We start from the raw sequence: 57,045 nt of genomic DNA, 5'->3' as shown, positions 1-57,045 counted from the left end.
GCCAGTCCTACGGCGGCATCAAGGAGAGCGGCATCGGCCGCGAGATGTCGCTCGAAGGCATGCTCGACAGCTTCACCGAGACGAAGAGCGTGAACGTCAACCTCGTACTGCCGCCGCCGGCCGGCCGTTGACCGCCGCGTTCATCCCCGGCGAGCCGGGCACCGCGAAGGGGAGCCCCCGGCGATCGGCGTCCATCCGATGCGCGGGGGCCGGGAGGCGGCTGGCCGGCCAGTGAGCGTCGGGCCGGTCGAATCGGCAGGGGACCGCACGATGATCCCGGCACTGGCCCGCCCGGCGCCGGGAATACGGATCGTCGTTGTGGCCGGCATTGACGCGGGCCACGGCGCCCGACGCCGCGCAGCGGCGGTTCAGACCGGCAGGGGGCTGTCGATCTTGACCTCCTCCATCACCGCGTAGGTCCGGGTCTCCTTCACCCCCGGCAGGTCGACCATGACCTCGCCGAGGAAGCGCCGGTAGGCGGTCATGTCCCGCACCCGCACCTTGAGGAGGTAGTCGAAGCCCCCGGCCACCATGTGGCATTCGAGGATCTCCGGCACGCGCCGCACCTCCTCGGAGAACCGGTCGAACACCGCGCCGGTGGTCTTGTCGAGCATCACCTCGATGAACACGAGCAGGCCGAGATCGAGCTTCTCCGGATCGAGGCGCGCGCCGTAGCCGGTGATGTAGCCCGCCCGCGTCAGGCGCTTCAGCCGCTCGCCGGTCGCGGTCGGCGAGAGCCGCAGCCGCTCGGCGAGGTCGACCGTCGAGATCCGCCCTTCGAGTTGCAGGATCCGCAGGATCGCGGCGTCCAGGGAATCCGTGCTCATCTCTGCCGATCGGTCTCCGGGCTGCGAAATGCGCGGCGAGAGCGGGCGAAGGCCGGGTTTTAGCGCGGTGAGGACAGGCGTACAAAGGTGTTTGCACGGGGCGCGCCGCGTTTTTGCGGCGGCGCGTTCCGGGAGGACAGTCCGATGCAGACAGCCACCTTGCTCGCGCGGCCCGACGCCGCGCCCCCGACCGCCCTCTCGGACGATCCCCCCGTCCTGTCCCCCCTGCGCGCGGCGATCGTCGCAGCCTGCCGCCGCCCCGAGGCCGAATGCCTCGCGCCGCTCCTGGATCTGGCGGAACTGCCCTCCGCGGCGGCCGCCCGGGCCGAAGCCACGGCGCGCCGCCTCGTCGAGCGCCTGCGTTCGGTCGCGCCCCGGGGCGGCGTCGAGGGCCTGATCCACGAGTACGACCTGTCGAGCGCGGAGGGCGTGGCGCTGATGTGCCTCGCCGAGGCCCTGCTGCGAATCCCCGACGCCGCCACCCGCGACGCGCTGATCCGCGACAAGATCGCCCCCGGCGACTGGGCCGCCCATCTCGGGCGGAGCCCGTCGACCTTCGTCAACGCCGCCACCTGGGGACTGCTGGTCACCGGCCGGCTCACCGCCACGGCGAGCGAGGCCGGGCTGTCGGCGGCGCTGACCCGGCTGATCGGCCGCGGCGGCGAGCCGCTGATCCGCCGGGGCGTCGACCTCGCCATGCGGCTGATGGGCGAGCAGTTCGTCCTCGGCCAGACCATCGCCGACGCCGTGCGCCGTGCCCGCCTTATGGAGGCCAAGGGCTTCACCCACTCCTACGACATGCTCGGCGAGGCCGCGACGACCGCCGAGGATGCGGCGCGCTATCGCGACGCCTACGAGGCGGCGATCCACGCGATCGGCCAGGCATCGGCGGGCCGCGGGATCCACGCGGGACCGGGCATCTCGATCAAGCTCTCGGCGCTCCATCCGCGCTACGTCCGGGCCAAGCGCGGGCGGGTGATGGCCGAGCTGCTCCCGCGCGTGCAGGCGCTGGCGCGCCTCGCCAAGGGCTACGGGATCGGCCTCAACATCGACGCCGAGGAGGCCGACCGCCTCGACCTGTCGCTCGACATCCTGGAGGCGCTGGCCGCCGACCCCGCCCTCGCGGGCTGGAACGGCCTCGGCTTCGTGGTGCAGGCTTACGGCAGGCGCTGCCCGTTCGTGATCGACTGGCTGGTCGATCTCGGCCGCCGCACCCGCCGCCGGCTGATGGTGCGCCTCGTCAAGGGTGCCTACTGGGACAGCGAGATCAAGCGCGCCCAGGTCGACGGACTGGCCGACTTCCCGGTCTTCACCCGCAAGGCGCACACCGACGTGTCGTACCTCGCCTGCGCGCGCAAGCTCCTCGATGCGCCGGACGCGGTGTTCCCGCAATTCGCCACCCACAACGCCGCGACGCTGGCGGCGATCGTGGAGATGGGCGGCCCGGACTTCCACCCCGGCGACTACGAGTTCCAGTGCCTGCACGGCATGGGCGAGCCCCTGTACGAGGCGGTGGTCGGCGCCGGGACGCTCGACCGCCCGTGCCGGATCTACGCGCCGGTCGGCACGCACGAGACGCTGCTCGCCTACCTCGTGCGGCGGCTCCTGGAGAACGGGGCGAACTCCTCCTTCGTCAACCGCATCGCCGACGCGGATGTGCCGGTCGAGGAGCTGATCGCCGATCCCGTCGCCGCCGTGCGGGCGATGCCGGCGCCGGGCGCGCCGCACCCGCGGATCGCGCCGCCCCGCGACCTGTTCGGCCCGGCCCGGCCCAACGCGGCCGGCCTCGACCTCGCCGACGAGGCGGTGCTCGCCGGTCTGGCCCAAGACCTGCGCGCCAGCGCCGCGCAGACCTGGACGGCCGTCCCGTCCGGTCGCCCCGCCGGGGACGCGGACACGGTGGTGCGCAACCCCGCCGACCACGACGACGTGGTGGGTCACGTCCGCGACGCCGGGCCCGCCGACGTGGCGCGGGCACTCGCCGCGGCGGAAGCGGCCGCGCCGGGCTGGGCCGCGACGCCGGCCGCGGACCGGGCCGACGCCCTGCGCCGGGCCGCCGACGCCTTCGAGGCGCGGATGCCGATCCTGCTCGGGCTGATCGTGCGCGAGGCCGGCAAGACGCTCGCCAACGCGGTGGCCGAGGTGCGGGAGGCGGTGGATTTCCTGCGCTACTACGCGGGCGAGGCCGAGCGCGTCTGCGGGGCCGGAACGCGTCCCCTCGGGCCCGTCGTCTGCATCGCGCCGTGGAACTTCCCCCTGGCGATCTTCACCGGACAGGTGGCCGCCGCGCTCGCCGCCGGGAACACGGTGCTGGCCAAGCCCGCCGAGGAGACGCCGCTGGTCGCGGCCGAAGCGGTGCGCCTGCTGCACGCGGCGGGGGTGCCGACGGGCGCCCTCCACCTCGTCCCCGGCGCGGGCGAGGTCGGCGCCGCCCTGGTCGGCGATCCGCGCGTGCAGGGGGTGATGTTCACCGGCTCGACCGCCGTCGCCCGCCTGATCCACCGAGAACTCGCCGGCCGACTGACGCCGGACGGGCGGCCGGTGCCGCTCGTCGCCGAGACCGGCGGCCAGAACGCCATGGTGGTCGATTCCTCGGCCTTGCCCGAGCAGGTGGTGGCCGATGTCGTCATCTCCGCCTTCGACTCGGCCGGGCAGCGCTGCTCGGCCCTGCGGATCCTCTGCCTTCAGGAGGACATCGCCGAGCGGGTTCTCGTCATGCTGCGCGGCGCGATGCGCGAGTTGGAGACCGGTGACCCGCGGCGGCTCGCGGTCGATCTCGGCCCGGTGATCACCGCCGAGGCGGCGGAGGGGATCGCGCGGCACGTCGCGGCGATGCGCGGCCGCGGCCACGCCGTGATCCAGGCGGACCTGCCGCCGGAGGCCGGGCGCGGCACCTTCGTGCCGCCGACGCTGATCGAGATCGAGCGGATCGCGGATGTCGAGGCCGAGGTGTTCGGGCCGGTGCTGCACGTGCTGCGCTACCCCCGCGACGGCCTCGACGCGCTGGTCGACGCGATCAACGCCACCGGCTACGGGCTGACCTTCGGCCTGCACACCCGGATCGAGGAGACGGTCGCGCGGGTGCTCGACCGGGTCGAGGCCGGCAACCTCTACGTCAACCGCAACATGGTCGGCGCGGTGGTGGGCGTGCAGCCGTTCGGCGGTTCGGGGCTGTCGGGCACCGGCCCGAAGGCGGGCGGCCCGCTCTACCTGCGGCGTCTGCTCGCCGAGCCGCCGGAGGCTGCTTCCGAATCCGGCGTGGCACCGGCCGATCCGGCGGCCGCGGCTTACGCGGCGTGGCTCGGGCGACGCGGGCACGCGGCCCTCGCGGAGCGGGTCGCCGCCGACGCGAGGCGCGCGCCGCTCGGGACGGAGACGGCGTGGCCGGGCCCGGTCGGCGAGCGCAACAGCTACGCGCTGCGGCCCCGCGGGCGGATCGCGGCCGTGGCGGCGGGCGAGGCGGGCGCCCTCCTCCAGGTCGGCGCGATCCTCGCGACCGGCAACGACGCGGTGCTCGTCGCTCCGGCCGGCGCGCGGAACCTGTTCGGCGACCTCCCGGGCGCGGTCGCGGCGCGGGTCGGCTTCGCGGACGACCTCTACGGCGTCCAGGATCTGCGCGGCGTGCTTTACGAGGGTGACGCCGACGCCCTGATGGCGCTCAACCGCCGTCTCGCCGACCGGGCCGGCCCGATCCTTCCGGTGCGCATACCCGCGGCGGCGTCTCCGTCGGGGTCCGGCTACGATCTCCTCGGCCTGGTCGAGGAGCGGTCGGTCTCGGTCAACACCGCCGCGGCGGGGGGCAATGCCAGCCTGATGTCGCTCGACGGGTGAGCGCCCGTCGGCGCGGCGTCCGAGCGCTTCGGAGCTGAAGTCGGAGCCGTGGCCGATTGCAACGCGGCCGGGCCCCGCTCTAAGGATCGCCGCGCGCCCCCCGCAGGGCGCGCCGCCGACCCCGTGAGACCCCAACCCCCGATGATCGCGCCGGACACCGTGCGTGCGCCCATGCGGCGATCGTGATCTCGCCCGTCCTCGTCGCGGCCCTGGTGCGCGCGCTCACGACGGGCTGCGTCGTCGTGCTCGCCTCCACCCTGGCGGAGGCCGCCGGGCCGTTCTGGGGCGCCCTGATCCTCAGCCTGCCCGTGTCGGCCGGACCGGCCTACGTCTTCATGGCGCTGGAGCACGACGGCGCCTTCATCGCCGGGGCCGCGCTCAACGGCTTCGCGGCCAACGCGGCGACAGGGCTGTTCCTGATCGTCTACGCGTGGCGCGCGCCGGCCACCGGGTCGCTGCGCGCCCTCGGCACGGCGGCGGCGGCGTGGCTCGCCGCCGCCGTGCCGATCGCCGCCTGGGCCTGGACGCCGCCGACGGCCTTCCTCCTCAACGCCGCCGTCTTCGGCGCCGGCCTCGTCCTGGTCCGCCCCAAGGGACGGACCGTGTTCGCGCGCAACACCGTGGCGACGCGCCGCTGGCTCGACCTGTCCGCCCGGGCCGCCGCCGTGGCCCTGTTCGTCACCGCCCTCGTCGCCCTTAGCACCGCCCTCGGGCCGGAGCGGACCGGCGTCGTCGCGGCCTATCCGGTCTCCCTCACCTGCGCCTTCGTGATCCTGCACGCCCGCGTCGGCGGGGCCGCGATGGCGCAGCTCGCCGCGACCGCGATCCGCGGCATCTTCGGGTTCGGCCTGACCCTGCTGACGCTGCACCTGCTGGTCGAGGCGTGGGGCGCCGCGCTCGCCCTGTCGGGGGCCCTGCTCGTCTCGCTGCTGTGGTCGGGCGGGCTGCTCGCGCTCCAGCGGCGGGCCGCGCGGCCCGGGCCGCGACCGCCCGGCTGAGCGGTGCCGTCAGCCGGACTGCCGATCGAGGACGGCCTGCGTGAAGACCGGCTCCCAGGCCATGATGTGGCTCGTCATCAGCGCGGCGGCGTCGGCCTCGACGCGCCCGCACACGAGATCGACGATGCGGTAGTGCTCGGCCACCGAGGCGTCCTGCCGGGCGCGGCCCGCCTCCGACCGGATGCCGTAGAGCCGCATCCGATCGCGCAGCTTCATTACGATCCCGGTCAGGATCGGGTTGCCGGCCCGCGCCAGCAATTCCTCGTGGAAGGCGCGGTCGGCTGCGAGGTAGGCCGGCACGTCGTCCGCCCGCACCGCCCGGGCGATCTCGTCCGCGTGCGCCGCCAGATCGCCGGCCGCGCCCGGCCCCGCGCGCACGAGCTTGGCGAAGGCCGACGCTTCGAGCTGGACGCGCACCTCGAACAGGTTGCGCAACTCGTCCAGCGTCGGGTCGAGGACGCGGAAGCCGCGGTTGCGGATCGGCTGCAGCAGCCCGTCGGCGGTGAGCTGCAGCAGCGCCTCGCGCACCGGCGTGGTCGAGATCCCGAGCGTGCGGGCGAGCGCCGGCACCGAGAACACCGTCCCGGGGCCGATCGTGCCGGCGAGGATGTCGAGCCTGAGCTGGCGCTCGACGCGCTCGCGCAGATTCGCCTCCGCCTGCGGCGGAGCGGTCCGGTCCCTGTGATCCAGCACGGCGCGCATACTCCCGAACCGCTTCTAGAGCGGTGCCCGACCGCGTTGCAATCGAGCGCGGCACCGGGAGCCCGGTCCCGCGCCTAACCCCCATTGAAACGGCGCTTCGCATCGAGCGACGTGGCAATAACGCTTCCCCGCTGCCGCTTGAAGACGGTGGCGGCCCATGGTAGTGCGTGACGCGCTACTAGAGGTGAGACGGTGGTCGCCGAGGTCAAGCAAGGCTACTGCACGCTGTGCCGGTCCCGCTGCGGCTCGCTCAACCGAATCGAGGACGGCCGCCTCGTCGCCGTGGCGCCCGATCCCGACCACCCGACCGGCGCCGCCCTGTGCGCCAAGGGCCGCGCGGCCCCCGAACTCCTCGGCAGTCCCCGACGCCTGACGACGCCGCTCCGCCGCACCCGGCCGCGGGGCGCGCCCGATCCCGGTTGGGTCGAGATCGGCTGGGACGAGGCGATGGCCGAGATCGCCGGGGGCCTCGGCACCCTGCGCGCCCGCCACGGGGCCGAGACGGTGGCCTTCGCGGTGACGACGCCGAGCGGCACCCCGATGGTCGACAGCTTCGAGTGGGTCGAACGGTTCGTGCGCGTCTTCGGCAGCCCGAACCTGATCTACGCCGTCGAGATCTGCGGCTGGCACAAGGATTACGCCCACGCCCTGACCTTCGGCCGCGGGATCGGCGCGCCGGACTACGACCGCGCCGACACGATCGTGCTGTGGGGGCACAACCCGACGCGGACGTGGCTCGCCCAGGCCACCCGCGTAGCCGAGGCGCGGCGGCGCGGCGCCACCGTCGTGGTGGTCGATCCGAAGCGCGGCGGCTCCGGCGAGACGGCCGACCTGTGGCTGCCGATCCGCCCCGGCGCGGACGGGGCGCTCGCCATGGGGGCGATCCGCCACCTGCTGATCGAGGGCGGCTACGACGCGGCCTTCGTGCGCGACTGGACCGACGCGCCGTTCCTCGTCGACACCGGGACGGGGCGCCTGCTGCGCGCCGCCGAGCTGTGGCCGGGCGCGGAGGGCTTCGTCGTCCTCGACGCGGCCGGCGTCCCCCGCGCCCGCGACACCCGCCGCGCGCCCTCGGGCGAGGCGTGCCGGCTCGACGCGCGGCTCGACCTTGTCGACGCGGCCGGGCGCGCTCGAGCGTGCGCGAGCGTGCTGCACCTGCTGGCCCGGGAAGCCGCCCCCTACGACCGCGACCGGGTCGCGGCGCTCACGCGGCTCGCCCCCGCGGCGATCGACCGATTCCACGCCCTGTTCGCGGGCGCGCCGCGGCTCGCCTACCACGCCTGGACCGGGGTGGGGCAGCACACCAACGCCACCCTGACGGAGCGGGCGATCGCCACGCTCTACGCGCTCACCGGCGCGGTCGACCGGGCCGGCGGCAACCTCTGGACCACCGCCCCGCCGACCCGGACCGTCAACGGCTACGACCTGCTGTCGCCGGCCCAGCAGCGCAAGGCGCTCGGCCTCGACGCGCTGCCGCTGGGGCCGCCGAGCCGCGGCTGGATCACGGCGCGCGACTTCGCCCGCGCGGCCCTCGACGGCGCGCCCTACCGCGTGCGCGGCCTGATGAGCTTCGGCACCAACTTCGTGGTCTCCCAGGGCGGTTCTGCGCGAAACCGCGCAGCGCTCGCGGCGCTGGAGTTCCACGCCCACGTCGACGTGTTCCTGAACCCCACCGCCGACAATGCGGACATCGTCCTGCCCGCGAGCCTGCCCTGGGAGCGGGAGGCGCTGAAGGCCGGCTTCGAGATCACACAGGAGGCGGTCGAGCTGATCCAGCTCCGCCAGCGGATGGTTCCGCCGCTCGCCGGGACCCGGGCCGACTACGCGATCGCCCTCGATCTCGCCTGCCGCCTCGGCCATGCCGAGGCGTTCTTCGGCGGCTCGATCGAGGCGGGCTGGGACCACCAGCTCGCGCCGGTCGGCCTGACGGTGGCCGACCTGCGCGCCGCCCCCGGCGGCATCCGCGTGCCGCAGTCCACCGGCGAGCGGAAGTACGGGGCGGTAGCTACCGACGGGACGGTCGCGGGCTTCCAGACGGCGACGCGGCGGGTCGCGCTCTACTCCGAGGATCTGCTCGCGCACGGCCATCCGCCGCTCGCGGGCTACGTCGCGCCGGCGGGCCTGTCGGAGGCGGAGGCGATGGGCCTGCCGCTGGTGATGTCGACGGCCAAGACCGGCTGGTACGTGCACAGCGCCTACCGCCACGTCGCCTCCCTGCGGAAGCGGGCGAGCGCACCGACGGTCGAGATCGCAGCCGCCGACGCGGCGGCCCGCGGGATCGTCGACGGGGACGCGGTGGTGGTGCGCACCGCCCACGGGCAGGCGCACCTGCGGGCGCGGATCGACCCCGCGCTGCCGGAGGGCACGGTCATCGCCGAGTTCGGCTGGTGGGAGGATTGCCCGCCGCTCGGCCGCGAGGGGAGCCCCGCCACCGGCGCGGCCACCGCCAACATCAACGCCGCCCTGTCGGACCAGGACCGCGATCCCGTGAGCGGGTCGGTGCCGCTCCGGGCGGTCGCCTGCGAGGTCGTCCGCGACGCGGCGGCGAACCGGGGCCGCTGGGAGGGCCGGCGTCTGTTCCGGGTCGCCTCCGTCCGGCGCGAGGGAACCGACATCGCGGCGCTCACGCTCGCCCCCGCGGATGACGGCCCGCTGCCGGGCTTCCGGGCGGGCCAGCACGCCGTCGTGCACGCGCCGGCCATCGGCCTCGGCCGCGCCTATTCCCTGACCGGCGATCCGGTCGATCCGGTCAGCTACGAGATCGGGGTCAAGCACCTCGCCGCCGGCCCGGACGGGCGGGCCGCCGGGCGGATGTCGAGCCACGTCCACGGGCTCGGGCCGGGGGATCCCGTCTGGCTGGAGCCGCCGTCGGGCACCTTCACGCCGCCGCTCTCGGGCGCTCGTCCGGTGGTGCTGATCGCCGCCGGGGTCGGGCTCACGCCGTTCGTCGGATACCTCGCGGCCCTCGCGCGGTGCCCCGAAACGGCGCCGGAGGTCCACCTCGTCGCGATCAGCCGGAACGGTGTCGAGCAGGCCTACGGTGACCGCCTGCGCGCGGCCGCGGCGGCGCTGCCGGGCCTGCGCATCACCCGCGTCTTCACGCAGCCCCGGCCCGAGGACCGGCTCGGGCGGGACTTCGAGACGGCCGGCCGCCCGGCGGTCTCCGACCTCGACCTGCCGCCGGCCCGAAGCCGTCCGCTGGCCTATCTCTGCGGGCCGGACGCCTTCCTGAGCGCCATGACCGAAGGGCTCGCGGCGCACGGGATTCCGCGCTTCGACATCTTCAGCGAGAGCTTCGCCACCGCGGTGGCGGTGCCGCCTGACCTCGCGCCGCGCACGGTCCGCCTCGCGCGCAGCGGCGCGTCCTTCACCTGGACGCCGGCCGCGGGCAGCCTGCTCGATGCCGCGGACGCGGCGGGCCTTCGGCTCCCGGCCGGCTGCCGGGCGGGCCAGTGCGAGAGCTGCTGCCTGCCCGTCGCCTCGGGCACGGTCGCCCATCTCGGTCCCTACGACGGGGGGCCCGAACATTGCCTGACCTGCCGCGCGGTCCCGGTCAGCGACCTCGTTCTCGACGCGTGACAGGAGGTGAATGAGATGAGCGACACGGCAGCGCTGAACCCGATAGCGCGTGACGCGGCACCGACCCGCGAGGGGCGCCTCGTGCGCGTCTCGCAGGCGATGGTCGCCTTCGCCGAGCGCTGGTTCCCCGACAGCTACGTCTTCGTGCTGATCGCCGCCTGCCTCGTTGGCCTCGGCGTGCTCGCGCACGGGGGCGAACCGCTGGCGGTCAGCAAGGCGTTCGGAGACGGGTTCTGGAGCCTGATCCCGTTCACCATGCAGATGGCCCTGGTGGCGATCGGCGGCTACGTCGTGGCGGTCTCGCCGCCCGTCGCCGCGCTCATGCGCCGGGCCGCCGCCCTGCCGCGCACCGGACGCGGGGCGGTGGTGTTCGTCGGCGTCACGAGCATCCTGCTGTCGCTGGCCAACTGGGGCGTCAGCCTGATCTTCTCCGGCCTGCTCGTGCGCGAGATCGCCCGGCGCTCCGACCTGCGCCTCGACTACCGGGCGGCCGGCGCGGCGGGCTATCTCGGCCTCGGCTTCGGCTTCACGCTCGGCATCAGCTCCGGACCGGCGCAGCTCCAGGCGAACGCAGCCAGCATCCCGGCCTCGCTCCTGCCGATCACCGGGGTGATCGGCTTCGAGCAGACGATCCTGACGTGGCAGAACCTCGTGGTCGTGACCGTCGGCACGCTCCTCTCGGCCGCGATCTGCTACTTCACCACGCCCTCGGACCCGAACGCGCGGACCGCGCAGGATCTCGGCGTCGACCTCGTCGAGGCCCGGCCCGAGGCCACCCGCGCGACGCGCCCCGGGGAGTGGCTGGAGCACAGCCCTCTCCTGACGATCCTCACGCTCGTGCTGGCGGCCGGCTGGCTCTACGAGACGTTCAAGGCCGGCAACCCGCTGATCACGATGTCCGGGCTCAACACCTACAACTTCGTGTTCCTGCTGCTCGGCGCCCTGCTGCACTGGCGCCCGCGCAGCTTCATCGCGAGCTTCGCCAAGGCCATGCCGAGCGTCTCGGGCGTGCTGCTGCAATTCCCGTTCTACGGCGGCATCGCCTACATGCTCACCCGCGTGAAGGCCGCCGACGGCTCAACCCTGTCCGACGCCATCGCCCACGGCTTCGTCAGCCTCGCGCACGGGTCCGGCGCGTTCTCGATCCTCGTCGGGATCTACTCGGCGGTGCTCGGCTTCTTCATCCCGTCCGCCGGCGGCAAGTGGGTGATCGAGGCGCCCTACGTCATGAAGGCGGCCAACGAGGTCGGTGCCCATCTCGGCTGGACCGTGATGGTCTACAACGTCTCCGAGACGCTGCCGAACTTCATCAACCCGTTCTGGATGCTGCCGCTGCTCGGCGTGCTCGGGCTGAAGTCGCGGGACCTGATCGGCTACACCGCGGTGCAGTTCTTCATCCACCTGCCGATCATGCTGATCCTCGCGGCCGTCCTGATGACCACCTTCACCTACCACCCTCCGATCCTGCCCTGACCCGCGGCCCGCATCCCGACCCATGATCCCCTTCTTCGACGCGGATGCGGTCCACGCCGCCCTCGGTTATCCTGAGTTGATCGCGGCCCTGCGGGACGCCTTCGCCGCCGCCGACATCGAGGCGCCGGTGCGCACGGCCCACGAGGTCGGCACGCCGGAGGCGCCGGGGCGGCTGCTGGCGATGCCGGCGTGGCGCCGGGGCGACGTGCTCGGCGTCAAATTGGTCAACGTCTTCCCGCGCAACGCCGCGCGGGGGCTCGGCGCGGTCCACGCCACCTACGTCCTGTTCGACGGGACGACCGGCGCGCCCCGCGCGCTGATCGACGGCGAGGCGCTGACCAACCGGCGGACGGCGGCGAGTTCGGCGCTCGCGTCGCACTACCTGTCGCGGCCCGACAGCCGGGTGCTCACCGTCGTCGGGACCGGCCATCTCGCGCCGGCGCTGGCGCGGGCGCACGCCGTGGTCCGGCCGATCCGGCAGGTGCTGGTCTGGGGGCGCTCGGCGGCCAAGGCCGAAGCGGTGGCGGCGCGGCTGCGCGAGGCGGGTCTCCCGGCCGAGCCGGCCCCGGACCTCGCGCATGCCGTGGCGGCGGCCGACATCGTGAGCTGCGCCACGGTCTCGACCGAGCCCCTGGTGCTGGGGCGCGACGTCCGGCCCGGGACGCATGTCGACCTTGTCGGCGCCTTCACGCCGCTGATGCGGGAGAGCGACGACGCCCTGGTCCGCGCGAGCCGGGTGTTCGTCGACACCCGAGCCGGCGCCCTCGCGGAGGCTGGCGACCTCACGCAGCCGATCGCGGCGGGGACGTGGTCGGCGGAATGCCTGTGCGGCGATCTGCACGACCTCTGCCGCGGCGCGCAGTTCGGCCGGACCGGGGCCGACGAGATCACCCTGTTCAAGTCGGTGGGCGCCGCCCTGGAGGATCTGACGGCCGCGGCAATGGTCGTCGGCTGAGCCTGCGAGCCCGGCGGCGGAACGGTGGTCGCGGCCTGCGAGGGATGCAGGCCGGCCCAGCGGGCCCCCGCCCCTGCCCGCCAGGGGCGGATTCCTTCAGCGTGCCGGGCCCTCCGCTTCGAGGAGGCCGTGCAGGGCGGTCCCCATGACGATCATCCGTCCGATCATCAGGCGGGTGAACCCGTCGAGGGCTTCGACGACGCGGTCCGCGGAGGATGCGTCGAGGGGTGGCCGGGCCGCGGCGCGGGGGGCGAGCGCCGCCGCGTGCCGGCGCCCGGCGGCGATCACCCGCTCCTGTTCCGCGGCGAGCGCGCCGGACCGGTGCAGGGGCGAAAGAGCGGTCCGGGCCAGCGCGAGGTAGGGCGGCCAGTGCGCGAGGTGGCGGTAGAGGCTCGCGATCGCCGCGCTCTCCCCCAGCCGGCCGAACCCGTCGAGATCCCGCACCAGGGCCAGTACCGGCGGCGACAGGTCCGCGAGCGCGGGCAGCGGGATCGCCGGGACGGACCCCACCGCCCCGTCGGCCGTCCGGCCCACCGTCTCGCCCCGTGTCTCTCCCGCGGCCCGAGCCTCGTCCCGCAGGACCGCGAGCGCCACCAGCATCGCGAGGAAATTCGCGGCGTTGGCGGTGTTGTAGTCTGCGATCAGGTTGCGGATCGCCGCGCGCGCCTCGGCATCGACGCCCGCCGCGTCGAAGGCGTGGTCCGGGATCGTCGCGAGATCGGGCAGCGCGACGAGGCCGCGCAGCTCCGCCGCGGCCGCGGAGAGGGCCGCCGTGCCGTACAACGGCCCGACCACACCCCAGGTCCAGGCGAGCCCGCCCGGAATGGTGGCGAGGTGGCGCCAGATCAGATTCACGAACGGCACACCGAGGGCGGTCCGGAGATCCGCGAACAGGGCGGCGATCTCGCCCGTCGCGTCCTCTTCTCGGATCGCGGGGATCGGGTCGGCGCCGCTCACGAGACGGCCCCGTCGCGGGCCCGGATCGCCCGGTGGCGGCCGAGCAGCGCCGCCGCGAGCTTGGCGTGCGCCATGTCGACGAGCAGCCCCCCGTGCCCGACGGCGCCGGCGCCCTCGGCGACGGAGCGTTCGAGCGCCGCCTCGATCGCCTCGGCCGCGGCGACGAGGGCCGGCGCGGGGGAGAACGCGGCGTTGGCGAGCGCGACTTGGGACGGGTGGATCGCCCACTTGCCCTCGTAGCCCAGGGCCGCGGCGCGCTCGCAGGCGTTGCGGTAGCCCTCCGCGTCCGCGAAGTTCGCGTAAGGCCCGTCGATCGGGCGCAGGCCGTTGGCCCGGGCGGCGTTGGCGATGCGCGCCAGCGCGAAGTGCCACTGGTCGTTCCAGTGCCGCTGGCCCGCCCCCTCCCCGTGTGTGCGCACGGCGTAGGCGGGGTTCGGCTGCCCGAAGGCGGTGTCGAAGGTGCGCATCTCGATCGAGTAGTCGCCGACCCCGAAGATCAGCGCCTCCAGCCGATCGGAGGCGGCGGCGATCTCCTCGACCTGGGCGACGCCGCGGGCGGTCTCGATCAGCACCTCGATGCCGAGGCGCTTGTCCCGCCCGTGCTCCCGCTCCAGGCCGGTGAGCAACTGGTCGACGAAGCGCACGTCGAACCCCGATTCCGCCTTCGGCAGCAGGATCAGGTCGAGCCGGGGGGCGGCCGAGACCACGTCGATGATGTCCCGGTGCGCCCAGGGCGTGTCGAGGCCGTTGACGCGCAGCGCCAGGGTCTTGTCGCCCCAGTCGTGGCCGTTCAGCGCCGCGATCGCCCCGGCCCGGGCCTGCGCCTTGCGGGCGGGGGCGACGGCGTCCTCCAGGTCGAGGAACACCACGTCGGCCGCGCCCGCCGCCGCCTTGGCGAAGAAGCGCTCGGAGGTGGCCGGCACCGCGAGTTCGGAGCGCTGGAGGCGGAAGGGACGTGTCGGCTGGGGCATTTCTCTCGATCGGCGTTCGGGGATGGCGGCTCGGCGTTCAGGCGGCGGTCTCGGCGGCGCGCTCCAGCTCCTCGGGCACCTCGCCGAGGAACAGGCGCTTCACGTTCTCGTTCGCGAGCAGCGCGGCGGCCTCGCCCGCGTAGGCGACCCGGCCCCCGTGCATCACGTAGCCCCGGTGAGCGACGGCGAGCGCGCGGGACGCCTTCTGCTCGACCATCACCACGGTGAGCCCGGCCGCGCTGATCTCGGTGAGCTTCTCGAACACCACGTCCACGAGCTTCGGGGACAGGCCGAGCGATGGCTCGTCGAGGATGATCGTCGTCGGGTCGGTGATCAGCGCGCGGGCGATGGCGAGCATCTGCTGCTCGCCCCCCGACATCGTCCCCGCTTGCTGGCGCAACCGCTGTCCGAGGATCGGGAACAGGGCGACGAGGCGCTCGATCGCCCGGTCGATCCGCGCCCGGTCGCCCCCCAGGATGTGCGCGCCGAGTTCGAGGTTGTCGCGCACGCTCATCTCGGGGATGACGATGCGCCCCTGGGGCACGTAGGCCATGCCGCGCCCGAGCCGCAGGTGGGCCGCCTCGCGGGTCACGTCGGCGCCGCCGACGCGCACCCGGCCGGACCAGACCGGCAGCAGTCCCGCCGCCGCCTTGATCACCGTGGACTTGCCGGCCCCGTTGGAGCCGATGATCGCGCTCATCCGCCCGGTGGGAAAGGCCATCGTGACCTCGCGCACCACCGCCACGTCGCCGTAGCCCGTCGTGAGGCCCTCGATCTCGAGGGGGGCGCCGGTGCCGGCGGGCCCCGCGCTCATCTCTTGTCCCAGGCGGGCATCGGCAGCACGGCGTCGGCGGTCTTCAGGTCGTCCGGCCAGATGATCTCGCGCTTGCCGCCGCGGATCTGGTCGAGGAGACCCTTCAGGCCGATCTGGACGTAGGTCTTGGGATCGACCTTGTGGTGGCCCATCACGCTGTCGGTCTCGAAGGTGGTCAGCGTCTCGCGGATCTTGTCCTGGTCGAGGCTGCCGGTCTTGGCCACCGCCCGCTCCAGCACCGTCGCACCTTGGTAGGCGAAGGCGGCGTAGTAGCCGGGCTCGGACTTGTAGCGGGCCTTGTGGGCGGCCACGAACCCGGCATTGCCCTCGGTCTTCAGCACGGGCTCGTAGAGGGAGATGGCGATCACGTACTCGCCGTCCTTGCCGGTGGCGGCCACGAAGTCGTCCTGGGCCGGCCCGTTGTGGATGAATGCCTTGGGCAGGTAGTTCACCGCCCGGAACTGCCGGACCATCTCGATCGCCTCGTTCGGATAGCCGACCCCGATCCAGATGTCGGGGTTGAGCTGCCGGGCCCGGGCGATGCTCGACGAGTAGTCGGTCGTCCCGGCCGGGAAATACTCGGTCATCTCGATCTTGAGGCCGTGCTCGGCGGCGATCTTGTCGAGCGCCTTGGTCATGTCGCGGGCGGCGGGGTAGTCGCGCGAGACGATGGCCAGCGTCTTGAAGCCGTGGGCCTTCGACACCGGCGCGACGCCCGCGACGTAGGCCGAGATCGCGGGCGCCGACTGGAACACGTACTTGAAGCCGCGCAGGTGGATCGCCTCGGAGGCGCCGCCCGCGTTGACGAACACCCGCTTGTGCTTCTCGGCGACCGCGCTCGCGGTGGCGCAGGAGGCCGAGCCCCAGGGTGAGAGCAGCAGCTCGACCTTGTCGTTGGTGATCAGCCGCTCGTAGAGCCGGGCGGCGGTCGCCGGATCGCTGCGGTCGTCGTAGACGACGATGTCGACGGGGCGCCCGAGCAGACCGCCGCGCCCGTTGACGTCCTCCCGCCACAGGTCGATCCCGCGCTTGAACAGCTCGCCCGAGTCGGCGAGGTTGCCGCTCTGGGAGAGCGCCACCCCCATGCGCAGGGGCTCGGCTGCCGCGGTCCGGCCGGCCCAGCCCGCCGCCGCGAGGCCGATCAGACCCGCCGTCGCGCCGCGGCGCGTCGGCCCCACCCGTACCGGTCCCGTCATCCTCGATCCTCCCTTCGATCCCGCGTCGCGGCGGGCTTCGTCGCTCAAGCGGCCGTCGGGGCGGCGCCCATGTGGTCCAGGGTGTCCCAGCGGGTGAGACCCGCGGCGGCGCGGCTGCGCGGTTCGATTCCCAGGATCCCCGCGACGTCGCGGGCCGCGGCCTGGACCGCGCGGGGGTCGAGGCCGGTGGAGACGCCGCACGCGTCGAGCCACGCCACGAGATCCTCGGTCGGCGCGTTGCCGATCGCCGCCCGCGTCCCCATCGCCACCCCGCCGCCGATGCCGCAGACCGCGCCCTCGACGAACGCGGCGCCGGCATCGAGGGCGGCGAGCACGTTGGCCGACGCCATCCCGGCCATGTCGTGGACGTGATAGCCGAACGTGCAGTCCGGATGGGCGTCGCCGAGCCGCGCGAACAACTGCCCGACCTGGCGCGGATCCTCCAGCCCGGCCGAGCCCGCGACGTAGAAGCGCCGGATGCCGGCATCGCGCAGGCGCGCGATCAGCGCGAGCACCCGCGCCTCGGGGATCGCCCCCTCGTAGGTGCACCACAGGGCGACGCCCACCGCCATGACGAAGCCGACACCCGCCGCGTCGGCGAGGCGGAAGCAGGCGGCGGCCTGCGCCACCGCCTCGTCCGGCGTCATGTTCTGGTTCTTGCGCAGGTAGGTCTCGCCGACGGTGATCAGGCCCAGCAACTCGTCGAGACCCGAGCCCAGGGCCCGCTCGGCGCCGCGGACGTTCGGCACGAGCGCCCGGTAGACCGTGCCCGGCCGCCGGGCGATGCGGGCGCAGACCGCCTCGGCGTCGCTGAGCGCCGGGATGAAGCGGGGATGGACGAAGCCGGTGACCTCGATCACGGGAAAACCCGCCGCGCTCAGGCGGTCGATCATCGCCACCTTCGCGTCCGTCTCGACCCACGCGCCGAGACTCTGGAGGCCGTCGCGGGGGGCGACCTCGACGACCTGGACGCGTTCGGGAAGCCGCAGCACGGGGGCGCCTCAGAAGTAGGCTTCGGCGACGGCGGGGTCGGCCCGCACGGCCTCGGGGTCGCCGCGGGCGATCACCCGGCCCTCGGCCAGCACGTACAGCTCGTCGCAGACCTCCAGCACGATGCGCATCTCGTGATCGATGAAGAACAGGGTCAGGCCGTCCCGGCGCAGGGTGTCGAGATGCTCGACGATCCGGTTCTGGAGGCGCGGGTTGATCCCCGCGAACGGCTCGTCGAGCAGCATCAGGGTCGGCTCCAGCATCAGTGCGCGGGCGATCTCCACGAGCTTGCGCTGGCCGTAGGACAGTTCCGAGCCCCACCGGTCGCGCAGGGCGGTGATCTCGAGGAAGTCGAGCAGTTCGCGGGCGCGCTCCACGGCCTGAACGTCGGACTTGCCGTGGGCGATGGCGACGAGGTTCTCCAGCACCGTCATCTCGGCAAACAGCCGGCTGATCTGGAAGGTGCGGCCCACCCCCTCCCGGCAGATCTGCGCGGGGCTGTGGCGGGTGGTGTCGCGCCCGTTGATGCGCACGGCGCCGCCGTCGGGCTTCAGCGCGCCGGCCACGATGTTGAACAGGGTCGACTTGCCCGACCCGTTCGGTCCGATCACGCCGGTGATCGAGCCGCGGGCGACAGTGAGGCTCGCCGCGTCGAGGGCGACGCGGCCGCCGAAGCGCTTGGAGACGCCGTCGACGACGAGGATGTCGTCGCGGCCGGGCGCGACGCCGGCGGGGCGTTGGTCCGCGTGCGGATCAAGAATGGCCGGGGCGCTCATGTCGATCGCACGCTCACGTCCGGCGCGCGCGGGGCGGGCGCGGTCTCCGGTAGGGCGCGCCGGCCGGTGTCGGCGGCCGGCACGGCGTCGGCGAGCCGGCGCAGGCCGGCCCGGGGAGCCGCAGACCAGCGCCAGCGGCGCCGGGCGACGGCGTTGACGATGCCGCGGGGCATGAACAGCACCGCGCCCAGGATGATCACCCCGACGAGCCCGAGGTAGAGTTCGGGGAAGCGCGACCACAGCAGCTCGTTGACCACCGAGAGCAGCACCGCGCCGACCAGCGGGCCGAGCACCGTGCCGAGCCCGCCGAGCAGCACCATCGCGATGGTGGTCAACTCCGTCATCGGCGCGAAGGCGGTGGCCGGGTCGATGAAGGCGAGGTAGGTCGCGTACAGGGCGCCGACCGCGCCGGGCGCGGCCGCCGAGATCATGAACGCGGCGATCTTCAGCCGGGTGGTGCGCACCCCGAGCGCCTCGGCGGCCGTCTCGTCCTCGCGGATGGTGAGGAGTTGCAGGCCGAAACGGGCATTGTCGAGCCGGTGCGTGCCGTAGATCAGCGCCAGGGCGATGACGGCGAGCGCGGCGTAGATCGGCTTCAGGTCGGCCGGGGTCAGGTAGAGGCCGGTGCCACCCTGGGTGATCCCGTCGAAGCCGAGCGCGAAGTTCTCGCCGACGCGGGCGAGCCCGTACATGCCGATGGCGAAGAACGAGCCCTTGAGCCGCAGCATCGCGCCGCCGAGGACGAGGGCCAACACGACCGCCGCGAGCGAAGCCGCCCCCGCGGCCGGCAGCCAGTGCCAGCCGGCGCCGATCAGCAGCGCCCCGACATAGGCGCCGAGCCCGAAGAACGCGACCTGCCCGAAATGGGTGTAGCCCGCGTAGCCGCCGATGATGTTCCACGAATAGGCCAGCGCCGTGAACATCAGGAGCTGGACGGTGAAAGACAGGGCGTACTCGCTGCCGACGAACGGCAGGATTGCGAGCGCCGCACCGAGCGCCAGGATGAGCAGCGGGATCCTCATATCCGCGCCCCCACGCCGAGCAGGCCCCGGGGCCGCACTAGGAGCACCGCCAGCATCACGAGGTAGAGCAGCGCCGAGCCGATCACCTGCCCGAAGGCGTAGCCGCCGAACACTTCGAGGATCCCGAGCAGCATCGCGGCGGCGATCGCCCCGGGGTAGCTGCCCATGCCGCCCACGATGATCACCGCGAACGCCTTGATCAGGAAGCGCGAGCCGAGCTGCGCGTCGGAGGCGAAGGTCGGCGCCATCAGCACCCCGGCGAGCCCGGCCATCGCCGAGCCCAGGGCGAAGGTGATGTTGCGGACCCGCTCGACCGAGATGCCGGAGATGATCGCCAGCTCCGGCGCCTGGGCGACGGAGCGGATGGCGCGGCCGGTGCGGGTGCTGCGCAGGAAGATCCAGACGGCGAGGCTCGTGCCGATCGCCACGAGGAAGGCGGTGAACCGGGCGACGGAGACGTCGACGCCCGCCACCCGCACGGAGCCGGACAGCACGCCCGGCAGCCCACGGTAGCCGCCGCCCCAGATCAGGATCGCGGCGTTCACCAGCACCGTCGAGACGGCGTAGGTGGCGAGCAGGGACATGATCAGCGGCGCGTCGGCGAGGCGGCGGATCACGAAGGTCTGGAGGACGAGGCCGGCGAGCGCAGCGCCGGCCGGCACCACGATCAGGGCGACCCAGTAGGGCGCCTGGGCGCCGGCCACCAGCGAGACGGTCACCAGCGCGCCGATCGCCAGGAACTCGCCGTGGGCGAAGTTGACGACGCGCATCACCCCGAAGATCAGGTTCAGGCCGCCGGCCATCAGCGCGTAGAGCCCGCCGAGCAGCACGCCGCCGACGAGGAGTTCGAGCACCGGGGCGTTCATGCCGCCGCTCCCGCGCGGGCCGGGCCCTGTGTGAGGTCTCGCGGCACGGCGCCTACTCCGCCGCCGCCCGGCCGGGCTCGGGGAGGTCGATCCCCGCGGCGGCGAGCTCGTCCTCCGTGTAGCCGAGCTGGTCGATCAGCACCGCGCGGTTGTGCTCGCCGAGCCGCGGTCCCGGCGCAGCGATCGCCCCGGGCGTGCGCGACAGCTTGCCGACGACGTTCTGCATCCGCAGCGGCCCGCCGAGTTCGGGATCGTCCAGGGTCACGATGTTCTCGCGCGCGCCGATATGCGCGTCGGCCACGATGTCGGCCACCGTGTTGACCGGCGCTGCGGTGGCGCCGATCTCCACGAAGCGGGCGAGCAGGTCGTCCCGGTCGAACCGCTCGATCGCGGCCTGGAGATGCTCGTCGAGCACCGCCGCGTTGACGAGGCGGGCGCGGTTGGTCGCGAAGCGCGGGTCGGCCACGAGATCCGGCACCCCGAGCGCGTCGCAGATCCGCACGAAGGTCGATTGCGCGCTGCCGGCGATCGACACGTACTGCCCGTCGCGCGTCCGGTAGGTGTTGCGCGGCGCGGTGAACGGCAGCCGGGAGCCCGAGCGCTGCTGGACGAGGCCGAGCTGGTCGTAGTTGACGACCTGCGGCCCGAGCAGGGTCAGCAGGGTCTCGTAGATGGCGAGGTCAATCACCTGGCCCCGCCCGCTGCGCCGGGCCTCGTGCAGCGCCGTCACGGTGAGGAACGCGGCCATGAGGCCGGTGGTGGAATCGGCGAGCCCGAAGCCCGGCAGGAGCGGCGGCCGGTCCGGCTCGCCGTTGATCGCCACGAAGCCGGCATAGGCCTCCGCCAGCGTGCCGAAGCCCGGCCGCATGCGGTGCGGGCCGGTCTGCCCCCAGCCGGTGACCCGGGTCATGATCAGCCGCGGGTTGATCGCGGCGAGCACGTCGTAGCCGAGCCCCCACTTCTCCAGGGTGCCGGTGCGGTAGTTCTCGACGATCACGTCGACGTCCTGGACGAGGCGCTTGACCGTCTCCGCGCCGAACGGCGTCCGCAGGTCCAGGGTGATCGACCGCTTACCCCGGTTCAGGACCTTGTAGTACAGCCCGACCCCGTCGCGGTTCTCGCCCCAGTGCCGGACCTCGTCGCCGTGCTGCGGGCGCTCGACCTTCAGCACGTCCGCGCCGAAATCGGCGAGGAACATCGAGCACATCGGTGCGGCCAGGAAATTCGAGACGTCCAGGACCTTGAACCCGGCGAGAGGCTTCCCGCCGTCCTGGACGCCGTCGACGTCAGGGATATTACTCATGCGTTTCCTCGCTGCGCATCCGATCTAGCGCCGGAATACGCAATTCATGCCTGCAAAACTTCCGTAACGACGGTATGTCCTTTTACGAGATCCGACAAGCGCCTCCCGATCGGCGGCGCGCGGAACGGAGGCGCGGATGGCCCGGGATGCGGCGGTGGGTTTCGAGGCGGTGGCGGGGGCGATCGAGGGCCGGCGCAGCGTGCGCGGCTTCCTCGACCGGCCGGTCGAGCCGGCGCTGGTCGAGCGGCTGCTGGCGCTCGCGAGCCGGGCGCCGAGCGGCAGCAACATCCAGCCGTGGAAGCTGCACGTGCTGACCGGGCCAGCGCTGGCGCGCCTGACCGCCGCCCTGTCGGCGGCCCATTTCGCGGGCGAGCCGGAAGCGCGGGAGTACGAATACTATCCGCGGACGTGGCGCGCGCCCTATCTCGACCGCCGCCGCCGGGTCGGCTGGCAGCTCTATGAACTGACCGGCGTCGCGCGCGGCGACCGGGAGGCTTCGCTGCGGCAGCGGGGGCGCAATTACGCCTTCTTCGGCGCGCCGGTCGGCCTCGTGTTCACGATCGATCGCGACCTCGAACAGGGGAGCTGGCTCGACTACGGGATGTTCCTCCAGACCCTGATGATCGCGGCCCGGGCTGCCGGCCTCGACACCTGCCCGCAGGCGGCCATCGCGAGCTATCCAGGGATCGTGCGCCGCGAGGTCGGCGTGCCGGAGGACGAGACGGTCGTGTGCGGGATGGCGCTGGGCTACCGCGACCCGGACGAGCCGGCCAACGCCCTGCACTCCGAGCGCGAGCCGGTCGCGGGCTTCGCGACCTTCCACGCGGCCTGAGCCGGAGCCGGTCATTCGGCGGCTCCGGCGAGCTCGGGGGCGGGGTGGAGGGAGGCGCGGATGTCCTCCCCCGCCACGGTGACGTGCTCGCGCATCAGGAACTCGGCCCGCACGCCCTGGCGGGCGACGATGCAGTCGCGGATGCCCCGGTGGTGGTCGTTGTACTTGCGCAGCAGCGCTGGGTCGTAGGAGGCGAGCACCGGCGGGTAGACCGACGGGATGCGCTGCACGGTCTGCAGGGTCGGGGCGATGAACCGGTTGTCGGCGCTCTCGATGATCGTGCGGTGGAAAACCGCGTTGTGGGTGCGCCACGCCTCTCGGGCGCCGTCGTCGAGCGCCTCGTCGGTGGCGAGCACCCGTGCCACCGTGTCGATGGCCTCGGCGATCCGGCGCAACGCCTCGTCGGACAGCCCCCGCTCGGCGGCCTTGCGGGCGGCGAGTCCCTCGATCAGCGCCCGCATCTCGAAGGCGCCCGCGATGTCGCCGGGGTCGAACGGGCGCACCACGTAGCCGCGGTTCGGGCTGTAGGCGAGCAGCCCGTCCTTCTCGTTGGCGGCGAGCGCCAGCCGCACGGGGGTGCGCGAGGCGCCGAACATCTGCGCGAGCTGGACCTCGCGCAGGTGCTGCCCCCCGCGGAACTCCCCCGCGAGGATCATGTCGCGCAGCCGTGCGCTGAGCGCCTGGGCGATCGGCTGGGTCATCGGGAACCTAGACGATCCCCCGCGCGCGCAGGTCCGCAATCCGCTCCGGGCTGAGGCCGAGCCACGCGCCGTAGACCGCCTCGGTGTGCTCGCCGAGGCGCGGGCCCAGCCAGCGCACCGCGCCGGGGGTGCCGGTCAGCGTGGGCACGACGTTGGGGATGGCGATCTCGCCGACCCGCGGATCCTCGACTCGTAGGATGTTGCCGCGGGCGGCGTAGTGCGGGTCCTCGAAGATCTCGTCGATCCCGTAGACCGGACCGCAGGGCACCTCGGCGTCCGAGCAGCGCTTGAGCGCCTCGTCGCGGGTCATCGTCGCGGTCCAGTCGGCGATCATGCCGTTCACCGCCCCCCGGTTCTTCAGGCGGGCGCCGTTGGTGGCGTAGCGCGGGTCGTCGATCAGGTCCGGCCGGTCCATCAGGCGGGCGAGACGCCCGAAGATGCGGTCGTTGGTGCAGGCGATGGCGATCCAGCGCTCGTCCCCGGTCGGGTAGTGGCTGTGCGGCACGACGATCGGCGTCTCGGCCCCGTCCCGGCGGCGCACGTAGCCGCCCTTCTGGAACGCCGGGGCGACCTCGTCGAGGATGCGGAAGATGCCGTCGTAGAGCGCGACGTCGATGACCTGGCCCTGTCCGTCCCGGTCGCGGGCGCGCAGGGCGAGCTGCGCCGCGTAGGCGCCGAACAGGCCGGCCATGTAGTCCGACAGCGTCGCCGAGCCGGGCTGGGCCGGCGGCCGGTCGGCCTCCCCCGACAGGAAGGAGATGCCGCCGAAGGCGTTGGCGATGCGGCCGAAGCAGGGCCGGTTGGCGTAGGGGCCGGTCTGCCCGTAGCCGGAGATGCGCAGCAGGATCAGGCGCGGGTTGACCCCCGACAGCACGTCCCAGCCGAGCCCCCACTTCTCCAGGGTGCCGGCCTGGAAGTTCTCGCAGACGATGTCGGCCTTGGCGACGAGGTCCTTGAACAGCGCCACGCCCTCGGGCTTGCGCAGGTCGAGGGTCACCGAGCGCTTGTTCCGGGCCTCGCTCAGCCACACGAAGGTGTCGCCGGCCTCGCTCGGCGTGCCGAGCCGGCGGGCGTGGTCGCCGACCTCGGGAAGCTCGATCTTGAGCACCTCGGCGCCGTGCTCGGCCATCAGGGTCGCCGCGAAGGGGGCGGCGATGAAGGTGCCGATGTCGAGCACCTTGAGGCCGGCGAGCGCGCCCTCGCGGGGGGAGTTGGCCTGATCCTCGCTCATGTCCTGTCCTCGAATCCGATGTCCGAATGGGGGTCCGATCGCCGTCAGCGCGGGCCGAGGCCGAGGATGCGGCGCGCCTCGTCGGGCGTCGCGACCGCGCGCCCGCAGGCGCGGGCGATCTCGACGATCCGTGTCACGAGCTCGGCGTTCGTCGGGGCGCCGAGCTCGGCGTAGGTGTGGTCGCCGATGCCGATCGAGACGTGGCCGCCGAGCTGGATCGCCTGCGCGGCGGTGGGGAACAGGTTGCCGGGCTTGGCCGAGACGGACCAGACGATGTTGCGCGCCGGCAGGCAGTCGAGATAGGCGCGCAGGCCCGCGGGGGTCGGCGGGTGGGCGCCGAACTGGCCGCCGCCGCTGTGGATCAGCAGGGCGAAGACCGGCTCCGGCAGCAGGCCCATGTCCACGAACGCCTCGATCGTGCGGACGAACGGGATGCTCCAGCAGGCGATCACCGGGCGCACGCCGGCCTCGGCGAAGGTCTTGAGCAGGAAGGTCAGCGTGCGGGTCGAGTTGACGTAGGCCTTGTCCTGCGAGGTGTAGGCCCGCTTCTCGACATCGTAGATGTCGATGTTGGTGCTGCCGAGATCGACCGAGCCGAAATCCGGCCGCAGGCCGTCGGCGGCGAGCCGCGGGATGTGCGCCACCCGGGCCTCGTCGCCCTGGACGGTGATCTGCCCCAGCGTCGGGTGGACGATCAGGCCGCTCGCCTCCCGGATCGCGCGGATCGAGTCGCGGTAGCGCTCGTAGGCGTGGGCGGGCGCTCCGTCGTCCTCGCGGGCGTGGAAATGGATCATCGAGGCCCCGGCCGCCTCGACCGCGGCGGCGTCGCGGCCGAGTTCCGCGGGCGTGAACGGCACGTGCGGGTTCACGTCGCGGGGCATGTACTCGTTGGCGCGCACCTCGATGATGAGCTTGTCCATCGCCGTCCCGCGCTTCCGCCCCCCGCGCGGCTCGTAGCGGCCGCGTCGGTCCGTTTGCATGCAATCCCACCTTACGGGCGCGGATGCAAGGTGGTTGACCCTCACGCTGACGGCCTTCTGCTTCCCTATTGCATGCAAAAGGCGGGCGTGGCAGGCTCACTGGAACGGCGGCGAACACGTGCTTCGCCGCGCGACCGCGGGCAAGCGCGGCGCGGTCTCCACGGGAGGGAGCGATGCTCACAGGCTGGCGCCGCACGGCTGCCGTCACGCTCGCGCTGGGCGCAAGCCTCGCGACGGGCCCGTCCGGCGCGGCCGAGATCACCGTCACGCATTACGGCGTGTCGATGTACGGCGTGCCCTACGCGGTGGCCAAGGCCAGCGGCGCCTTCAAGGCGGCCGGCATGGACACGCCGGGCTTCCTCACCTCGCAGGGCGGCGGCACGAGCGTGCGCAACGCGCTGGCCTCGGAGCTGCCCTACGGCGAGGTCGCCACCTCCGCCGCCATCGCCGCGATCAAGCAGGGCCTGCCGATCAAGATCGTCAACTCGGCGGTCAACACCGTGGGCGACATCCTCTGGGTGGCGCGCAAGGACGACGAGCGGGTCAAGCGCCCGGAGGATCTCGCCGGCCTGACCGTCGGGTACTCGTCGCCCAAGGGCGGGACCGACACGGTGCTGTCGGAGATCATCCGGGTCACCGGCGTCAAGGTCGACAAGCGGGCGGTGGGCGGGGTCGGCCCGAGCCTCACCGCCCTGCGCGAGAAGGGCGTCGACGTCGCCTGGACGCAGGAGCCGATCTGGAGCCGCGACAAGGACCAGTACCGCCTCGTCTTCAACTCGGCGGACTTCATCCCGAAGATTTCGCAGACGGTGGGCATCGTCCGGGCCGACTATCTCGCCAAGCATCCCGACGTGATCCGCGCCATCATCGAAGCGCGCCGCCGCGGCGTGGACGCGGTCTACAAGGATCCGGGCGCCGCCGCCGACATCGCCGCCGCCGAGTTCCGCATCGATCCCAAGGTGTTCCGCGAGGCGATCGACAACGTGAGGACCGTCAAGGGCGTCGATTACTGGAGCCGCGGCGACATCGACTACGAGGGGCTGGAAACGTCGCTGCGGGTGTTGCAGAGCGTCGGAGCCGTGGACGACAAGCCGATCGACTGGGCGAGCGTCGTGTCGGAGGTCGCACTGCCCGACGACCTGAAGCGCAAGGCCGGGGCGCAGGTCGGACGATGACCGGCGGCGCGGCCCTCTCCCGCCCGGAGCCCGCGCGGACGGGGGGCTCGGCCGCGGGGGCGGCGGGCGCCGCGCACGTGCGCGTGCGCGGCCTGACGCGGGTCTATCCGGGCGCGGGCGGCCGCCCGCCACTGAAGGCGCTGGGGCCCCTCGACCTCGACCTCGCCCCGGGCGAGTTCTTCTCGGTCGTCGGACCCTCGGGCTGCGGCAAGTCCACCCTGCTCGACGTGCTGGCCGGCCTCTCGGCGGCGAGCGCGGGAAGCGTCAGCTTCGAGGGGCGCGCGGTCACGGGGCAGGTCCCCGACGGGGTCGGCGTGGTGTTCCAGGAGGATTCGAGCTTCCCCTGGCTCAGCGTGTTCGACAACGCCGCCTTCGGCCTGCGCCGCTTGAAGACCCCGGAGGCGGAAGTTCGCGCCCGGGTCGCGGAGGCGCTTGGGCTGATCGGCCTGTCGGGCTTCGCCGACGCCTTCCCGGCGCAGCTCTCCGGCGGCATGCGCCAGCGCGTCTGCATCGCCCGCACCCTGGTGATGCGCCCCCGCCTGATCCTCCTCGACGAGCCGTTCGGGGCGCTGGACCAGCAGACCAAGCTCCTGATGGGCGACGAATTGCTGCGGCTGTGGCGGGAGACCGGGGCGACGATCCTGCTGATCACCCATTCCCTCGACGAGGCGGCGCTCCTGTCGGACCGGATCGGCGTGATGTCGGCCCGCCCCGGCCGGTTCATCGATCTGATCGAGACCGGCTGGGACCGCGAGCGCGACAGCCGCATCGCCGCCGACCCGGGCTTCGGTGCGATCACCGCGCGGATCTGGTCGCAACTGCGCGAAGAATCCCTCAAGGCGATGAGGGCGGCGCCGTGAGCCGGGCGGGTCTGATCCGGACGGGGGTGATCGTCGCGGCGCTCGCCGCGCTCGAAGCCGCCTGCCGCACCGGCCTGATCGACCGCTTCAGCCTGAGCCCGCCGAGCGAGATGGCGATCTCCGCCGCGCGCATCCTGGCCTCGGGGGAGTACACCCGGGACATCCTGGCGACCTTCGCCACCGTCGCGGCGGCCGCAGCCCTGTCGATCGTCGCGGGCTTCGGCCTCGGCGTGGTGCTCTACCGCTTCCCGCGCCTGAAGCGGGCCGCCGACCCGTTCCTGGCGAGCTACTACGCGGTGCCGTCGTTCATCTTCTACCCGCTGTTCATCGTGCTGTTCGGCCTCAACCGCTGGCCGCTGGTGGCGGTGGCCTTCGTGTTCGCGGTCGTCGCCATGGCGATCGCCTCCGTCGACGGCTTCCTCAGCGTGCGGCCGATCCTGCTGCGCACGGCCGCGAGCCTGCGGCTCACCCGGGCGCAGACCCTGCGCCACGTCATCCTGCCCGCGGCGGCGCCCTACCTGTTCACCGGCGTCAAGCTCACCGTCGTCTACGCCTTCATCGGCGTGGTGGCGGGCGAGTTCATCCTGTCCGGTTCGGGCCTCGGCTACCGGATCGCTTTCGCCTACCAGAGCTTCGAGACGGCGACGATGTACGGCCTGATGCTGATCCTGCTCACGGCCGTGGTGAGCGTGAACATGCTGCTGTGGGCCCGCGAGCGGCGCCTGCACGCCCGGCTGACGCGCTAGCCCCTTGTTTTCACATCATCTTTTCCGAAAGCCGGTGACCACCGTTCGGGACGATGCTCTGGGGAGGCTGCTCTGACCCTTTCGCCCAGGCGGTTCTCCGCGCCCCTCGACACCGTCCTGCTGGTCGTCGCCGCGGCGATCCTCTGGGCGCTGACGGCGCGTCTCGTCGGGCCGCAGGTGCTGACCGGACCTGTCGAGACCCTGACCTATCTCGGCGGGCTGCTCGCCGACCACGAGTTCCAGCTCGGCGTCTGGGAGACCGCCCGCGCCTTCGGCCTGGCGCTCGCGATCGCCTGGGGCAGCGGCCTCGTCATCGGCCTGCTGCTCGGGGCCCACCGCCTCACCGGCGAGGTTGCCGAGCCGATCCTGACCGCCCTGTACTCCGTGCCCAAGATCACCCTTTACCCGGTGATCCTGCTGTTCTTCGGCCTCGGCCTGTCGGCGCGGGTGGCGTTCGGCGCGATCCACGGGGTCGTGCCGGTGGCTCTGTTCACGATGGCCGCGGTGCGCGGGGTGCCCCCGGTCTATTTCCGCACCGCGCGGTCCCTGCGGCTCGGCCCGGTCGCCACCGCCCGCCACATCCTGCTGCCGGCCTGCCTGCCGGGGATCGTCTCCGGCCTGCGCATCGGCTTCTCGCTCACGCTGCTCGGGGTGCTGATCGGCGAGATGTTCGCCTCGCAGCGCGGCCTGGGGCACATGGTGATCCGGGCGATGGAGACGAACGACGTGCGCCTCCTGATCGCGCTCGCCCTGTTCCTAGTCGCCGTGGCGACCGGCGCGGGCGCGCTGCTGCTCGCCCTCGACCGGCACGTCGGCCGGCGCGGCGCCGGGCCGCGCTGAGCCGGCGCCCGCCCGACTGGAGACCTGAACGGATGTCCCTCTACCGCTCGTTCCTGTTCGCGCCCGGCAACCACGCCCGGCGCACGGAGAAGGCCTTGGCGCTCGGCGCCGACGCCGTGATCCTCGACCTCGAGGATGCCTGCCCGGCGGCCGAGAAGGTCGCGACCCGCGAGACCGTGGTCGCGGCGTTGCAGAGGCCCCGCGCGTCGAAGGGCTACATCCGGGTCAACCCGATCTCGACCGAGTACGGCTACGGCGACATCGTCGCCTGCGTGCGCGCCGGCGTCGACGGGCTGGTCATCCCGAAGATCGAGCGGGCCGACGAGATGCGCACCGTCGAGTGGCTCGTCCGGCAGATCGAGCGCGAGCAGGGCCTGACGCCCGGCGGCCTCGACCTCATGCCGATTCTCGAGACCGGGCTCGGTCTCGCCAACGCCCGGGCCATCGCCGAGGCCGGCACGCGCGTGAGGCGCCTGAACTTCGGGGCGGGCGACTTCACCCTCGACGTCGACCTCGCCTGGACCGCCGACGAGGCCGAGTTCGCCCCCTATCGCGCCGCCCTCGTCCTCGCATCCCGGGCGGCCGGCCTGGAGCCGCCGGTAGACACCGTCTGGGTCGCCCTGCCGGACACGGACGGGTTCGCGCGCTCGGCCGCGCGCGCCCGCGCCCTGGGCTTCCAGGGCAAGCTGTGCATCCACCCCGATCAGGTCGCCGTGGTACACGCGGCCTTCACGCCGGACGCCGCGCAGGTCGCCCGGGCGCAGAAGATCGTGGCGGCGTTCGAGGAGGCGGAGCGCACCGGCTCGGCCGCCATCCGGGTCGACGGGCAGTTCATCGACTACCCGTTCCTCTACAAGGCCCGGCGCGTGCTGGCGGCCGCCCGCGCCGCCGGGGTCGTGGGCGCCTGAGGAGCGCCCGTCATCCCTCTCCCACAGGGCGCCCCGGGGCCGGATCGGCGCAGCCCTGCGCTCGCGCGATCCGGCCGACGCGCGCGACAGGGTCGCGAACGACCTGTGCGACCCGCGCGACGGGCCGGCGAAGATCGCCGGCCTGGGAGTCGATGCGCAGTCGATGGACCACCCGGTGGACACGTGCCCGAAGGGCGACGATCCCGACCCCGATTGCCGTCCGCATCGCGGGCGCCGCTTGAATCCTAACCGGTGTTGGCGCTTCATGGCGACCGCACAGGCAGAGGCCGCTTCGATGCCCGACGAACCCATTATCAAGTCTTCCGACATCGCGGCGGCCCTGAAGCGCATCCGGAAGAGGCTCGGCTACAGCAAGAAGGAGATGGCCGGGAAGCTCGGCCTGCGGCGCGGCAAATATGCCTGCCTGGAGGCCTCGACGAAGGCCTGCACGATCCTCCACCTGATGGCTGTCCAGAGATTGACCCTTCAGGAAGCCAAGGTCCGCGAGGACAACCAGTTCCTGTCCAAGACCATCCGCGAGGAGGTCAAGGCGGTGGCGACCCGGCCGCTCTGATCGCCGCGGTCTGTGGCCGAGATGGGTCCCGCCGCGCGACGCGCCGCTGCGCGCGGCGGGATCTGCATGCGGCGGCGATGTCTTCGAGGCCAGATCGGCCGCGTCGATACCGCGGCCGCCGCGAAGCCAGCCTCTCGCCGGGATCGTGGCCGCCATTCAAGGGTTTGGTGCGGACGGCGGGACTCGAACCCGCACGGCCTTGCGGCCGCAAGATTTTAAGTCTCGTGCGTCTACCGGTTCCGCCACGTCCGCTCGGGTGAGAGCGGTAGCCGCGCGGGCGCGCGGGATCAAGCCGGTGGCGTCCAGCCGTAGAGCCACGCGTAGCGGTCGCGCATCCCGTCCGGGCCGAGGCGGCCCATCACCGCGTCGCGGGCGAGCCCGAGGAGCGGGCCGGCGTGGTAGGTCCGGCCGTTGGCGCGGGCTGCGCGCTGCACCCGCCGGGCGCGGGGGGCGCGGGCGGCGGCGTAGGCGGCGAGCGCCGTCGGCACGTCCGCCGCCTCCGCGAGGTGGCGGCGGAGCACCGCGGCGTCCTCGATCGCCAGCGCCGCGCCCTGCGCGAGGTAGGGCAGCATCGGGTGTCCGGCATCGCCGAGCAGCGCGACCCGGCCCCGGGCCAGCGGACGCGCCACCGCCCGGTCGGCGAGCGACCAGACCAGCCAGGAATCGGGCACGGCCAGCAGCGCGCGCATCGGCGCCGCGCAGTCGCGCAGGTGCCCGCGCAGCACCGCGGGCTCGCCGAGCCGCCCCCAATCCTCGTCGCCCACCGCCTCGGGCACCACCGCCACGACGTTGACGAAGGCGCCGTCGCGGATCGGGTAATGCACCACGTGCCGGCCTCGGCCGAGCCACAGCCCCGTGGCCGGCCCCGCGCATTCGGGCGGCGCCGCCTCCCGCGGGACCAGCGCGCGCCACGCCGCCGCCCGGCCCGGCCGCAGGGGCGCGGGGTCGAGGTGGCCCCGCAGGCGCGAGCGCAGGCCGTCGGCGCCGACCACGAGATCGAAGGACAGCGTCTGCGCCCCCGTCCCGCTCTCCAGGGTGAGGTCCGCGCGCTCCGGCGTCTCGGCGAGCCCGGTGACCGAGCGGCCCATCATCAGGCGGATCGCTGGCCGGGCGCGGAGCGCGTCGAGGAGGAGCGTCTGAAGGTCGGCCCGGTGGACGACGTAGTAGGGCGCCCCGAAGCGCGTCCGGGCGGCGGCCCCGAGCGTCACCCCCCCGATCCGGCGGCCGGAGGCGAGCGCCCGCACCTCGACGCCGGTCGGCTCGCTCGCCGCCCGGCGCAGGGCCGCGCCGAGGCCGAGTTCGAGCAGGATCCGGCTGGCGTTCGGGGAGAGCTGGATCCCGGCGCCGACCTCGCTGAAGCCGGTGCGGCGCTCGATCACGGTGACGGCGTGGCCTGCATCCGACAGCGCCAGCGCCGCCGCGAGGCCGCCGATGCCGGCCCCGACGATTCCGATCTCCAGGGGGTGCTCCAGGGCGTGCTGCGGTTCGGTAGGCACCGGATGCGGGCGGGCCTACTCCGCGGCGAGCTTGGCGTCGTCGTGCCAGACGCAGGCCGGCGGATCGGCGTCGCCCGCCTTCAGGCCTGCCCGGTAGCGGTAGAGGGTCGAGCAGTACTGGCAGATGATCTCGGTCTCGGCGCCCATGTCGAGGAACACGTGCGGGTGGTCGAACGGCGGCAGCGCGCCGATGCACATGAACTCCTTCACGCCGACGTGGATGACCGCCACGCCCGGCTCGTTGTGGAAGTGCGGAACCGCCTTGCCTGCCATCTGGCCCTCGCTGACCCCATGCGGGGCACCCGGTGCACGCTTATGCCGCCCGGCCCCCGGCCCGCGCAACCCTCGCGACCCACGCCCCGGAGCCCCGCGCCGCGGGACGCTTGGCCTGCCGCCCGGCGCACCGTACATAAGTCCCGGCGACGGGGCGACGACGATCCCGGCCGACGCCCCGAGAACGACGCAAGATCCGCGATGATGCAGCAGGAACAGGCGAGCGCGCAGGCCCAGCGCCGCGCCCCGGAGCCGCCGATCCACGGCCCCGAGGATTTCGTCGGCATGCGCCGCGCCGGCCGCCTCACCGCCGAGGCCCTCGACCTGCTGATGGAGGCGACGCAGCCCGGCGTCACCACCGAGGCGCTCGACAAGCTCGCCTACGAGTTCGCCATGGACCACGGCGCCTACCCGGCCTCGCTGCTCTACCGCGGCTACCCGAAATCGATCTGCACCTCGATCAACCACGTGGTCTGCCACGGCATCCCCAACGACAAGCCCCTGCGCGAGGGCGACATCGTCAACCTCGACATCTGCCTGATCCTCGACGGCTGGCACGGTGATTCGAGCCGCATGGCCTATGTCGGCGAGGTGCCGCGCAGGGCGCAGCGCCTGTGCGAGATCACCTACGAGGCGCTGATGCGCGGCGTCGCGGCGGTGAAGCCCGGCGGCTCGACCAACGACATCGGCCGCGCCATCCAGACCTTCGCCGAGGCCGAGCGCTGCTCGGTGGTGCGCGATTTCTGCGGCCACGGGCTCGGGCGCAGCTACCACGACGCGCCGACCATCCTGCACTACGTCGAGGCGAGCTACGACGTGCCGCTGAAGCCCGGACAGTTCTTCACCATCGAGCCGATGATCAACCTCGGCCGCCCGGCGGTGAAGGTGCTCGGCGACGGCTGGACGGCGGTGACCCGCGATCGCTCGCTCTCGGCCCAGTTTGAGCACACGGTCGCCGTGACCGAGACCGGCGTCGAGATTTTTACCGAGTCGCCGAAGGGCCTTCATCAGCCCGTCAACCCCGCGGCCTGACCCGCCGTGCCGCGGCCTCCCGGAGACGTCGAGGCGGGGCTGTTCGCGGAGAGCGCCGCGCCCGCCCCGATCGCGGCGCCTCCACCGACCGCCCTTCCGGCCTCGAAGGAGCCGCCGCACTATCACGGCCACCGGGACCGGCTCCGGGAAAAATTCGCCGCCGCCGGCGGCGAGGCGCTTCCGGACTACGAACTCCTCGAACTCGTCCTGTTCCGGGCGATTCCCCGCCGGGACGTGAAGCCGCTGGCCAAGGCGCTGGTGCGCCGCTTCGGCAGCTTCGCAGAGGTGGTCAGCGCCGAGCCGGCCCGTCTGATGGAGGTCGAGGGCATTGGCGCGGGCGTCGTGTCCGACCTGAAGCTGATCGAGGCCGCCGGGCGCCGGCTCGCCCGCGGCGCGATCCGCGAGCGCGAGCTGCTGACCTCCTGGGCGGCCCTGTCCGAGTACCTGCGCGCGACCATGGCCTTCGCACCGCGCGAGGAGTTCCGCGTGCTGTTCCTCGACAAGCGCAACCACCTGATCGCCGACGAGGTGCAGGGGCGCGGCACCGTCGACCATACCCCCGTCTACCCCCGCGAGGTGGCGCGGCGGGCGCTGGAGCTGTCGGCCACCGCGATCATCCTCGCCCACAACCATCCGTCCGGCGACCCCGCGCCCTCCACCGCCGATATCGCGATGACCCGCGAGATCGTCGCTGTGCTGGCGCCGCTCAGGATCGTGGTGCACGACCACGTGATCCTCGGGCGTAACGGTCACGCCAGCCTGAAAGGGCTGAAGCTGATCTGACGCGCCGCGCCGCCTTGAGCGATGTCGGCACTCCGCTAAGCCCTGTAGTTCTTCCGACGCCCGACACGCCGAACGGCGGCGGGCTCGGATCGACCCGGTGGCGCGTGTCTTGCCTCGGGACGGGCGGTGAGGGAGTGAGACGGACATGGCGCTGACCGCCTTCGACGAGATGAACGGCCTCGGCGGCGGGACCGACCCGGCCGCGATCCGCGAGGCCTACGGCCAGCTCAAGTCGTGGCTCGACGCGACTCCGCCCGAGCACTTCAACACCCGCCGCAGCCAGGCCGAGCTGCTGTTCCGGCGCATCGGCATCACCTTCGCGGTCTACGGCGACACCGAGTCGACCGAGCGGCTGATCCCGTTCGACATCATCCCCCGGGTGATCACCCGGCCGGAGTGGGATTTCCTGGAGCGGGGGCTGAAGCAGCGGGTCACCGCCATCAACCTGTTCCTGAAGGACGTCTACGGCGCGCAGGACTGCATCAAGGCCGGGATCATCCCCGCCGACCTCGTCTACCGCAACGCCCACTACCGCATGGAGATGCGGGCGTTCCGGGTGCCGCACGACCTCTACGTCCATGTCGCCGGCATCGACATCGTCCGCACCGGCGAGAAGGACTTCTTCGTCCTCGAGGACAACGCCCGGATCCCGTCGGGCGTGTCCTACATGCTGGAGAACCGGGAGGTGATGCTGCGGCTCTTCCCGGACCTGTTCTCCAAGCACCGGGTCGCGCCCGTGGAGAACTATCCCGACGCCCTGCTCGCGACGCTCCGCAGCCTCGCGCCGGGCTCGGCCACCCGCGACCCGACCGTGGTGCTGCTCACCCCCGGCCGCTACAACTCGGCCTTCTACGAGCACTCGTTCCTGGCCGACAAGCTCGGCGTCGAGCTGGTGGAGGCCTCCGACCTCTTCACCAAGGACGACGTGGTGTACATGCGCACCACCGAGGGCCCCCGCCGGGTCGACGTGATCTACCGCCGCCTCGACGACGACTTCCTCGACCCGCTCGTGTTCCGGCCGGACTCGGTGCTGGGCGTGCCCGGCCTGATGAACGCCTACGAGCGCGGCTCCGTGACGCTCGCCAACGCCGTCGGCACAGGCATCTCCGACGACAAGGCCGTCTACAGCTACATGCCGGATCTGGTGAAGTTCTTCACCGGCGAGGAGCCGATCCTGCACAACGTGCCGACCTATCGCTGCCGCGAGAAGGACGCGTTCGCCTACGTGATGGACAACCTCTCCGAGCTGGTGGTCAAGGAGGTCAACGGCTCGGGCGGCTACGGCATGCTGGTCGGCCCGCACGCCACCAAGCGCGAGGTCGAGGAGTTCGCCAAGCGGCTGCGCCACGCCCCCGACGGCTTCATCGCCCAGCCGACCTTGTCGCTCTCCACCTGCCCGACTTTCGTCGCCTCGGGCGTCGCGCCCCGCCACGTCGACCTGCGGCCCTTCGTGCTCTGCGGCGCCGACGAGATCCGGATCGTCCCCGGCGGCCTCACCCGGGTCGCACTCAAGGAGGGCTCGCTTGTGGTCAATTCCAGCCAGGGCGGCGGCACCAAGGATACCTGGGTGCTCGACGCCTGACCGACCGCCGCGAGGATCTCCGCTCCGCGGCCGACGGGCCCGGACGACTGGGTTGAAAGAGCATGCTCTCCAGGACCGCCGACAACCTCTACTGGCTCTCGCGCTACGTCGAGCGCGCCGATTTCGTGGCGCGCATCCTCGACGCCGCCCACCGCCTCGCCTCGCTGCCGACAAGCTACGGCGGCGGCGAGACCAACGAGTGGGAATCGGCGCTCGCCTCGGCCGGTGACCCGGACGCGTTCCGGCTGCACTACAGCGCGGTCAACGCCGACACGGTCTGCGACTTCCTCGCCTTCAGCCCGCACAACCCGTCCTCGATCCGCTCGTGCATCGAGGCGGCCCGCGAGAACGCCCGCTCGGTGCGCACGGCGCTCACCACCGAGATGTGGGACGCGATCAACGGCGCGTGGCTGGAATTGCGCAACTACGCGGGCCGCGAACTCAGCCGCGACGAGTTCGGCCGCTTCCTCGACTGGGTGAAGACCGTCTCGCTGACCTACGACGGCTCGGCCTTCCGCACGATGCTGCGCAACGACGCGTTCTGGTTCACGCGCCTCGGCACCGCAATCGAGCGGGCCGACAACACCGCCCGCATCCTCGACGTGAAGTACCAGATCCTGCTGCCGCACGACGAGCGGGTCGGCGGCAGCCTCGACTACTTCCAGTGGACGACGATCCTGCGGGAGGTCTCCGCCTTCAACGCCTATCATTGGGTCTACCGGGAGAGCGTGAAGCCGCTGCTGGTGGCCGACCTGCTGATCCTCAACAAGCAGATGCCGCGCTCGTTCGCCAACTGCTACGGCGTCATCGTCGAGTATCTCGACCTGATCGCCGACGCCTACGGACGCCGGGGGCCGAGCCAGCGGCTCGCCGGCAACATGCTCGCCAAGCTGGAGAGCGAGGACATCGACCGGGTGTTCGCCACCGGCCTGCACGAGTTCGTCGAGGCGTTCATCGGCGAGAACAACGGGGTGGGCGAGGCCATCGCCAAGCAGTATCTGGTCGGCTGATTTTCCTTGGGACTCGGACGGGGTGGGTCCGGCGGGCGCGGTCGCGCGGCCGTTCTCCCCCGCGATCGAAGCGACGGGCAGGCGCATGCGCATCCGCGTGGTCCACGAGACCATCTACACCTACGAGCAACCGGCGCGCGGCCTGATCCAGGTCCTGCGCCTGACCCCGCGCGACCACGACGGCCAGCACGTGCGGCGCTGGCGGATCGACACCTCCGTGGACGGGCGGCTGACCGAGCGCGAGGACGGCTTCGGCAACGTGGTCCACTGGTTCACGCCGGACGAGCCGTCGGACGCGCTGGTCATCCGTGTCACCGGGGAAGCCGACACCGACGACACCCACGGCGTGGTGCGCGGTGCGGTGGAGCGCCTGCCCGACCAATTCTACCTGCGCGACAGCGACTTCTGCGCCGCCTCGCCCGAACTGAACGCGTTCGCCGAGGCGACGGCCCGCACCGGCGATCCGGCACCGCTCTCGGTGCTGCACCGCCTGATGGGCGCGGTCCACGAGGCGGTCGCCTTCGAGCCGGGCCCCGCCACCGCTTCCGTGCCGGCGGGCAAGGCTTTCGGGGCGGCCAAGGGCAATTGCCAGGACCTCGCCCACGTCTTCATCGCGGCCGCGCGCCACGTCGGCATCCCCGCCCGCTACGTCTCGGGCTACCGCTCCCCCGGCGCCGGGGAGGCGGAGATCGAGGCACCGCACGGCTGGGCCGAGGGGCTGGTGCCCGGCCTCGGCTGGGTCGCCTTCGACCCGGCCTTCGATGTGAGCCCGGCGGACGGCTGCATCCGCGTGGCGGTCGGGCTCGACTACCTCGGCGCCGCCCCGATCCGCGGCAGCCGCACCGGCGGCGGCACCGAGACGCTGGACGTGAAGCTGCGCGTCGAGCAAGGCAGGGCCGCCGCCCAATCCTAGTGTTTGGGACTCGGGCGTCGCGGACGGCCGAACCCTCCGCGAGAGCGCGAAGAGAGCCCGTAGCCATGACCTACTGCGTCGGTGTCCTGGTCGAGGACGGTCTCGTGATGGTTGCCGACACCCGCACCAATGCGGGGCTCGACGACATCTCGACCTACCGCAAGCTCCACCACTTCAACGTCCCCGGCGAGCGGGTGATGATGCTGGCCTCGGCCGGCAACCTGTCGATCACCCAGTCGGTCCTCAGCCTGCTCCAGGAGGGGGTGCCGGGCGAGGAGGGCGAGCCGGCGCAGAGGCTCGTCGAGGCGCCGACGATGTTCCAGGCGGCCCAGCTCATCGGCCGGGCGATCCGCCGGGTGCGGTCGATCGAGCAGAAGGGCTTCGAGGCGGCCAGCATCCGCTTCTCGATCTCGCTGCTGTTCGGCGGCCAGATCGGCACGGAGCCGATGCGGCTGTTCCTGATCTACTCGGCCGGCAACTTCATCGAGTGCTCGACCGACGCCCCCTTCCTGCAGATCGGCGAGCACAAGTACGGCAAGCCGATCCTCGACCGGGCGGTGAAATTCCAGACCGACCTCTACGACGCCCTCAAGGTCAGCCTCGTGTCGATGGACTCGACCATGCGCTCGAACCTCGGCGTCGGCCTGCCGATCGACATCGCACTCGCCCGCCGCGGCGCCCTCGTCCTGGAGGTGAATCACCGGATCGAGGCCGGCGAGGGCTACTTCCACGACCTGCGCGAGCGCTGGTCGGCCGCGCTCCGGGCCGCCCACCGGGCGATACCGCGCCCGCCCTACGGGCCGGCGCCGACCTGATTATTTTGGGGCGATTATGCACTTTCCATAGCAAAGACTGCGTCATTTCCCGTGTGGGCGACCGCCCACTTTGCGCTGTGGCTCCTAGGAGATAGGCTATGAACGTAGCCTACCGACTGCGCCTAGGGTACGTCATGGACCGGATCAAAATCGAACTTGAGAACTGCTACGGGATTAGGTCCCTCAAGCAGACTTTCGATTTTTCTCAGAGTCGTGCTTACGCTTTGTACGCGCCAAACGGCGCTATGAAGTCGTCATTTGCCGAAACGTTCAATGACCTCGCTAATGGGCGCCGGTCACAAGATCGCATTTTCCCCGACCGCCAAACCGTCCGAAGCGTCTTGGACTCAACTGGCAAGGAGTTGAAGCCTGAGTCGATCTTGGTCGTCAAACCATACGACGAAGAACTTGGCCACACTGAAAAAACTTCTACTCTTCTAGTCGATGCGAATCTGCGCAGAGAATATGCTCGGTTAGACTCTGAGATTGAAAGTTCAAAAGCGAATCTGATCAATCTTATTAAGCAGCAATCCGGTTCGAAGAAGGATATTGAACAGGAAATATCCTCCGCCTTTACGCGAACGTCAGACAATTTCTACAATGCTCTTGTACGAATTAGGACTGAAGTTGACGCTCAAAAAGAAACTCCTTTTGCAAGCGTAGCTTATGACAAGATTTTCGACGATAAAGTTTTGGCTGCGCTGAACACAAAGAACTTGAAATCTCTTGTCGAAGACTACGTACACAGGTACAACAACCTTCTTGATGCCTCAACATATTTTAGACGCGGCACTTTTGATTATTACAATGCAGGCGAGATTGCTAGAAGCCTCGCCGCCAATGGCTTTTTTAGTGCTAAGCATACAGTAAAACTGAATGCGAATGGCAAAACGGTCGAAATATCAACCGAAAGAGAGTTAGAACAGATTATTGCTGGAGAGAAAGAGGCGATCTTAACGGACAAAGATCTTAGAAAAAAGTTCGATGATGTAGCTAAAGCGCTGGCAAAAAACGTCAACCTGCGTGATTTTGTGCAGTATATGCAGGATAATGTAACACTGCTATCTCATCTCATAAACCTCGAAAAATTTAAGGAAGATATTCTGAAGTCATATCTTCGGGCAAATTATGAAGCTTATACAGAATTAATGAAAAAATACTCAGACGCATTGCAGCGTAGAGGTGAGATTGAAGAGGAAGCCAGAAAGCAGCGCACATTATGGGAGCGAGTCATTGAAGAATTTAATAACAGGTTTTTTGTCCCCTTTAAGCTAGAAGCTAAGAACCGTATCGCAGTCATGCTCGGACAAAAAGCGATGATTGACTTGGGATTTGTCTATAAAGATGGATCAGATACGGTTGAAATTGGTCGCAAAGAACTTCTCAAAGCCTTGAGTACTGGCGAGAAGCGAGCATTTTATATTTTGAATGTCCTGTTTGAAATCGAAGCGAGACGCAAAGCGCAGCAAGAAACGCTTGTTGTTGTGGATGATATTGCTGACTCCTTCGATTACCAGAATAAGTACGCCATCATTCAATATCTTAAGGATATAAATGAGGGCGGTCTTTTTAAACAGATCATTATGACTCACAATTTTGATTTCTTTCGAACAATCGAGAGCAGATTTGTAAAATATAATCATTGTCTCATGGCGACAAAAGATTCGTCTGGCATAAAGTTGCAGCAGGCAATCGGTATTCGCAACGTGTTCGTTAAAGATTGGAAAGAGAACTTTGACAAAGACCCAAAGAAGAAAATTGCATCTATACCGTTTGTTCGCAACCTCGTAGAGTATTGTGAGGGTGAGAACGACGAAAAGTTTGAAAAACTAACGTCTCTTCTGCATTGGAAGGCCGATACTACCTCCATAACAGTCGGAGAACTGGACAGAATTTATCACGATGTCTGTAAAAAGACGTGTTCATCCAACAATCCAAACGAAATTGTATATGATGTCATAGAGAAACAAGCCAAAAATTGTCTTGTCGCTCCAACCGGAATCAATTTTGAGAATAAGATTGTGCTTGCGATAGCCACCCGGCTCAAGGCCGAGCAATTTATGATCAGTAAGATTAAAGACAAAGCCTATCCAAGTACTATTACTCATAATCAAACTTATGCTTTGGCAGCTAGGTTTAAAAAAGATAATCCGAACTGGGGTGAAACAAGTACGCTCGACAGGGTATTGCTCATGACCCCTGAGAACATTCATTTAAATTCATTCATGTATGAGCCAATCGTAGACATGTCAGATGAACATTTGAAGAAATTATATACAGACGTTTACGCTCTCGCTTGATGGATTAATGGTATCGTCATGAGCAAGGAAAGCATTCTATCTGAAGGCGATGTTATCAAGCGCAGAGATGACGCAATACGCCGCGCGTTAAGTACGCCGCCCGTCCCTACCAAAAGCTATAAGGGGCAAGGCTCGTAAATCTAGTGCATAATAGCCATTATTTTCGGATTGCGGCGTCGTCGACCGTCCAGGCTGCCAGGAGCCGCCGCACGTCCGCGGCCGGATCGTGCGCCCGCGCCAGACGGCCCATGACCGCGACGCCGGCCGCGCCCACTCTCCGGCACGCGGCGGCGTTCTCCGCGGTGATCCCGCCCAGCGCCACGACCGGCAGGCCCGTGTCCCGCGCGGCGGCGAGGCCGTCCAGGCCCAGAGCCGGCCCGTAGCCCGGCTTGCTCGCGCTCGCGAAGACGGGGCTGAGCGTGACGTAATCCGCTCCCCCCGCGGCAGCGGCCGCGACGTCGCCGGGCGCGTGGGCGGAGACGCCGAGCAGCGCCGCCGGCCCGAGCGCCCGCCGCGCCGCCGCGATGGCCTCGGTTCCCGCCCCGCCGCCGAGATGCACGCCACCGGCCCCGAGCGCGCGCGCCAGCCCGACGTCGCCGCCGACCGTCAAGACCCCGCCCGCACCGCGCACCCGCTCGGCGACCGCCTCACCGAGCCGCCGACGCTCCTCTGCCGGCAGGTCGCGGTCGCGGAACCAGATCCAGCGCCCGCCGCCATCCAGCACCGCCCGCACCGTGTCCGGCAGCGGCCGCGGGTGGCCGCGCCGGTCCGTCACCGCCAGCAGCGGCGACGGCAGCGGCCTCACGATCCGACCAGCCCGAGCTGCGGGCTCGACGGCTCGGCCCGGCCGCGGCGGGGGATGCGGCCGGCGAGATGCGCGTCGCGGCCGGCCTCCACCGCACGGGCCATGGCGCGGGCCATGCGGACGGGATCGTCCGCCTTGGCGACCGCGGTGTTGACGAGGCAGGCGGCGGCGCCGAGTTCCATGGCGATCGTGGCGTCGGAGGCGGTGCCGATGCCGGCATCGACGATCACCGGCACGCTCGCCCGGCGGCAGATCAGCTCGATGTTGGCCGGGTTCGCCACGCCCATGCCGGAGCCGATCAGCGAGCCCATCGGCATCACCGCGGCGCAACCGAGATCCTCCAGGCGGCGGCAGACGATCGGATCGTCGTTGCAGTAGGGCAGCACCGTGAAGCCCGCGTCCACGAGGTGGCGGCAGGCCTCGATCAGCTCGGCCACGTCCGGGTAGAGCGTCTCGCGGTCGCCGATCACCTCGACCTTGATCCAGGTCGTGTCGAGGGCCTCCCGGGCGAGCTCGGCGGTCATGATCGCGTCCCGGGCCGTCTCGCAGCCGGCGGTGTTTGGCAGGAAGCGCCTGCCCTTCAGGATCTTGACCGTGTCCGAGCCGTGCCCCTGGAGCGAGACCCTGCGGATCGAGGCGGTCACCACCTCGGCGCCCGAGGCGGCCACCGCATCGCGCATGATCGCCTGGGTCGGGTAGCCGGCGGTGCCGATGAACAGCCGCGAGGACAGGCACACCCCGGCGATCGTGAGGGCATCGTCGCCCGTCTCGGGGCGCAAAGGCGTGACGGTCATGTCCATGCTCAACCTCCCTGCATGGCGCGGACGATCTCGATCCGGTCGCCCTCGCGGATGGCGGTCTCCGCCCAGTCCCTGCGGCGCAGCACCCGGCCGTTGAGGGCGATTGCCACCCCCTGCGGCCCCTCGATGCCCGCCTCCTCCGCCTCGGCGCGGAACAGCGCCTCGACGGTGTCGGCCTCGTGCGCGCGCGGCTCGCCGTTGACGAACAAATTCATGCGAAGGCCCGCCTGGGCTCGGGGCTCGCGAAGCGGGCCAGGGTGAAGGGTCTGGCGACGTCGGGCAGCGCGCCGGTGGTGACGAGATCCGCCACCGCGTCGGCGGTGACGGGGGCGAGCAGGTAGCCGTTGCGGTGGTGGCCGACCGCGGCCACGAGGCCCGGCGCCAGCGCGTCGAGGATCGGCGCGTCGTCGTCCGAGGTCGGGCGGTATCCGCTCCAGACGGCCTCCACCTCCATCTCCTCGACGCCCGGCAGCACCCGGCGGGCGCCCTCCAGCAGGGCGTAGAGCCCGCCGGCGGTGACGCCGGGGCGGAAACCGCAATCCTCGACCGTGGCGCCGACGATGAGGCCGCCGTCGCCCTTCGGGGCCATGTGGACCTGCTCGGTCCAGACCATGTGCGCGAGCGTGCCGGTGTGGCGGGTGGTGCGCAGCGCCAGCGACTGGCCCTTGAGCGGGCGCACCGGCAGGGACAGGGCCTCGGGCAGCAGGCCCCCCTCCCCGCTCCAGGCGCCGGAGGCGAGCACCACCGTCCCGGCCCGCAGGGCGCCGTCGCCGACGCGGACGCCGGTCACCCGACCGCCCGTCCAGTCGAGGCCGGTGACGGGCGCGTTCTCGGCGAGGATCACTCCGGCGGCGCGGCAGGCCCTGGACAGGGCCGCCATCACGAGGCGCGGGTCGACCTGATGGTCGAGGGGGCAGTGCACGCCGGCCGCCACGGAGGGCCGGAGCCCCGGCTCGCGGCGGCGCACCTCCGCGCCGTCGAGCCACGCGGCGTCGAGGCCGGACCGGCGCTGCAAGGCGTAGCGGAAGCGCAGGCGCTCGACCTCGTCGCGGCCGACCGCCAGCACCAGGGTGCCGTCGGGCCGGTAATCGATCGACTGGCCGGAAGCCGCCTCCAGCGCGTCGCGGAAGTCCGGCCAGCGGCGCAGCGAATCGAGGGCGAGCGGCAGCAGCGGGTCGGAGCCCGGCTCGTGCTCGGCGGCCGGCGCCAGCATGCCGGTGGCGGCGAGGCTGGCCCCCGAGCCGACCGTGTCGCGCTCCAGCACCGCCACAGACCGGCCGGCCTGTGCCAGGCGCCACGCGCAGGCGAGCCCGATCAGCCCGCCGCCGACCACCGCCACGTCGACCCGCTCGGGCAGCGCGACGGCAGCGTCGAGCCCGTCGGGAGCCCGGCGCCGTCCGATCGGTGATGGTGGGCGGGGAAGGACCAACGCAAAACCTCCGCGGGTTTCCGTCGCGGGGATCGGGCCGGGTGCTTCGGAAGAAGCGGTGGCCTGCCCTGAAAGGCGGCCGCGGTCCAATCCCTACGCCGGTATGAGCCGGATCAGGTTCGAAGGATTTCCGCGCCGCAGGCCCTGTCGGGCGTGCCAGCGGTTTCTCAGCCCCTTGCCGGGGATCTCCCTGGAACGAAACGAGATGTGGGCCCGGCGGCCCGCCCGGTCAATCCCCGCGGGTGGCCGCATCGCGCGGGATCGCGACGATTGCGGGAAAACGACTCATCTCCGGTTGAGGCTGCCCGCGGAAAGCCGGCCTCGCCCGCGCGCGCCGGGGGAGGATGGCGACGCCGCCTTCACGATCCCCGTGGCCTGCTAGCGGGACTGGTATCGGTATCGGGAGGCGTGCCGTGCGGATGGTCCTGGCGGCCTGCGTGGTCGGGCTGATCGGCGTCGGCGCCGCCGGCACGGTGCGGGACCGGATCCTCGCCCGATCCGCGCCGGGCCCGACCGCCGCCGTGCCCGCCCCGGTGGCCGCAGCCGTGACGGGTCCGGCGGCGGGGCAGGCCGGGGCGATCGCGCTCCAGGCGGACGGGAGCGGGCATTTCCACACGGCCGCCGTGGTCGACGGGCGCGTGCTGCGGATGGTGGTCGATACCGGCGCGACGCTCTGCGCCTTCTCGGAGGAGGACGCGGCCCGGGCCGGGATCACCGTGGCGCCGGCCGCCTTCACCCAGCCGATCGCGACGGCGAACGGCACGGTCCGGGTCGCGCCGGTGCGGATCGGCGCGATCCAGGTCGGCGCCATCACCGTGCGCGACGTGGAGGCGGTGATCGTGCCGCGCGGGCGGCTCTCGACCAACCTGCTCGGTATGTCGTTCCTCAAGCGCGTGCGGGGCTTCGAGATCGCAGGGGGCACCCTGACCCTGCGGGGCTGACCGCCCCGTTCAATCCCGTCGGCGGGGTCGAAGGAATTTCGGCCGGAACACCGCCATCGGCTCGTCAAAGCCGTCGAGCCGGTGCTCGCCGAGCGGTATGGGGTCGCCCCACAGGAAATCGACGAAGGGTTTGGACAGGAGCAGCGGCTCGCCGAGGACGCGGTTGAGCTGCGCGAGGCGACTGGCGAGGTTCACGTCGCGGCCGATCACCGTGAAGTCGAGGCGCGAGCCCGAGCCGACATTGCCGTAGGCGGCCTCGCCGTGATGCAGCGCGATGCCCGCGGCCACCGGCACGGGGAACTGGTGGAGTTCGTTGGCCTCGTCGAGGGCGGCCAGCGCGAGCTGGGCGGCGGTGAGAGCGCTCTTGGCTGCACCGCCGAGGTCGTCGCCCGATTCGCGGAAGATCGCCAGCAGCCCGTCGCCCAGATACTTCAGCACCTCGCCGCCCTCCCGCTCGATCGGCGGCACGAGGCAGTCGAAGAACACGTTGAGCAGGCCGACCACCTCCTCCGGCGTCATATCGGCGGAGGTGCGGGTGTAGTCGCGCATGTCGGCGAACAGGATCGCCGAGCGGATCCGCGTCACCTGCCCCCGGCGGATGTCGCCGGACAGGATCGCCCTGTGCGGCTCGTCGCCGACATAGAGGCGCAGCACGTGGTCGAGCTGCTTGTTGAGGACGCGCATCTCCGCGACCGCCGCCAGCGCCGGCATGACGAAGCGCAGGATGGCGATGTCGTCCTCGCGGAAGCCCTCGGGCGCGCGGGTGGCGAAGGTGATGCCGTTCTGGGTGCCGTTGGTGAAGAACAGCGGCGCGACGACGTAGTGGGTGTAGCCGGCGGCCTTGAGATCCGGGACGACGTCGTAGGCGTCGTCCGGCGTCTGGGCGAGGTCGAGGATCAGCCACTGCCCGGTCTCGTGGACCGTGTGGAACGGGCTGTTGAGATAGGCCTGCTGCGAGCGGCTGCCGTGGGGGAACAGCCGCACGGTGGTGCCGCCGTCGCGGGTCCAGATCCGGCCGATGCCGGCATATTCCGAGTGCAGGGTGTCGATGGCGGTGGAGGCCCGGTCCACCGGCACGCCGAGCGCGATCAGCCGCTCGGCGAGACCGGCCAGCATGTCCTCTGCGCTCGGCATCCGCGCGCCCTCGCCGAGCAGCCAGTCGCGGATGCCCACGGCGGGCTGGAGCGCGCCGAAGGGGACATCGTCGGTCTCGGACCCGTCCGCCAGGGCCGTCGGCGTTCCGGGCTGTGGCGGGCGGCGCTCCAGCATCCAGCCAAGGTGGGTGCGGCGCCGCACAAAGCAAGCCGGCTCGACAAGTCGTGCACGGTCTTCACGCTCCCGCGGCGGTCGATCTGCCCCGGGAGCGGCCGGCACTCAGTTGTCGAGGAAGCTCCGCAGCTTCCGGCTGCGCGAGGGATGCTTCAACTTGCGCAAGGCCTTGGCTTCGATCTGGCGGATGCGCTCGCGGGTCACCGAGAACTGCTGGCCCACCTCTTCGAGGGTATGGTCGGTGTTCATGCCGATGCCGAAGCGCATGCGCAGGACGCGCTCCTCGCGCGGCGTCAACGAGGCGAGCACCCGGGTCGTGGTCTCGCGCAGGTTCGACTGGATCGCCGCGTCGATCGGCAGGACGACGTTCTTGTCCTCGATGAAGTCGCCGAGGTGGCTGTCCTCCTCGTCGCCGATCGGCGTCTCCAGGGAGATCGGCTCCTTGGCGATCTTCAGGACCTTGCGGACCTTCTCGAGCGGCATGGCCAGCTTCTCGGCCAGCTCCTCCGGGGTCGGCTCGCGGCCGATCTCGTGCAGCATCTGGCGCGAGGTGCGGACGATCTTGTTGATCGTCTCGATCATGTGCACAGGGATGCGGATCGTGCGCGCCTGGTCGGCGATCGAGCGGGTGATCGCCTGCCGGATCCACCACGTGGCGTAGGTCGAGAACTTGTAGCCGCGGCGGTACTCGAACTTGTCCACCGCCTTCATCAGGCCGATGTTGCCCTCCTGGATCAGGTCCAGGAACTGCAGGCCGCGGTTGGTGTACTTCTTGGCGATCGAGATCACGAGGCGGAGGTTGGCCTCGATCATCTCCTTCTTGGCCTGACGGGCCTCGCGCTCGCCCTTCTGGACCATGTTCACGATGCGGCGGAACTCGCCGATCTCCAGGCCCGTCTCGGAGGCGAGGTCGAGGATCTGGGCGCGCAGTTCGGTGACCTGCTTGGCGCCTCGCTCGACGAGGTTCTTCCAGCCCTTGCCGCCGAGCGTGCCGACCCGGTCCATCCAGGCCGGGTCGAGCTCGTAGCCCTGATAGTGGCGCAGGAACTCGTCGCGGGCGACACCGTGGCTCTCGGCGTAGCGCATCAGCCGGCCCTCGTGGCCGATGAGCTGCTTGTTGATCGCGTAGAGCTGGCCGACAAGCGCCTCGATGCGGTTGTTGTTGAGCGACAGCGACTTCACGTCGGCGACGACGATGTCCTTCAGGTCGCCCTGCTTCCGGTCCTGGGCCGGGCTACCCTTGTCGCCCGCGGCCTTGCGCTCGGCGCCCTCGGTCTGGAGCTTCCGCAGCTTGCGGTAGTTGGCGGCGATGGAGTCGAAGGTCTCCAGCACCCGCGGCTTGATCTCCGCCTCCATGGCGGCGAGCGAGACGTTGTTCTCGAGGTCGTCCTCCTCGTCGCCGCCCTCGGGCGGGGCCGCCTCGCCGTCCTCGGCGGCCTCCTCGCCCTCGGCCAACTGCGGCGCGTTCTTGCCGTCCGGGCCGGCGTAGGTCGCCTCCAGATCGATGATGTCGCGCAGGAGGACCTTGCCCTCCACGAGCTCGTCCCGCCAGATGATGATCGCCTGGAAGGTCAGCGGGCTCTCGCACAGCCCGGCGATCATCGCCTCGCGGCCGGCCTCGATGCGCTTGGCGATGGCGATCTCGCCCTCGCGCGACAGCAGCTCTACCGAGCCCATCTCGCGCAGGTACATCCGCACGGGATCGTCAGTGCGGTCGGTGGGCTCCTTGGTGGTGGTCGTCACCGCGACGGCGCGCGCGGGGGCGACCTCGGCCACCTCGCCGCCCTCGGCCTCCTCGTCCTCGCCCTCGGCGCCCGCCGGCTTCTCGCCCGCGGCGGCCTCGTCGGTCTCCTCGGCCTCGACGACGTTGATGCCCATCTCGGAGAGCTGGGCGAGCACGTCCTCGAGCTGGTCGGGGTCCGACTGCCCCTCGGGCAGCACCTCGTTGACCTCCTCGTAGGTCACGTAGCCGCGCTTCTTGGCGAGCTTGACCATCCGCTTGACCGCGGCATCCGACAGGTCGAGGAGCGGCCCGTCGGTCTGCTGCTCGGGAGCAGCGTCCGTCTCGTCCCGTTCCGTTGCCTTCGTCGCCATGATGAGCCTATTGTTTCGAGGCGGCGCCCAGCGGGGGCTCGAACCGAGCCGCCCCACGCCCCCGGCGCCGTGCTGCGGATGAAGTGCCGCCGAATCGCCCCGGCAACCGGGGTGTTCAGAATCCCGTATGCAAGCCCGAGGCTTGACCGACTGTTAACTATGGCCGCAAGTGCGCGGAGGCCACAGCCGCCCGCTCACCGGGCTCACGCCGCGTTCGCATCGCTCGTCGCGGGCGCCTCGGCTTCCGCCTCCGCCGCGATCACGACAGCCAACCGCTCGTTCGCCTCGCGCAGCCAAGCCCAACTGGCCTCCGTCGGATCTTCGGCAAATGCCTGTTGTGCTTCGCGAAGTTCGCTATGTAGCGCGCCGGCCTGCCGGTGCAAGATCATGGCCTGCCGCAGCGCGTCCGCCCGCTGCGCCGGGTCGGCCCCGGGGTCGAGCGTCGCGCGGTCGCGCGAGCGGGCCAGCGCCAGCACGCGCCCGGCCGCGCCGTCGAGCCCGGCACGGGCGAGGCGTTCGCGCACCATCTCGGCCTCCGCCGACCCGTCCTCGGCGACGCAGGCCAGCAGGATCGCGTGGATCGCCCGCACGTCCGGGTCGACGAAATCCAGCTCGGCCAGCTCGTCGGCCATGTCGGCGACCATCTCGGGATGGACCAGCAGGGTGCCGGCGATCACCGCCTCGCGCACCGGTGCGGCACCGCTGAAACCGGCCGAGGCCGTGACCGAGGCGCTCGGGGTGGCGGTGATGCGCGGCGAGACCGGCTCGCCGAAGCGCGCCTGCCGCCGGGCCGGCCCCCGCCCGCCCTGAGGCGCGGGGCGAGCGGCGCGGGGCGACAGGCCGCGCAGCCGCTCTTCCACGTCGTCGCGGTAGTAGCGCTTTACCGTCTCGTCGCGGATCGTCGCCACCGTGGCGCGCAGCGTCCGCGCGAGGCCGGCCCGGCGCTCGGGAGTGTCGGCCGGAGCGGAATCGACGGCGCGCCGCCACAGCAGCTCGGAGAGCGGGATCGCCGCCGCGAGGGCGCGGTCGATCGCCGCCGGGCCGCCGGAGCGCAACAGGTCGTCCGGGTCCTGGCCGCCCGGCAGCAGGGCGATCCGCAGTGAGCGGCCCGGCTCCAGCACCGGCAGCGCCAGATCGAGGGCGCGGTACGCGGCCCTCTGCCCGGCCTTGTCGCCGTCAAAACATAAAATAGGCTCGTCGGCGTGCCGCCAGAGCAGCGCGAGTTGGTCCTCGGTCAGCGCCGTGCCGAGCGGCGCCACCGTCTCCGGGTGGCCGGCGAGCGTCATGGCGATGACGTCGACGTAGCCCTCCACGGCGATGATCGTCCCACGGTCGTGCGCGGCCCCGCGCGCCCCGTGCAGGTTGTAGAGCATGCGCCCCTTGCTGAAGAGCGGCGTCTCCGGCGAGTTCAGGTACTTGGCCCGTACTTCCTGGGCGAGCGCCCGGCCGCCGAAGGCCACGGGGCGGCCGCGGAGATCGGTGATCGGGAACATCACCCGGTCGCGGAAATAATCGTAGGGCACCGCCACGTCCTCGCCCGCGGCGAGCAGGCCGAGTTCGACCATCAGGTCGCGCTCGACCCCCTGCCCGGCGAGATGATCGCGCAGGGCGTAACGGTCCCCCGGCGCGTAGCCGAGCCGGAATCTCTTCCGGGTTTCGAGGCTCAGGCCGCGGCGGTCGAGATAGGCGCGCGCCTCCGCGCCCTGGCCGGAGCGCAGCCGCTCCTCGAACCAGCGCGCGGCCATTTCCATGACCTCGGTCGCCCCGGCGCGACGCCGCTCCGTCTCGCGCGCCTCGGGGGTCGGCGCCGGCAGACTGACGCCGGCCTCGCCGGCCAGCCGCTCCACCGCCTCGGGAAAGCTCAGGCCCTCCGTCTCCATCAGGAAGGTGAAGATGTCCCCGTGCTTGGACGAGGAGAAGCAGTGGTAGAACTGCTTCTGGTCGTTCACGTAGAAGGACGGGGTCTTCTCGGCGTTGAACGGCGACAGCCCGCGCCATTCGCGGCCCGCCTTCTTCAACTGCACGCGCCGCCCGACGACGGCCGAGGCCGGCAGGCGGGCGCGAATCTCTTCGAGGATGTGGGGCGGATAGCGCACGGGCGATGCGGATGCGTCTGCGGGACCCGAGAGTATAGCGCGCCGCCCCTACCGGAGTCCTTCGCCGAGACGGCTGCGGGACGATCGGGTCGAGGATTGTGTGGAGAAACGTCCGAAGACGTGGATCACGCCTTCGCCGCGAGCGCCGCCTTCACCAGCCCGCTCGCCTTCCCGAAATCCATGCGGCCGGCAAACGTGCCCTTCAGGGCGGCGATCACCCGGCCCATGTCCTTCGGCCCCGCCGCGCCGGTCTCCAGGATCGCCGCCTCGACCGCGGCGCGAGTCTCGGCCTCGTCCATCTGCTTGGGCAGGAAGCCCTCGATGATGGCGATCTCGCTGCGCTCGTTGGCGGCGAGTTCCGGCCGGCCGCCCTGCTCGTAGACGCCGGCCGATTCGGTGCGCTGCTTGATCATCTTCTGGAGGAGCGACAGGATCTCGTCGTCGCCGGCCGGATCCTTGCCCAGGCCGCGGGCCTCGATGTCCTTGTCCTTCAGGGCGGCCTGGATCATCCGGACGGTGGCGAGCTTCGCCTTGTCGCCGGCCTTCATGGCCTCCTTCATCTCGGCGGTGAAGCGCTCGCGGAGCTGCATCGTGGGATTCCTGTGATCGCGCGAAAACGGGGCGTCTGGTCTGCTTCCGGCGGGTGTTGAGCCGCGCGGCCGCTGCCGCCACATTGACGCTGACCCGGGCCGCTGGCTTAAGCCACGCCTCGACCGTCCGCGCACGCCCCGCAAGGCGCCGGATGCCGCCGAGATAAGCGAGATGAACCCCATGCTGCAAGACGAGAGCGCGCCCGCGCCCCGGACCGCCGAGCCCGCGCCCTGGTCCGAGCCGGTGGCGACCGCCCTGCTGGTGCTCGCCGACGGCACGGTGCTCGAAGGCTTCGGCATCGGCCGCGAGGGCGTCGCCGACGGCGAGGTCTGCTTCAACACCGCGATGACCGGCTACCAGGAGATCCTGACCGATCCGTCCTATGCCGGGCAGATCGTCACCTTCACCTTCCCCCATATCGGAAATGTCGGCGCCAACGACGAGGATTTGGAAAGCCTCGACGCGGCGCCGGCCTCCGGCGTGCGCGGGGCGGTGATCGCCTCGGCGGTGACCAACCCGTCGAACTGGCGCTCCTCCGCCCATCTCGACGCGTGGCTCAAGGCCCGCGGCATCGTCGGCATCACCGGAATCGACACCCGGGCGCTGACCGCCCGGATCCGCGACCACGGCATGCCGAACGCGGTGATCGCCAACGATCCCCAGGGCCGGTTCGACCGCGAGGCGCTCAAGGCGCGGGCCGGGGCGCTGGCGCCGATGGAGGGCCTCGACCTCGTGCCGCCGGTCACCAGCCGCGAGATGTCGCAGTGGTCGCAGACGGTGTGGGCGCTGGAGGGCGGCTACGGCAGCCGGGCGCCCGGCGCGGGCCTGAAGGTCGTCGCCATCGACTACGGCGTGAAGCGCAACATCCTGCGGCTGCTGGCCGAACAGGGATGCGACGTGACGGTGGTGCCGGCCACCACCAGCGCCGCCGACATCCTCGCCCTCAACCCGGACGGGGTGTTCCTCTCGAACGGCCCCGGCGACCCCGCAGCCACGGGCGCCTACGCGGTGCCGGTGATCCGCGAACTGCTCGACAAGAAGGTTCCGACCTTCGGCATCTGCCTCGGGCACCAGCTCATGGGGCTGGCGCTCGGCGGCCGCACGGTGAAGATGGGCCAGGGCCACCACGGCGCGAACCACCCAGTCAAGGACAAGACTACCGGCAAGGTCGAGATCGTGTCGATGAACCACGGCTTCGCCGTCGATCCGGCGAGCCTGCCCGACAGCGCGGTCGAGACCCACGTGTCGCTGTTCGACGGCTCGAATTGCGGCCTGTCGCTCACCGACCGCCCGGCCTTCTCGGTGCAGCACCACCCCGAGGCCTCCCCCGGGCCCCGCGACAGCCACTACCTGTTCGAGCGCTTCGTGGCGCTGATGCGCTCGCGGGAGCCGGAGGCGGCCGCGCAGGCCTGAGCCGCGCCGCGCCGCATCGGGGCCATAAAAACCCCAGATTCGGACGGCTAATCCCGCGCCACGGTCCGTGAACGGCGACTCGATCCGTGAGGTCGCCGGCGGATGCGGTGGGGGATTCCTCGATGATTGCCAACGGCGCGCGCGACGATTTCACCCGCCTGCACCGTGCCTTCGCCTTCCATCTCGGCGTGGCGACCGCCCTCGCGTGGCTGACGGCCCTCTACGCCGCGCTCTACGCGCCCTGGGTGCGCAACATCCGCGCCCTGATCGACCCCGCGGGCGGCGTCGACCGGGTCGAGAGCACCGTCTCCTACTTGTTCGCCATGCCCGCCGTGCTGGCGCTCGCCTGGATCTCGATCGTCGCCGGCCGCGAGGCCCTGCGCCGCGCCCAGACGCTGCCGAACGTGACGGTGGAGTTCGCCGCCGCGGCGGTGGTGGCGTTCGGCGTGTTCTACCTGTCGATCGACCGGGCGGTGGCGGCCCTCAACGCCGGGTTCTGAGCGGCCGCGTCAGGCCGCCGAGGGCAGCCGGTCGGCCATCCCGCCGAGCGTGCGCAGGACGGCCTCGCCCGCGGACGGCACCAGACGGGCCGGGACCGGGCCGTGGAACAGGTAGCCCTGCATGGAGCGGCAGCCGATCGCGCGCAGGGTCCGGAACTCCTCGGCCGTCTCCACCCCCTCCACCACGCAGCGCAGCCGCAGGTTGCGGGCGAGATCCACGACCGAGCGCACGATGTCGGCCGAGGTCGCGTCGTCGCGCAGGCTGGTCACGAAGCTGCGGTCGATCTTGATCCGGTCGATCGGCAGCCGGTGGATGTAGCTCAGGCTCGAATAGCCGGTGCCGAAATCGTCGAGCGCGATCTGGACGCCGAGGTCCTTCAGCGCGAGCAGGGCCTCCCGGGCGTCGCCCAGATCGCGCATCAGGCCCGTCTCGGTGACTTCGAGGATGATCCGCTCGGGCGCCACGCCCGCGGTGCGGATCAGCCCGCTGAGGGCCGCCAGGTTCTCGGGCGACGCGATGTCCTGCGCGGACAGGTTGAACGAGAGGCCGGTCCCGGCCGGCCACCCGCGCAGGTCCGCGAGCGCCCGGCGCAGCAGGCTGCGGGTCAGATCCTGCACGAGCCCCGCCCGCTCGGCGACGGGGATGAAATCCGCCGGCGAGACCGCGCCCAGCGTCGGGCTGGTCCACCGCGCCAGGGCTTCGTAGGCCTCGACCCGGTTCTCGGCGGTATCGACGATCGGCTGGTAGACGAGGGTGAACTCGGCTTCGAGATCCGCGCGGCGCAGGGCCTGCTCCACCGCCGCGTGCCGACGCTGCCGCACCTCGTGCTCGGGCGCGAAGCAGACGGTGGCCCCGCGCCGGTGCGCCTTGGCATGGTACAGGGCGCAATCCGCCTGCTCGACCAGTTGCTCGGCAGACAGGCCGGCGCTCGTGAACCGCGCGATGCCGATCGAGGCACCGATCTGCGCCGTCGCGTCGCGCAGCATGTAGGGCCGGCGCAGGATCGCGCAGATCTCGCGGCCGAGCGCGTCGAGATCCGGGTCGCCGTCGAGGATCAGCCCGAACTCGTCGCCGCCGAGCCGGGCGGCCCAGCCGCGCCCGGCGAGCGCCTCCTCCAGCCGATGGCCGACCTCGCGCAGGACCGCGTCCCCGGCGTGGTGGCCGAGGGTGTCGTTGACGGGCTTGAACCCGTCGAGATCGATCACCGCCACCGCGAAGGCACCCTCGCCGCTCGCCGGCCGGATGCGGTCCTCAAGACGCGAGAAGAAGGAGCGGCGGTTCGGCAGTCCGGTCAGCGCGTCCGTGTGCGCGAGGATCTCGTTCTCGTTGCTCAACCGGACGAGGCGGCAGAAATCCGCGTAGCAGACCGACTGCATGAACAGCATCACCACGACGACACCGGCGTAATTGAAGGCCGTCGCGCGGACCGCCGCGTGCGGGATGCACAGGAAATAGACCGTCAGCGGCAGGGCGATGGCCACGAGGATGAGCGCCGCCGAGCGCAGGTGGAGCAGGCAGAAGATGCACGCGATCATCGTGATCGTCAGGAAGAACAGCACGTGCATGTTGGTCGTCGCGTCGCCGTAGCGCGTCAGCGCGAGCGCCCAGGCGGAGAAGCCGCACCCGAGGATGCCGGTGAGGAGCCGGGTGCTGCGCAGCCGCCGCAGCGCTTTCGGCCCGTCGAGCGGCCGCCCCCGGCTCCGACGCCAGATCACCAGGCGGGTCACGCAGGTCGCCAGCAGCGCGCAGAGCGGCACGATCGTCAGCCAGACCGGGGCGAGGCCGTAATGCGTCCAGGCGACCGCGACCGCGTCCAGGATCAGGATGGCGTGCAGGGTCGGGACCTGACGCTCGAGCGCCCGCACCTGGGCGACCGACAACTCGGCATCCTGGTGCGTCGGCGCGAGCACTCCGGTCCGTGACGGCATCGCGATGTCCTTCCGCCGCGCCGATCCAGGATCGCGCCCGACGGATACCTAGCGCGCGATGCTGAACATTTCGGAATACCGGGCGGCCGATCGCCGACACCGTAAATATTTTGCCCGCTTCCGGCCGCCGGGCCGGCCGGGGATGCAATGACCATTTGCATCAGGTGCCGCAATTTGCAATTTTTACTTGTCGAAGGCGCGCGTCGCCCGACGCCGCACCGGGTTCCGTCGTGCCTGCGCGGCTCGACGGAACCCGGGCCGGATTCGCAATCCTGTCCTGCCCCGGCGCACCCTTGTCTCGGGCGTGGCCCCGCGTGTAAACGCGGGGCTCAACGACATTCCCGCCGCGCGTCCGATCGCAGGGCCGGTTCCGGCCCCGCCCGATCGGGCGCGCGTGCCCGCACAAGGCCGCCGATGCCCAAGCGCACCGACATCTCCTCGATCCTCATCGTCGGGGCGGGACCGATCATCATCGGGCAGGCCTGCGAGTTCGATTATTCCGGCACCCAGGCGTGCAAGGCGCTCCGCGAGGAGGGCTACCGCATCGTCCTCGTGAACTCGAACCCCGCGACCATCATGACCGACCCGGACATGGCGGACGCGACCTACGTCGAGCCGATCACCCCCGAGATCGTCGCCAAGATCATCGAGAAGGAGCGCCCCGACGCGATCCTGCCGACCATGGGTGGCCAGACCGCGCTGAACTGCGCGCTCTCGCTCCAGCGCATGGGCGTGCTGGAGAAGTTCGGCGTGCAGATGATCGGCGCCACCGCCGAGGCGATCGACAAGGCCGAGGATCGGAGCCTCTTCCGCGACGCGATGACCAAGATCGGGCTCGACACCCCGAAATCGGCGCTCGCCAACGCCTCGGCCGCCAAGAAGGCGGACCGCGAGAGGTACCTCGCCGAGGTCGCGCGCATCGAGGCGGCCAGCGCCGAGCCCGCGGCGCGCAAGGCCGCGCTCACGGCGTTCGAGATCAAGTGGGGGGCGGGCGAATCGGAGCGGCGCAAGCGCTACGGCGAGCACGCGCTGGGCCAGGCGCTGATCGCGCTGGCCGAGATCGGCCTGCCGGCGATCATCCGCCCGTCCTTCACCATGGGCGGGACGGGGGGCGGCATCGCCTACAACCGCGAGGAGTTCCTCGACATCGTCGAGCGCGGCATCGACGCCTCGCCGACCAACGAGGTGCTGATCGAGGAGAGCGTGCTCGGCTGGAAAGAGTACGAGATGGAGGTCGTCCGCGACCGGAACGACAACTGCATCATCGTCTGCTCCATCGAGAACATCGACCCGATGGGCGTCCACACCGGTGATTCGATCACCGTCGCCCCGGCCCTGACGCTCACCGACAAGGAGTATCAGGTGATGCGCGACGCCTCGCTCGCGGTGCTGCGCGAGATCGGCGTCGAGACCGGCGGGTCGAACGTCCAGTTCGCGATCAACCCCGAGAACGGGCGCATGATCGTGATCGAGATGAACCCGCGCGTGTCGCGCTCGTCCGCGCTCGCCTCGAAGGCGACCGGCTTCCCGATCGCCAAGGTCGCGGCCAAGCTCGCGGTGGGCTACACGCTGGACGAGATCGCCAACGACATCACCGGCGGCGCGACCCCGGCCTCGTTCGAGCCGACGATCGACTACGTGGTCACCAAGATCCCGCGCTTCGCCTTCGAGAAGTTCCCGGGCGCCGAGCCGACGCTGACCACCGCGATGAAGTCGGTGGGCGAGGCGATGGCGATCGGCCGCTGCTTCGCCGAATCGCTCCAGAAGGCGATGCGCTCGCTGGAGACCGGCCTGACCGGTCTCGACGAGATCGAGATTGACGGGCTCGGCAAGGGCGACGACCACAACGCGATCAAGGCGGCGCTCGGCATCCCGACGCCGGACCGCCTGCTGAAGGTCGCCCAGGCCCTCCGGCTCGGGGTGAGCCACGCGGAGGTCTACGCCTCGTGCAAGATCGACCCGTGGTTCCTGGAGCAGATCCAGGCGATCGTCGATCTGGAGAACCGGGTGAAGGCCCACGGCCTGCCGGATACGCCCGGCGCCTTCCGCCAGCTCAAGGCCGCGGGTTTTTCCGACGCGCGTCTGGCCGTCCTGGCGAAGACCGAGGAGGCGGAGGTCCGCGCGAAGCGCCGGGCGCTCGCCGTACGGCCCGTCTTCAAGCGCATCGATACCTGCGCCGCCGAGTTCAAGGCGCCGACCGCCTACATGTACTCGACCTACGTGGCACCCTTTGCAGGCACCGTCGTGGACGAGGCCCAACCCACGGAGAGTCGCAAGATCATCATTCTCGGCGGGGGCCCGAACCGGATCGGCCAGGGCATCGAGTTCGATTATTGCTGCTGCCACGCCTGCTTCGCGCTGTCGGACGCGGGCTACGAGACCATCATGGTCAACTGCAACCCGGAGACGGTCTCGACCGACTACGACACCTCGGACCGGCTCTACTTCGAGCCGCTGACCGCCGAGGACGTGCTGGAGATCATCGAGACCGAGCGCCAGGCCGGCACGCTCCACGGGGTGATCGTGCAGTTCGGCGGCCAGACGCCGCTCAAGCTCGCGCGCGCTCTGGAGGCCGCGGGCGTGCCGATCCTCGGCACCTCGCCGGACGCGATCGACCTCGCCGAGGATCGCGACCAGTTCAAGCGCCTGCTCGACAAGCTCGGGATGAAGCAGCCGAAGAACGGCATCGCCTACTCGGTGGAGCAGAGCCGGCTGGTGGCCGGCGAACTCGGCCTGCCGTTCGTGGTGCGGCCGAGCTACGTGCTCGGCGGCCGGGCGATGGCGATCATCCGCGACGAGAGCCAGTTCGCGGACTACCTGCTCGGCACGCTGCCGAGCCTGATCCCCTCCGACGTCGTCGCCCGCTA

49 protein-coding genes, 1 tRNA gene and 1 riboswitch (2 of these 51 cut by a window edge) are annotated in these 57,045 nt (G+C 71.1%); of the genes, 24 read left to right on the top strand and 26 right to left on the bottom strand.

Annotation, left to right across the window (positions count from 1 at the left end; all coding sequences use genetic code 11):
• Nucleotides 1–131, top strand: part of the annotated coding region (locus tag Q8W71_RS15275; protein WP_305526235.1) for an aldehyde dehydrogenase family protein (this coding region is incomplete at its 5' end). Its footprint begins 910 nt before the window's first position; 131 of its 1,041 annotated nt are in view.
• 237 nt (nt 132–368) lie between these two features.
• Here the strand turns inward: Q8W71_RS15275 and Q8W71_RS15270 are convergent.
• Nucleotides 369–827: an Lrp/AsnC ligand binding domain-containing protein gene (locus Q8W71_RS15270; protein ID WP_305526234.1), complete on the bottom strand. Its 459-nt coding sequence runs from the start codon at nt 825–827 to the stop codon at nt 369–371.
• Nucleotides 828–971: 144 nt separating this feature from the next.
• Between Q8W71_RS15270 and putA the strand changes: the two genes are divergently transcribed.
• Nucleotides 972–4,658: a trifunctional transcriptional regulator/proline dehydrogenase/L-glutamate gamma-semialdehyde dehydrogenase gene (gene putA, locus Q8W71_RS15265; protein ID WP_305526233.1), complete on the top strand. Its 3,687-nt coding sequence runs from the start codon at nt 972–974 to the stop codon at nt 4,656–4,658.
• 182 nt (nt 4,659–4,840) lie between these two features.
• Complete coding sequence (locus Q8W71_RS15260) at nt 4,841–5,656, top strand: hypothetical protein (RefSeq protein ID WP_305526232.1); 816 nt, start codon at nt 4,841–4,843, stop codon at nt 5,654–5,656.
• 9 nt (nt 5,657–5,665) lie between these two features.
• On the opposite strand, the gene Q8W71_RS15255 is transcribed toward Q8W71_RS15260, so the two are convergent.
• A complete protein-coding gene (locus Q8W71_RS15255) occupies nt 5,666–6,349 on the bottom strand; it encodes a GntR family transcriptional regulator (protein WP_305526231.1) in 684 nt (227 codons plus the stop codon).
• Between the two features lie 201 nt (nt 6,350–6,550).
• On the opposite strand from Q8W71_RS15255, the gene Q8W71_RS15250 reads away from it, so the two are divergent.
• From Q8W71_RS15250 to lhpI, 3 genes are read left to right on the top strand one after another with little or no spacing between them, the layout of a single operon-like run.
• The gene (locus Q8W71_RS15250; protein WP_305526230.1) at nt 6,551–9,937 is read left to right on the top strand and encodes a molybdopterin-dependent oxidoreductase; all 3,387 of its coding nucleotides are present in this window, start codon (nt 6,551–6,553) and stop codon (nt 9,935–9,937) included.
• Nucleotides 9,938–9,952: 15 nt separating this feature from the next.
• Nucleotides 9,953–11,410 carry a short-chain fatty acid transporter gene (locus tag Q8W71_RS15245; protein ID WP_305526229.1) on the top strand — a complete coding sequence of 486 codons (1,458 nt, stop codon included), beginning with the start codon at nt 9,953–9,955 and terminating at the stop codon, nt 11,408–11,410.
• Nucleotides 11,411–11,432: 22 nt separating this feature from the next.
• On the top strand, nt 11,433–12,365 hold the full coding sequence (gene lhpI / locus Q8W71_RS15240; protein ID WP_305526228.1) for a bifunctional Delta(1)-pyrroline-2-carboxylate/Delta(1)-piperideine-2-carboxylate reductase: 933 nt from the start codon (nt 11,433–11,435) through the stop codon (nt 12,363–12,365).
• A 96-nt stretch (nt 12,366–12,461) separates the two neighbouring features.
• Here lhpI and Q8W71_RS15235 read toward each other — a convergent pair whose 3' ends face one another.
• The 9 genes from Q8W71_RS15235 to Q8W71_RS15195 are packed head-to-tail and all read right to left on the bottom strand — an operon-like array spanning nt 12,462 to nt 21,260.
• Nucleotides 12,462–13,322: a hypothetical protein gene (locus Q8W71_RS15235; protein WP_305526227.1), complete on the bottom strand. Its 861-nt coding sequence runs from the start codon at nt 13,320–13,322 to the stop codon at nt 12,462–12,464.
• A complete protein-coding gene (locus Q8W71_RS15230) occupies nt 13,319–14,293 on the bottom strand; it encodes an HpcH/HpaI aldolase/citrate lyase family protein (protein ID WP_305526226.1) in 975 nt (324 codons plus the stop codon). Before Q8W71_RS15230 ends, Q8W71_RS15235 begins: the two co-directional genes overlap by 4 nt.
• 37 nt (nt 14,294–14,330) lie before the next feature.
• Complete coding sequence (locus Q8W71_RS15225; RefSeq protein WP_305526225.1) at nt 14,331–15,107, bottom strand: ABC transporter ATP-binding protein; 777 nt, start codon at nt 15,105–15,107, stop codon at nt 14,331–14,333.
• Nucleotides 15,104–16,303: an amino acid ABC transporter substrate-binding protein gene (locus Q8W71_RS15220; RefSeq protein WP_305526224.1), complete on the bottom strand. Its 1,200-nt coding sequence runs from the start codon at nt 16,301–16,303 to the stop codon at nt 15,104–15,106. Before Q8W71_RS15220 ends, Q8W71_RS15225 begins: the two co-directional genes overlap by 4 nt.
• Nucleotides 16,304–16,347: 44 nt before the next feature.
• A complete protein-coding gene (locus Q8W71_RS15215) occupies nt 16,348–17,295 on the bottom strand; it encodes a beta/alpha barrel domain-containing protein (RefSeq protein ID WP_305526223.1) in 948 nt (315 codons plus the stop codon).
• Nucleotides 17,296–17,304: 9 nt separating this feature from the next.
• Nucleotides 17,305–18,069 carry an ABC transporter ATP-binding protein gene (locus Q8W71_RS15210; protein WP_305526222.1) on the bottom strand — a complete coding sequence of 255 codons (765 nt, stop codon included), beginning with the start codon at nt 18,067–18,069 and terminating at the stop codon, nt 17,305–17,307.
• Nucleotides 18,066–19,091, bottom strand: a complete 1,026-nt coding sequence (locus tag Q8W71_RS15205) for a branched-chain amino acid ABC transporter permease (protein WP_305526221.1) — start codon at nt 19,089–19,091, stop codon at nt 18,066–18,068. The genes Q8W71_RS15210 and Q8W71_RS15205 overlap by 4 nt, the downstream gene beginning before the upstream one ends.
• Nucleotides 19,088–19,957 carry a branched-chain amino acid ABC transporter permease gene (locus tag Q8W71_RS15200; RefSeq protein WP_305526220.1) on the bottom strand — a complete coding sequence of 290 codons (870 nt, stop codon included), beginning with the start codon at nt 19,955–19,957 and terminating at the stop codon, nt 19,088–19,090. Before Q8W71_RS15200 ends, Q8W71_RS15205 begins: the two co-directional genes overlap by 4 nt.
• A 52-nt stretch (nt 19,958–20,009) precedes the next feature.
• Entirely contained in the window at nt 20,010–21,260 is a 1,251-nt protein-coding gene (locus Q8W71_RS15195; protein ID WP_305526219.1) for a CaiB/BaiF CoA transferase family protein, read from the bottom strand.
• 136 nt (nt 21,261–21,396) lie between these two features.
• On the opposite strand from Q8W71_RS15195, the gene Q8W71_RS15190 reads away from it, so the two are divergent.
• Nucleotides 21,397–22,092, top strand: a complete 696-nt coding sequence (locus Q8W71_RS15190; RefSeq protein ID WP_305526218.1) for a nitroreductase — start codon at nt 21,397–21,399, stop codon at nt 22,090–22,092.
• 11 nt (nt 22,093–22,103) lie between these two features.
• Here the strand turns inward: Q8W71_RS15190 and Q8W71_RS15185 are convergent, their stop codons facing one another.
• Genes Q8W71_RS15185 through Q8W71_RS15175 form a run of 3 tightly spaced genes read right to left on the bottom strand, consistent with a single transcriptional unit; the run spans nt 22,104 to nt 24,944 of the window.
• Nucleotides 22,104–22,793, bottom strand: coding sequence for a GntR family transcriptional regulator (locus Q8W71_RS15185; RefSeq protein WP_305526217.1), 690 nt, complete (start codon nt 22,791–22,793; stop codon nt 22,104–22,106).
• Between the two features lie 7 nt (nt 22,794–22,800).
• A complete protein-coding gene (locus Q8W71_RS15180; RefSeq protein WP_305526216.1) occupies nt 22,801–24,024 on the bottom strand; it encodes a CaiB/BaiF CoA transferase family protein in 1,224 nt (407 codons plus the stop codon).
• Between the two features lie 44 nt (nt 24,025–24,068).
• Complete coding sequence (locus Q8W71_RS15175) at nt 24,069–24,944, bottom strand: beta-keto acid cleavage family enzyme (protein WP_305526215.1); 876 nt, start codon at nt 24,942–24,944, stop codon at nt 24,069–24,071.
• A 233-nt stretch (nt 24,945–25,177) separates the two neighbouring features.
• Between Q8W71_RS15175 and Q8W71_RS15170 the strand changes: the two genes are divergently transcribed.
• The 6 genes from Q8W71_RS15170 (at nt 25,178) to Q8W71_RS15145 (ending at nt 30,107) form a co-directional block, all read left to right on the top strand.
• Nucleotides 25,178–26,179 carry an ABC transporter substrate-binding protein gene (locus Q8W71_RS15170; RefSeq protein ID WP_305526214.1) on the top strand — a complete coding sequence of 334 codons (1,002 nt, stop codon included), beginning with the start codon at nt 25,178–25,180 and terminating at the stop codon, nt 26,177–26,179.
• Complete coding sequence (locus Q8W71_RS15165) at nt 26,176–27,039, top strand: ABC transporter ATP-binding protein (RefSeq protein ID WP_305526213.1); 864 nt, start codon at nt 26,176–26,178, stop codon at nt 27,037–27,039. The genes Q8W71_RS15170 and Q8W71_RS15165 overlap by 4 nt, the downstream gene beginning before the upstream one ends.
• On the top strand, nt 27,036–27,785 hold the full coding sequence (locus tag Q8W71_RS15160; RefSeq protein ID WP_305526212.1) for an ABC transporter permease: 750 nt from the start codon (nt 27,036–27,038) through the stop codon (nt 27,783–27,785). The genes Q8W71_RS15165 and Q8W71_RS15160 overlap by 4 nt, the downstream gene beginning before the upstream one ends.
• A 177-nt stretch (nt 27,786–27,962) precedes the next feature.
• Nucleotides 27,963–28,625 (top strand): ABC transporter permease, encoded by a 663-nt coding sequence (locus Q8W71_RS15155; RefSeq protein ID WP_305526211.1) that lies wholly within the window; start codon nt 27,963–27,965, stop codon nt 28,623–28,625.
• Nucleotides 28,626–28,657: 32 nt separating this feature from the next.
• Nucleotides 28,658–29,533, top strand: a complete 876-nt coding sequence (locus tag Q8W71_RS15150; protein ID WP_305526210.1) for an HpcH/HpaI aldolase/citrate lyase family protein — start codon at nt 28,658–28,660, stop codon at nt 29,531–29,533.
• A gap of 295 nt (nt 29,534–29,828) precedes the next feature.
• On the top strand, nt 29,829–30,107 hold the full coding sequence (locus Q8W71_RS15145) for a helix-turn-helix domain-containing protein (RefSeq protein ID WP_305526209.1): 279 nt from the start codon (nt 29,829–29,831) through the stop codon (nt 30,105–30,107).
• 165 nt (nt 30,108–30,272) lie between these two features.
• Here Q8W71_RS15145 and Q8W71_RS15140 read toward each other — a convergent pair.
• From Q8W71_RS15140 to Q8W71_RS15130, 3 genes are all read right to left on the bottom strand, one after another.
• A tRNA-Leu gene (locus tag Q8W71_RS15140) sits at nt 30,273–30,359 on the bottom strand.
• Nucleotides 30,360–30,394: 35 nt separating this feature from the next.
• Complete coding sequence (locus tag Q8W71_RS15135; protein WP_305526208.1) at nt 30,395–31,603, bottom strand: FAD-dependent monooxygenase; 1,209 nt, start codon at nt 31,601–31,603, stop codon at nt 30,395–30,397.
• Between the two features lie 15 nt (nt 31,604–31,618).
• Nucleotides 31,619–31,876, bottom strand: coding sequence for a zinc-finger domain-containing protein (locus tag Q8W71_RS15130; protein ID WP_305526207.1), 258 nt, complete (start codon nt 31,874–31,876; stop codon nt 31,619–31,621).
• 201 nt (nt 31,877–32,077) lie between these two features.
• Here Q8W71_RS15130 and map point away from each other — a divergent pair, with 201 nt between their 5' ends.
• The 7 genes from map to Q8W71_RS15095 all read left to right on the top strand — a co-directional run bounded on the left by map (nt 32,078) and on the right by Q8W71_RS15095 (nt 40,311).
• Nucleotides 32,078–32,908, top strand: a complete 831-nt coding sequence (gene map, locus Q8W71_RS15125; protein ID WP_305526206.1) for a type I methionyl aminopeptidase — start codon at nt 32,078–32,080, stop codon at nt 32,906–32,908.
• A gap of 6 nt (nt 32,909–32,914) precedes the next feature.
• Complete coding sequence (gene radC / locus Q8W71_RS15120) at nt 32,915–33,691, top strand: RadC family protein (RefSeq protein WP_370875417.1); 777 nt, start codon at nt 32,915–32,917, stop codon at nt 33,689–33,691.
• Nucleotides 33,692–33,836: 145 nt separating this feature from the next.
• Nucleotides 33,837–35,273 (top strand): circularly permuted type 2 ATP-grasp protein, encoded by a 1,437-nt coding sequence (locus Q8W71_RS15115; protein WP_305526205.1) that lies wholly within the window; start codon nt 33,837–33,839, stop codon nt 35,271–35,273.
• Between the two features lie 62 nt (nt 35,274–35,335).
• Complete coding sequence (locus Q8W71_RS15110) at nt 35,336–36,283, top strand: alpha-E domain-containing protein (protein WP_305526204.1); 948 nt, start codon at nt 35,336–35,338, stop codon at nt 36,281–36,283.
• 85 nt (nt 36,284–36,368) lie between these two features.
• On the top strand, nt 36,369–37,196 hold the full coding sequence (locus Q8W71_RS15105) for a transglutaminase family protein (RefSeq protein WP_305526203.1): 828 nt from the start codon (nt 36,369–36,371) through the stop codon (nt 37,194–37,196).
• Between the two features lie 65 nt (nt 37,197–37,261).
• Nucleotides 37,262–38,011 (top strand): peptidase, encoded by a 750-nt coding sequence (locus tag Q8W71_RS15100; RefSeq protein WP_305526202.1) that lies wholly within the window; start codon nt 37,262–37,264, stop codon nt 38,009–38,011.
• 98 nt (nt 38,012–38,109) lie between these two features.
• Nucleotides 38,110–40,311 (top strand): ATP-binding protein, encoded by a 2,202-nt coding sequence (locus Q8W71_RS15095; RefSeq protein WP_305526201.1) that lies wholly within the window; start codon nt 38,110–38,112, stop codon nt 40,309–40,311.
• A 157-nt stretch (nt 40,312–40,468) separates the two neighbouring features.
• Here the strand turns inward: Q8W71_RS15095 and Q8W71_RS15090 are convergent, their stop codons facing one another.
• From Q8W71_RS15090 to thiO, 4 genes are read right to left on the bottom strand one after another with little or no spacing between them, the layout of a single operon-like run.
• Entirely contained in the window at nt 40,469–41,116 is a 648-nt protein-coding gene (locus Q8W71_RS15090) for a thiamine phosphate synthase (protein ID WP_305526200.1), read from the bottom strand.
• Nucleotides 41,113–41,916, bottom strand: a complete 804-nt coding sequence (thiG, locus tag Q8W71_RS15085; protein ID WP_305526199.1) for a thiazole synthase — start codon at nt 41,914–41,916, stop codon at nt 41,113–41,115. The genes Q8W71_RS15090 and thiG overlap by 4 nt, the downstream gene beginning before the upstream one ends.
• Nucleotides 41,917–41,918: 2 nt before the next feature.
• Nucleotides 41,919–42,131 (bottom strand): sulfur carrier protein ThiS, encoded by a 213-nt coding sequence (gene thiS / locus Q8W71_RS15080; protein ID WP_305526198.1) that lies wholly within the window; start codon nt 42,129–42,131, stop codon nt 41,919–41,921.
• The gene (gene thiO / locus Q8W71_RS15075) at nt 42,128–43,345 is read right to left on the bottom strand and encodes a glycine oxidase ThiO (protein ID WP_305526197.1); all 1,218 of its coding nucleotides are present in this window, start codon (nt 43,343–43,345) and stop codon (nt 42,128–42,130) included. Before thiO ends, thiS begins: the two co-directional genes overlap by 4 nt.
• A gap of 72 nt (nt 43,346–43,417) precedes the next feature.
• Nucleotides 43,418–43,546: riboswitch (TPP riboswitch) on the bottom strand.
• Nucleotides 43,547–43,764: 218 nt separating this feature from the next.
• Here thiO and Q8W71_RS15070 point away from each other — a divergent pair.
• The gene (locus Q8W71_RS15070) at nt 43,765–44,286 is read left to right on the top strand and encodes a retropepsin-like aspartic protease family protein (RefSeq protein WP_305526241.1); all 522 of its coding nucleotides are present in this window, start codon (nt 43,765–43,767) and stop codon (nt 44,284–44,286) included.
• 9 nt (nt 44,287–44,295) lie between these two features.
• On the opposite strand, the gene Q8W71_RS15065 is transcribed toward Q8W71_RS15070, so the two are convergent.
• The 4 genes from Q8W71_RS15065 to Q8W71_RS15050 all read right to left on the bottom strand — a co-directional run bounded on the left by Q8W71_RS15065 (nt 44,296) and on the right by Q8W71_RS15050 (nt 50,335).
• A complete protein-coding gene (locus tag Q8W71_RS15065) occupies nt 44,296–45,555 on the bottom strand; it encodes an adenylate/guanylate cyclase domain-containing protein (protein WP_305526240.1) in 1,260 nt (419 codons plus the stop codon).
• Between the two features lie 105 nt (nt 45,556–45,660).
• Entirely contained in the window at nt 45,661–47,649 is a 1,989-nt protein-coding gene (gene rpoD, locus Q8W71_RS15060; RefSeq protein WP_305526196.1) for an RNA polymerase sigma factor RpoD, read from the bottom strand.
• A gap of 203 nt (nt 47,650–47,852) precedes the next feature.
• Nucleotides 47,853–49,745: a DNA primase gene (gene dnaG / locus Q8W71_RS15055; protein ID WP_305526195.1), complete on the bottom strand. Its 1,893-nt coding sequence runs from the start codon at nt 49,743–49,745 to the stop codon at nt 47,853–47,855.
• A 125-nt stretch (nt 49,746–49,870) separates the two neighbouring features.
• Entirely contained in the window at nt 49,871–50,335 is a 465-nt protein-coding gene (locus Q8W71_RS15050; RefSeq protein ID WP_305526194.1) for a GatB/YqeY domain-containing protein, read from the bottom strand.
• A gap of 181 nt (nt 50,336–50,516) precedes the next feature.
• On the opposite strand from Q8W71_RS15050, the gene carA reads away from it, so the two are divergent.
• Entirely contained in the window at nt 50,517–51,749 is a 1,233-nt protein-coding gene (gene carA, locus Q8W71_RS15045; RefSeq protein ID WP_305526193.1) for a glutamine-hydrolyzing carbamoyl-phosphate synthase small subunit, read from the top strand.
• Nucleotides 51,750–51,871: 122 nt separating this feature from the next.
• Nucleotides 51,872–52,249, top strand: coding sequence for a hypothetical protein (locus Q8W71_RS15040; protein WP_305526192.1), 378 nt, complete (start codon nt 51,872–51,874; stop codon nt 52,247–52,249).
• Between the two features lie 9 nt (nt 52,250–52,258).
• On the opposite strand, the gene Q8W71_RS15035 is transcribed toward Q8W71_RS15040, so the two are convergent.
• On the bottom strand, nt 52,259–54,178 hold the full coding sequence (locus tag Q8W71_RS15035; protein WP_305526191.1) for a putative bifunctional diguanylate cyclase/phosphodiesterase: 1,920 nt from the start codon (nt 54,176–54,178) through the stop codon (nt 52,259–52,261).
• 414 nt (nt 54,179–54,592) lie between these two features.
• On the opposite strand from Q8W71_RS15035, the gene carB reads away from it, so the two are divergent.
• On the top strand, nt 54,593–57,045 hold the 5' portion of the coding sequence (carB, locus tag Q8W71_RS15030; RefSeq protein WP_305526190.1) for a carbamoyl-phosphate synthase large subunit. 1,021 nt of this gene lie beyond the right edge of the window; 2,453 of the gene's 3,474 nt are visible here — the first part of the coding sequence; the start codon lies at nt 54,593–54,595; the stop codon falls past the right edge of the window.

The organism is Methylobacterium amylolyticum (genome assembly GCF_030700245.1).
Classification (GTDB): Bacteria; Pseudomonadota; Alphaproteobacteria; order Rhizobiales; family Beijerinckiaceae; genus Methylobacterium.
The sequence above is the reverse complement of the archived record's forward strand: the minus strand, read 5'-3'. Positions and strand labels throughout refer to the sequence as shown.

Coding starts and splice junctions, on each gene's coding strand:
- Q8W71_RS15230 (WP_305526226.1), bottom strand. CDS start 14,293: ATGCCCCAGCCGACACGTCCCTTCCGCCTCCAGCGCTCCGAACTCGCG.
- rpoD (WP_305526196.1), bottom strand. CDS start 47,649: ATGGCGACGAAGGCAACGGAACGGGACGAGACGGACGCTGCTCCCGAG.
- putA (WP_305526233.1), top strand. CDS start 972: ATGCAGACAGCCACCTTGCTCGCGCGGCCCGACGCCGCGCCCCCGACC.
- Q8W71_RS15145 (WP_305526209.1), top strand. CDS start 29,829: ATGCCCGACGAACCCATTATCAAGTCTTCCGACATCGCGGCGGCCCTG.
- Q8W71_RS15050 (WP_305526194.1), bottom strand. CDS start 50,335: ATGCAGCTCCGCGAGCGCTTCACCGCCGAGATGAAGGAGGCCATGAAG.
- Q8W71_RS15245 (WP_305526229.1), top strand. CDS start 9,953: ATGAGCGACACGGCAGCGCTGAACCCGATAGCGCGTGACGCGGCACCG.
- Q8W71_RS15195 (WP_305526219.1), bottom strand. CDS start 21,260: ATGAGTAATATCCCTGACGTCGACGGCGTCCAGGACGGCGGGAAGCCT.
- Q8W71_RS15185 (WP_305526217.1), bottom strand. CDS start 22,793: ATGACCCAGCCGATCGCCCAGGCGCTCAGCGCACGGCTGCGCGACATG.
- Q8W71_RS15200 (WP_305526220.1), bottom strand. CDS start 19,957: ATGAACGCCCCGGTGCTCGAACTCCTCGTCGGCGGCGTGCTGCTCGGC.
- Q8W71_RS15110 (WP_305526204.1), top strand. CDS start 35,336: ATGCTCTCCAGGACCGCCGACAACCTCTACTGGCTCTCGCGCTACGTC.
- Q8W71_RS15170 (WP_305526214.1), top strand. CDS start 25,178: ATGCTCACAGGCTGGCGCCGCACGGCTGCCGTCACGCTCGCGCTGGGC.
- Q8W71_RS15205 (WP_305526221.1), bottom strand. CDS start 19,091: ATGAGGATCCCGCTGCTCATCCTGGCGCTCGGTGCGGCGCTCGCAATC.
- Q8W71_RS15130 (WP_305526207.1), bottom strand. CDS start 31,876: ATGGCAGGCAAGGCGGTTCCGCACTTCCACAACGAGCCGGGCGTGGCG.
- carA (WP_305526193.1), top strand. CDS start 50,517: ATGCTGCAAGACGAGAGCGCGCCCGCGCCCCGGACCGCCGAGCCCGCG.
- Q8W71_RS15270 (WP_305526234.1), bottom strand. CDS start 827: ATGAGCACGGATTCCCTGGACGCCGCGATCCTGCGGATCCTGCAACTC.
- Q8W71_RS15095 (WP_305526201.1), top strand. CDS start 38,110: ATGAACGTAGCCTACCGACTGCGCCTAGGGTACGTCATGGACCGGATC.
- thiS (WP_305526198.1), bottom strand. CDS start 42,131: ATGAATTTGTTCGTCAACGGCGAGCCGCGCGCGCACGAGGCCGACACC.
- Q8W71_RS15210 (WP_305526222.1), bottom strand. CDS start 18,069: ATGAGCGCCCCGGCCATTCTTGATCCGCACGCGGACCAACGCCCCGCC.
- Q8W71_RS15105 (WP_305526203.1), top strand. CDS start 36,369: ATGCGCATCCGCGTGGTCCACGAGACCATCTACACCTACGAGCAACCG.
- Q8W71_RS15035 (WP_305526191.1), bottom strand. CDS start 54,178: ATGCCGTCACGGACCGGAGTGCTCGCGCCGACGCACCAGGATGCCGAG.
- Q8W71_RS15115 (WP_305526205.1), top strand. CDS start 33,837: ATGGCGCTGACCGCCTTCGACGAGATGAACGGCCTCGGCGGCGGGACC.
- Q8W71_RS15040 (WP_305526192.1), top strand. CDS start 51,872: ATGATTGCCAACGGCGCGCGCGACGATTTCACCCGCCTGCACCGTGCC.
- map (WP_305526206.1), top strand. CDS start 32,078: ATGATGCAGCAGGAACAGGCGAGCGCGCAGGCCCAGCGCCGCGCCCCG.
- lhpI (WP_305526228.1), top strand. CDS start 11,433: ATGATCCCCTTCTTCGACGCGGATGCGGTCCACGCCGCCCTCGGTTAT.
- Q8W71_RS15220 (WP_305526224.1), bottom strand. CDS start 16,303: ATGACGGGACCGGTACGGGTGGGGCCGACGCGCCGCGGCGCGACGGCG.
- Q8W71_RS15225 (WP_305526225.1), bottom strand. CDS start 15,107: ATGAGCGCGGGGCCCGCCGGCACCGGCGCCCCCCTCGAGATCGAGGGC.
- Q8W71_RS15070 (WP_305526241.1), top strand. CDS start 43,765: ATGGTCCTGGCGGCCTGCGTGGTCGGGCTGATCGGCGTCGGCGCCGCC.
- Q8W71_RS15180 (WP_305526216.1), bottom strand. CDS start 24,024: ATGAGCGAGGATCAGGCCAACTCCCCCCGCGAGGGCGCGCTCGCCGGC.
- thiG (WP_305526199.1), bottom strand. CDS start 41,916: ATGGACATGACCGTCACGCCTTTGCGCCCCGAGACGGGCGACGATGCC.
- Q8W71_RS15150 (WP_305526210.1), top strand. CDS start 28,658: ATGTCCCTCTACCGCTCGTTCCTGTTCGCGCCCGGCAACCACGCCCGG.
- Q8W71_RS15190 (WP_305526218.1), top strand. CDS start 21,397: ATGGCCCGGGATGCGGCGGTGGGTTTCGAGGCGGTGGCGGGGGCGATC.
- Q8W71_RS15065 (WP_305526240.1), bottom strand. CDS start 45,555: ATGCTGGAGCGCCGCCCGCCACAGCCCGGAACGCCGACGGCCCTGGCG.
- Q8W71_RS15165 (WP_305526213.1), top strand. CDS start 26,176: ATGACCGGCGGCGCGGCCCTCTCCCGCCCGGAGCCCGCGCGGACGGGG.
- Q8W71_RS15100 (WP_305526202.1), top strand. CDS start 37,262: ATGACCTACTGCGTCGGTGTCCTGGTCGAGGACGGTCTCGTGATGGTT.
- Q8W71_RS15175 (WP_305526215.1), bottom strand. CDS start 24,944: ATGGACAAGCTCATCATCGAGGTGCGCGCCAACGAGTACATGCCCCGC.